The sequence below is a fragment of the Halomonas sp. LMYGS-3 genome, assembly GCF_059509875.1.
On record NZ_JCAKFQ010000014.1, the window covers coordinates 1 to 56976 of the forward strand.

Consider the following 56976-nt stretch of genomic DNA (forward strand, 5'->3'; position numbering starts at 1 on the left):
TACCCAACCCACGAATACCAGAGAGATCCACCGTCGCTGATAGCCCTTCGCTCCCTGACCCGTAGGCATTGAGGACAACCGCATGCACCAGAGACAACCGAGCCCTTGACAGGTCAATCCATACCAGGGGCATGTCCATCAGCGAGGGATGCCGTTCGGTGCTCGACATGCCCTGCACAACCCGTCGGTCCGCCCACCGGCCACGCCCGCCCCTGCGCCTGCTGGCGGCGGGGCTGGTCCTGCTGATGCTGGCCGGCTGCGCCGGCCGTGAGCTGGCCACTCGTGACACCGCCCCCGATGAGGGCCTCTCCCTCGAGCGGGCACTGATCCTCGCCTCCGCCGAGCAGGCCCTCGGCACGCCCTATCGGCCGGGCGGCAACACCCCCGAGGGCCTGGACTGCTCCGGCCTGGTCGAGCTGGTCTATCGCAGCGCCGGCCTCGCGGTGCCACGCACCGCCGACGACCAGTTCCGCCAACTGCCGGAGGTCAACCAGGCCCGCCCGGGCGACCTGCTGTTCTTCGGCGACCGCCGCAAGGCGACCCACGTGGGCATCTACCGCGGCAACGGCCAGATGATCCACGCCCCGGGGCGCGGCCGCGAGGTCGTCAGCGTGCCGCTGCATATCGCCTACTGGCAGGACCGCTTCCTCGGCGCCGCCGCGCCGGCGCCCTGAGGTCCTCCGACCCGGCGGCAACCCCGCCGACGCGGGATGCTGCGAGATGCGCCACTACTCTGCTCGGTCAGCTACAGGAGTGATTCGGGACACGACATGCGCATATTGCTGGTGGAAGACGACCCTAGCCTGGCCGCGGGCATCCGCCAGGCCCTGAAGCCGGAACACTACACCGTCGACCTGCTGGCCGACGGCCGCTCGGCCCTGACCGCCCTGAAGGGCGAAGAACCCTTCGATGCGGTGATCCTCGACCTGGGGCTGCCCGGCCTCGACGGCCTCCAGGTGCTGGAGGCTGTCCGGCGGCGCGGCAACCGTGTGCCGGTGCTGGTATTGACCGCCCGGGACGCCGTCGACGACCGCATCCGGGGGCTGGATGCCGGCGCCGACGATTACCTGGTCAAGCCCTTCGAGGTGGCCGAACTCAAGGCGCGCCTGCGCGCCCTGCTGCGCCGCAGCCAGGGGCAGACCAGCAACGTGCTGGAGGTGCACGGCATCCGGCTCGACCCCGATACCCGAAGCGTCAGCTACCACGGCGAATCGGTGCCGCTCTCGCGTCGCGAGTTCACCCTGCTCCAGGAGTTCATGGGCCACCCGGGACGGGTCTTCACTCGCGATACCCTGACCCGGCTGGTCTACGGCTGGGACGAGGAGGTCGAGAGCAATGCCATCGAGGTGCACGTCCACCACCTGCGCCGCAAGCTCTGTCCCGAGCTGATCCGCACGCTGCGCGGCATCGGCTATGTCCTCGATAGTCCTGCCCCGGGCAAGGTCCCGTGAGCTCGATCCTTCACCGCACCCTCGGGGTGGTGCTCCTGGTGTTCGGCCTGAGCGTGCTGGCGCTCGGCATCACCAGCTACCGCGATGCCGCCCATGAGGTGGAGGAGCTGTTCGACGCCAACCTGGCCCAGAACGCCCGCTTGCTGGAAGGGCTGATGCAGGCACCGCTGGCCGCCGAGGAGCTCGCTCCCCTGCTGGCCAGTCTGGACAGCGCCCTGCAGCGTGCCGAGCAGGCCGACAAGCGCATCGCCGGGCACCGCTACGAGAGCAAGATCGCCTTCCAGATCTGGCAGGACGACACCCTGCTGCTGCGCTCGGCCAGCGCCCCGGAGGCGCCGCTCACGTCGCTGGCCGAGGGCTACGAGAACACCAGCCTGGCGGGGCACGGCTGGCGGGTCTATGCCCTGAGCCATCCGGAACGGCCTCTGCGCGTGCTGGTGGGGGAGCGTGAAGACGTCCGCGGCGAACTGGTGACCCTCATCGCCCTGCGCACCCTGATGCCGGACATGCTCGGGCTGCCGATACTGGCCCTGTTGCTGTGGTGGGCCATCGGCTGGGGCCTTCGCCCCTTGTCGCGAATGGCCGAGCAGCTTCGTCGGCGCGACCCGCACAACCTGCAGCCGCTGGTGATGCGCCCCCTGCCCCGCGAGCTGGACACCATCGTCGGCGCCCTGAACCGTCTGCTGGAGCGTATCCGCGGCCTGCGGGTGCGCGAGAAGCGCTTCATCGCCGATGCTGCCCATGAACTGCGCACCCCGCTGGCCGTGCTCGACCTGCACGCCCAGAACGCCCTGTCAGCCGAGACCCCCGAGGATCGTAGCGAGGCGCTGGACAAGCTGCGCGATGGCGTCTCCCGGGTCACCCGTCTGGTCACCCAGCTGCTCACCCTGGCTCGCCTCGACCCCGAGGAGGACGCCACCGAGACCGGACGCGACGGCGACCTGCTGCAGGAGACCCGGGAGGCGTTGACCAAGCTCTCGCCGTTGGCTGCCGAGCGCGGCCTCGAGATATGCCTGGACGCCGACGAGGGCGCCGACTGGCAGCTGCGGGTCGAACCCGGTGCCATCGACACCCTGATTCAGAACCTGGTGAGCAACGCCCTGCAGCACTCCCCCGATGGCGGGACGATCCGGATCACGCTGTCGGCGGGCGATGACCGGGTCACCCTGCACGTCGACGACCAGGGGCCCGGCATCCCGGCCGAGGAGCGCCAGCGGGTGATCGAGCGTTTCCACCGGGCTGGCCCGAGCGCGGGTGCCGGCCTGGGGCTCTCCATCGTCGACCGGCTTCTGCAGCGCCACGGCGGGCGATTGGTGCTGGAAGACGCCCCCGCCCGGGGGCTGCGCGCCGTGGCCATCCTGCCGCGACGAAAAGAACGCAACTGACGCCGGATCATCATCTCTTCTTAAGTCAGCCTTAAGCTTCACCCCGGACGATGGAGCCGGTACGCGGCGCAATTCCTCTGCGCGCCGCTCTCGAATCCGACACCATAGGCATCCCCATGAAGCCGCTGCATAGACTGCTGACCACCCGCTTGATCAAGCTCGTTGCCAACCTGCTCAAGCTCGCGTGTTACGCCTTCCACTTCGTCTTCCCCGACAAGCGCTTCACCCTGCCGGCCAAGGCCGCCCCCTGGATCCGGAGCCGGCGGCCGACCGCCATTCCCCGCATCCTCTGGCAGACCAACTTCACCGACCGCGTGACCCTGCCGGTCTACCTGAACTACCTGTTCAACCGCCTCATGGCGCCCGGCTTCGAATATCGCTTCATGATCACCGAGGCCCGCGCCGACTTCATCAGGCAGCACTATTCCGAACACACCTTCAGAAACTATTCCCGGCTGCAGATCGGCGCCGCCCAGGCGGACTTCTGGCGGGTCCTGGTGCTGCAGGCCCATGGCGGCGTCTACCTGGATATCGACGCCCACCTGACGTGGCCACTCGGGCGCCTGCTCGGGCCCGATCGGTCGTCGCTGTTCATCCGCACCAAGCGCGACACCCTCAACAACTTCTTCATCGCCAGCGAACCCCACACCCCCGAGCTGGCGGCCGTGATCCGGGCGATCAACACCAATATCGAGGCGAACACGATCAGGGGTGTCTTCGACATGACCGGTCCCGGGGTGTTCAATCGGGTGCTGGACATCCACAGCCTGGACACCGTGCTCTACCGCTATGCCTGTACCCAGGGCAGTTTCACCAACGAATACTTCCAGTACCTCGACAAGCCGCAGGGCAAGTGGAACCGGGAGCAGCAGCGCGTCGCGGTCGTGAGGGAGGAGGCGGCCTGAGCCCGGGCGCTTTACAGGAGGCAGGCGGGTGTGGATAGTAGGAAGTCGACGACAGGGGCGCCACGGCGACAGAGTGCCGTGGCTGAGACGCACCCTTGGAACCTGACCCGGATAATGCCGGCGTAGGGAGTCGTGCAGCGCCTGCCTTCCGCTTGCCTGCACCTCCCGGCCGGGAGGACTGCATGCCACTCGATCTTTCGCTCTACCTGGTCACCGACCCCGACCTCTGCGCCGACCGCGGGCTGGTGGACACGGTGGTTGCCGCCGTGCGCGGCGGCGTGACGCTGGTGCAACTGCGCGACAAGCACGCCTCCGACGCCGAGCTGACCGACCAGGCACGCCGCCTCAAGGCCGCCCTGGCCGGCAGCGGCGTACCGCTGATCGTCAACGACCGCCTCGAGGTGGCCCTGGCCGCCGGGGCCGACGGCCTGCACCTGGGGCAGGATGACGGTGACGTGGCCCTCGCCCGCGCCGTCCTTGGCAAGCGGGCATTACTCGGCCTCTCGGTGCAGACCCACGAGCAACTCGCTCGCCTCGATCCTGGCCCCCTCGACTACCTCGGCCTCGGGCCGGTATTCGCCACGCCCAGCAAGCACGACCACGCCACGCCGCTGGGCGTCGACGGCCTGGCCTCGCTGGTCGCCGCGAGCCCCCTGCCCGCGGTGGCCATCGGCGGCCTCAAGGCCGAGCACGTCCCTGCGGTACTGGCGGCGGGGGCCCAGGGCCTGGCGGTGATCTCGGCGATCTGCGGCACGCCGGACCCCGAGGCCGCGGCGCGGGCCTTCTTCCCGCCGCGCTGACCGCGATCAGGAGGAGGGGCGACGCTTCAGCGTCGTGCGGCGATCGTGGTAGGCGATCGCCAGGCCGCTGCCGATGATCAGCACACTGCCGACGAAGACCCAGAGATCGGGCATCTCGCCCCAGAACCACCAGCCCAGCAGCACCGCCCAGAGCATGGCGGTATAGTCGAAGGGGGCGGCGATGGCTGCCGGTGCGAAGCGGAACGCCAGGGTGATGAAGGCGGTGGCGCCGATCCCGGCGATCCCCGAGCCGAGAAACCCCAGCCAGTGCCAGGCGTGTGGCGCCTGCCACACCCAGGGCAGCAACACCGCGGTGATCACCAGTGGCACCAGGGTCATGTAGAAGACCATGGCCCAGAGGTGTTCGCGACCACCGTAGCGCCGGGCGGTGATCATCATCAGCGCATAGAAGACCGCCGCGCCGAGCAATGCCAGCGCCCCGGGATGGAAGGCGTCACCGCCCGGGCGCACCACCACCAGCACCCCGACGAACCCCACCAGCGAGGCCGCCAGCACCGGCGGATCGATTCGCTCGCCGAGCAGTGGCACCGAGAGCAGCGTGACGAACAGCGGCGCCACGAAGGCGATGGCCGTGGCCTCGGCCAGCGGCAAGAGGGTCAGGCCGAGCACGAAGCAGACCATGGTCCCGGTGTAGATCAGCCCACGCACCAGGTGCACGCCGGGCCGGCGAGTGCGCAGCTTGCGCAGGCCGCCACCGAAATGTGCCAGCAGCGCGATCAGCGGCAGCGACACCAGGGTACGGAAGAAGATGATCTGCAGCGGCGAATGCACCTCGCCCAGCCACTTGGCGATGGCGTCGCCGAGCGCCAGACAGAAGACACCCGCGCACATGAACAGGATCCCCTTCAACGACGGCGACATGACGACCTCCCGATGACACAAAAAACCACCCCGCCGGTCCGGAGCGGGCCAGCGGGGCGTGAACATGACGACAGGCTAGGACGTTAGCAGACAAACGGCAACCGTCGGGTCGCCGATGGCAATCCCTATGACGTTTCGGCCGCTGCGGCATGCCGCCGAGCGGTTGCGCGGAGGGTCATGGCGGGATGGGGACCGCTGACCAGCGAGGCCTCCAGCCTGCCGTTGGCCACCTGGATCTGCTCGGCCGCCGGGTTGAGCCGGGCCAGCCGATGGCTCAGGCGCGAGAAGCCCTCCTCATCCACCAGGTCGGTCTTGCTGATCAGCAGGCGATCGGCCATGGCCACCTGGCGTACCGATTCACGGTGCGCCCGAAGCGTCGACAGTCCGCTGGCGGCATCCACCAGGCAGACCAGGCTATCCATGCGCACGCGGCCGACCAGCCGGGGATCGCCCGTCAGGGTCTGCAGGATCGGTGTCGGGTCGGTCAGTCCGGCGGTCTCGATGATCACTCGGGAGAAGGGCCAGCTTCCCTCCCGGCCCCCCGGCGCAATGGCCTCGCGCAGCGTATCGCCCAGATCACCGCTTCGCGTGTGACACAGACAGCCCTCGCTCGTCTTCACCACTCCCCCGATATCGGGGGACTCATCGATCACGACCAGGGCGCCTCGCATCGCGGGCTGCCGAACCAGCTGGTTCAGCAGCGTCGTCTTGCCACTGCCGGGAAAGCCGGTGATGACGGTCACGGGTATCCGTGGACGCCGTGGTGAGGATGCCATATCCATGACGCTGCCTGCGGGTATTGTCCGAGAGCACACTTGTTATGTTATATAGTAACCTTTATCTTCTGCCGAGGAGAAGCTCGCTATGGCCGCCCCGCTTCCCATGACACCGAACGATCCGCTTCCCCGACCCCCGGATTACCCGCACTGGGCCTACGGAGACGACATCGGTGTGCTGCCGCGCATCTTCGAGGAGGATATCACCCTCGCCGTCATGGAACGCACGCTGCCGAAGCCCCTGCGTGACAGCGTGGCGGCCCAGCTGACTGCCGATGCCCGGCTGGACTGGCGCTGGCGGGGGGCTCCCGGCGAGGCCATGCGAGCCGACCTGCGGCGGCACCTGCCGGCCCCCGATCAGGCCACGGCCCTGCTGGATGATATCGGCACCATCGCCAGTGCCCTGGCCTTCCTGTTCGACACCGAGACCATCGGCATCCGCCTGCGCCTCCTCGACGAGGCCATGTGCCCACGCTTCCATGTCGACAACCTGGCGGTACGCCTGGTGACCACCTACGCCGGCCCCGGCAGCGAGTGGCTGCCCGAGCACGCCGTCGATCGTGCCGGCCTGGGTGCACCCCGCGCCGACAAGCCGGAAATCGTCACCGACCCCGCCGCGATCGGGCGGCTCGGCGCAGGCGACCTGGCACTGCTCAAGGGCGACGGCTGGATCGGCAACGAGGGACGCGGCCTGGTGCATCGCAGCCCCCGGCCTGCTCTGGGCGAGAGGCGCCTGCTGCTGGCCCTGGACCCGGGATGAGTCGCTCTGGATACACAGAACGAGCCGACACCCACGACACCGCCTTCAATGACATCCCCACCAAGGAAGACTGCAAGATGCCACACCCCCGCCCCCTACTCGCCGGCCTCGCCCTGGCCTTGAGCTCCTCCGTCGCCCTGGCCGATGTCCGCAGCCTGGATATCGTCGCCCCCTGGGAGATCACCGGCGCCGACCCCTCCACCTCGGGCTATATCTACGCGCGCATGCGCGTCGCCGAGACGCTGGTCGATACCGACGCCGACGGCCAGCTCGCACCGGGGCTGGCGGCGTCCTGGCAGCCCAGTGAAGACAGCCTGACCTGGCGCTTCACCCTGCGTGATGACGTCACCTTTCACGACGGCAGCCCGCTGACAGCGGAAGCGGTGGCCACGAGCCTGCAGCACGCCCTGGCCAAGCCGGGCATGCTCGATTCGGCGCCCATCACGGCCATTGCGGCCGATGGCAACGAGGTGGTGATCCAGCTCGAGAGCCCCTTCGCGCCGCTGCCGGCCCTGCTGGCCCACTCCACCACCCTGATCCTCGCCCCGGGCGCCTTTGATGACGAGGGGCGGGTCACCCAGGCGATCGGTACCGGCCCCTATCGGGTGGAAACCGTGGCACCCCCGCAGCGGCTCGACGTGGAGCGCTTCGACGATTACTGGGGCGAGGCGCCCGCCATCGAGAGCGCCAGCTACCTGGCGGTGGGCCGCGGCGAGACCCGGGCACTGATGGCCGAGAGCGGCGACGCCGATATCGTCTTCACCCTCGACCCGGCCAGCCGCGCGCGGCTCTCCCGCCACGACCGGCTCGCGCTGCACGCCGAACCGCTGCCGCGCACCATCGTGCTCAAGGTCAACGCCGGGCACCGCTTCCTCGACGACGACCGTGCCCGCCGGGCACTGGGACTGGCCATCGATCGCCCCGGCATCGCCGCCGGCCTGCTGCGCAACCCGGAGGCCGCGGCCGCCGAGCTCTTCCCGGCAAGCCTCGGGCCCTGGCACCTGGGCCTCGAGGGCGATGCGGCTCGGGACCTCGACCAGGCTCGCGAACTGCTGGCCGAGCTGGGCTGGGAGGCGAACGGCCACGGCACCCTCGAGCGCGACGGCGAGCCGTTCCACCTCACCCTGCGCACCTTCTCCGACCGTCCGGAGCTGCCGCTGGTCGCCACCGCCCTGCAGGACCAGTGGCGCGAGCTGGGCGTGGAGCTCGAGGTGGCGGTGGGCAACGCCAGCGAGATCCCCTCGGGCCACCGCGACGGCAGCCTCGAGCTGGGCCTGATGGCCCGTAACTACGGCCTGGTGCCCGACCCGCTCGGTACCCTGCTCGACGACTTCGGCAGCGATCCGGACGCCATGGGCGGCGACTGGGGCGCCATGGGCTGGCGCGACGACGACCTGGCTGCCTGGCTCGACACCCTGCGCCACGAGGCGGATCCCGAGGCCCGCACCGAACTGGCAGGGCAGGTCGCGCGACGCCTGAACGAGACCATGCCGGTCATCCCCGTGGCCTGGTATCAGCAGACCGCCGCGGTCAACGGCGCGCTCGAGGGCTTCTCCATCGACCCGCTGGAGCGCAGCTACCGCATCGATGAGCTGAGGTGGAGCGAATGAGCCAAGCGTTGACGTCACGGATGACCCCGCGCTGGACGGCAGACCTGCGCGGCCTGCTGCTGCAGCGGCTGTTCCAGGCCGGGCTGGTGGCGTGGATGGTCGGCACCCTAACCTTCGTGCTGACCCGCACCTTGCCCGGCGACATGGCCTATCGCATCGCCGCCGGGCGTTACGGCCATGACATGGTCAACAGCGCCGCCGCCGAGGCGGTACGCGCCGAGCTGGCCCTGGACCAGCCGGCCCTGGGTGCCTACTTCGGCTGGCTATGGGACCTGGTGCAGTTCGACCTGGGCCGTTCGCTGGTCAGCGGCGCACCGGTGGTGCACGAGCTGTGGCATCAGCTCGGCCACTCCCTGGGGCTGGCGGCGTCCGCCGTCCTGCTCTCGCTGCTGCTCGGCCCGCCGCTGGGCCTGGCCGCCGGCCTCAGGCCCCGCGGCGCCCTGGACCGCGTCAGCGAAGTCGCCGCCAGCGTGCTGCGCGCCCTGCCCCCCTTCGCCGTGGGCCTGCTGCTGATCCTGCTGTTCTCGGTGACGCTGGGCTGGCTGCCCGCCGCCGGCCACGGCCGCACCGCCCACAGCGTGCTGCCGGCGCTGACCCTGGCGCTCGCCCTGGCGGCGGTCTCCAGCCGGGTGGCGCGCAACGCCATGGCCGACGTCTCCCAGTCGGCCTACTACGCCTTCTCGCGCACCAAGGGGCTGAATGAGCGGCTGAGCTTCCTGCGCCACGGCCTGCGCAACGCCGCGGTACCGGTGATCGCCTACCTCGGCGTGCAGTTCGTGTACCTGATCGAGGGCGTGGTGGTGGTCGAGACGCTGTTCGCCTGGCCCGGCATCGGCCACGCCCTGGTGCACGCCATCGTCGCCCGCGACGTGCCGATGATCCAGGGCACCGCCCTGGTCATGGGGCTGCTGTTCGTGGCGCTCAACACCCTGGTGGATATCGTCTGCCACCTGCTCGACCCCAGGAGGCGCCAGGCATGACGACCCTCGCTCTTCGCTTACGCGTCCTGCCCCTGCCGGCGCTCGGCCCCCGCCAGCGCCTGGGGGCGGCGATGCTGGCGCTGCTGCTGGCCTTCGCCTGGCTGGTGCCGTGGCTCTTCGACGCCGACCCGGCCCGCCAGCAGCTGACCCGTATCCTGCAGCTGCCGTCGCTGGCCGAACCGCTGGGTACCGACCACCTGGGCCGCAGCCTGCTGGCCCGCCTCGCCGCCGCCATCCGCCTCTCCTTCGGCATGGCGCTGCTCAGCGTGGCCACCGCCGCCGTACCCGGCGTGCTGCTCGGCGTGATCGCCGGCTGGCGCGGCGGCTGGCTGGACCGCGTGCTGGGCAGCCTGGCCGACGCCTGCCTGGCGCTGCCCGGGCTGCTGCTGGTGCTGCTGCTGGTGGCCATCGCCCCGGGCAACTTCTGGGCGCTCTATGTCGGTATCTCGCTGGTGCTGTGGATCGAGTACTTCCGCCTGGTCCGCGCCCGCACCCGGGTGCTGGTGGCCTCCCCCCAGCTCGAAGCGAGCCGCCTGCTGGGCTTCGGCCCGCTCTACCTGTTCCGCCGCCACCTGTGGCCGGAGCTCGCCCCCCAGGTGCTGACCCTGGCTGCCTTCGGCGCCGCCAGCGCGATCCTGGCCATGGCCGCGCTCGGGTTCGTCAGCGTCGGCCTGCGCCCGCCCACCGCCGAACTGGGGCTGATGATGATCGAGCTGCTGCCCTACTACCACGAGGCCCCCTGGGCCATGGCCCAGCCGATCCTGGTGCTGTTCGTGCTGGTGATGAGCCTCAACCTGCTGGCCGGGAGAGACCCCCGATGACCGCACCCCTGCTGAAGGTCGACGACCTGGCGATCCACGGCGATGGCGTGACCATCGCCCCGGTCTCGCTCAGCCTGGCCCCAGGCGAGCGCCTCACCCTGCTCGGCGAGACCGGCTCCGGCAAGAGCCTGATCGCCCAGGCGATCATGGGCACCCTGCCCCGCGGCCTCGCCGCCCGCGGCCGGCTGACGATCGACGGCGAGGCCTTCGAGGCCGCCGACGGCCCCTTGCGCCGTCCGTTGTGGGGCCGCCGCCTGGCGCTGCTGCCCCAGGAGCCCTGGCACGCCCTGGACCCGACCATGCGGGCCGTGCACCAGGTCGCCGAGAGCCATCGCCACGTGGCCGGTCGCGGCAGGCATGAAGCGCGCCGGGCGGCCCGGGCCGACCTGGCCGAGCTGGGGCTGGCGGAGGCCGGCCACAAGCTGCCCGGCGAGCTCTCCGGCGGCATGGCGCAGCGAGTGGCGTTTGCCGCCGCCAGCGCCGGCGGCGCGACCATCGTGATCGCCGACGAGCCCACCAAGGGCCTCGACGCACCGCGCCGCGACGCCGTGGTGGAACTGCTGGCGCGCACGCCGGAACGGGGCGGGGCCCTGCTGACCATCACCCACGATATCGACGTCGCCCGGCGCCTGGGCGGCGAGGTGGTGATCCTGCGCCAGGGCGAGGTGGTCGAGCGCGGCCCGGCCGCGCAGGTGCTCGGCGAGCCTCAAACGGACTATGGTCAGCGCCTGCTGGCCGCCGAACCGGCCCGCTGGCCGGCCCCGCCGCCACTCGCTTCCCGCCGCGAGGGATCCGTGGTCGCGGCCACCGGGCTGGCCAAGACGCGCGGCGGCCGCGAGCTGTTCCGCGACCTCTCGCTGTCCATCCAGCCCGGCGAGATCGTCGGCGTGGTCGGGCCTTCGGGCTGCGGCAAGAGCACCCTGGGCGATCTGCTGCTGGGCGTGGCCCACGCGGACGCCGGGGAGATACACCATGCGCCGGGCTCGCCGCTCGGCCGGCAGAAGCTCTACCAGGATCCGCCGGCGGCCTTCTCGCCGCACTGGACGCTCGGCCGGCTGCTCGACGACCTGGTGCGCCGTCATCGCCTCGATCGCCGCGCCATCCCCCCCTGGATGGCACGCCTGGGCCTCGACGAGCGACTGCTGGCGCGCCGCCCCGGCGAGATCTCCGGTGGCGAGCTGCAGCGCTTCGCCATTCTGCGGGTGCTGCTGCTCGAGCCGCGTTTCCTGTTCGCCGACGAACCCACCTCGCGGCTCGACCCCATCACCCAGCGCGAGACCCTCGCCCTGCTGGTGGAACTGGCCCGGGAGCGCCGCTGCGGCGTGATGCTGGTCAGCCACGACCCGGCGCTGGTCGAACGGCTGTGCGACCGACGGCTGTCACTCGTCAACGAGGCGGAGGAGAAGAGCCGCCGAAGGGGCGCCGCTCGTCCAGAGCCTGTTTCCTCCCCCTCATAGCCAGTCCATGGCAAGCAGTGCATACGGCGGCCATTTATTGGCCGCTTTTTTCTCGCTGGCCCCGGAAGGCCAGGCCAGATATTGCCCGCCGGGCAACTCCTTGCCTGATCCGGGCAGCTTCTTGCCTAATTCTATTTAGCTTCTCGTCGAGGAAGAACCACAACCTTTTGATAGGCAATATATTTTCCCACCTTGGCACGCCACCTGCTCTAACAGAGTGTCCATCGGACATTCTCTTACCTCGTCAAGGAGCAGACTCATGCCGACACCTTGCTATATCAGCATCGAAGGCCAGACCCAGGGCAACATCACCGCCGGGGCCTTCACCCCCGACTCCGTGGGTAACATCTACGTCGAGGGCCACGAGGACGAGATGCTGGTCCAGGAGTTCAAGCATGTCGTCACCGTGCCCACCGACCCGCAGTCCGGCCAGCCCTCCGGCCAGCGCGCCCACAAGCCGTTCGTCTTCACCGTGGCCCTGAACAAGGCCGTGCCGCTGATGTACAACGCCCTGGCTTCCGGCGAGATGCTGCCCAACGTCGAGCTGAAGTGGTACCGCACCTCCGTCGAGGGCAAGCAGGAGCACTTCTTCACCACCAAGCTGACCGACGCCACCATCGTCGACATCAACCTGCGCATGCCCCATGCCCAGGACATCACCAAGGCCGAGTTCACCCAGCTGATGGACGTCTCCCTGGCCTACCGCAAGATCGACTGGGAGCACACCGTCGCCGGCACCTCCGGCTCCGACGACTGGCGCGCCCCGATCGAGGGCTGAGGCCCGTCGTGATGCCTCGCCCGGCCAGCGCTCGCAGCCTGGCGGGGCATCCCGCGTGTCGCGACGCCTGCACTTGCTCGCCGAGTGCTGACATCGCCGCATGTCAGACATCACCGACATCCCCTGTCAGCCTTCGCCCTTGCAGGCCGCTGCCCCCTTGCCATGCCGGGGCACTCACGTAACCTGCCGGGCAATGGCGTGGCGCGCCGGCATCTTCCAGGAGGGAAGCCCAGATGGCCAACGCAACCGGACTGCAGTTCACCCTGGCCCTCGCCGGCACCGAGAACGTCGACCTGGCGGTGGTCGACTTCACGCTGACCGAAACCCTCTCGGCGCCCTTCGCGCTGGTCGTCAACCTCGCCAGCCGCGACGGCGACCTCTCGCCCGAGACCTTCCTCGACCGCGAGCTGACCCTGACGATCTGGCAGGACGGCGCGCCGTTGCGCCGCATCCACGGCGTGGCCACCGAGTTCGGCCGCGGCGACCGCGGCCACCGCCGCACCCGTTACACGCTGACCCTCCAGCCGGCGCTGTGGCGCCTCGGCCTGCGCCACAACTCGCGGATCTTCCAGAAGGTCTCGCCGCTGACCATCATCAACACCCTGTGCGAGGAGCGCGGCCTGCGTGATGTGGCCTTCGCGGTGACCCGCGAGCCCGCCGAGCGCGAGTACTGCGTGCAGTACCGCGAGACCGACCTGGCCTTCATCCAGCGCCTGGCCGCCGAGGAGGGGCTGTTCTACTTCCACGAGTTCTTCGAGAGTGGCGAGAACGAGGCCGGCGGCGTCCACCGGCTGGTGTTCGCCGACGACCCCCAGGTGCTGGCCGGCCTCGGCGAGCGCACCTACCACGGCCGCGCCGGCGGCACGCCGCCGTTGCGTCATCTGCGCAAGCTCCGCCAGGTATCGCGGGTCCGGCCCGCCTCGGCGATCCTCAAGGACACCTCCTTCAAGCAGCCCGGCTATTCACAGTTACATCAGGCCCAACGACACGAGCACGCTGCCGAGGGATTGGAGGAGCATGCGCAGAGAGACGACTACGAGCACTACGACTACCCCGGGCGCTACAAGGCCGACGCCTCCGGCGAGGCCTTCACCCGCCTGCGCCTGGAGCACCTGCGCCACGATGCGTTGACCGCCGAGGCCGAAAGCGACCTGCCCGAGCTCGCCCCCGGCACCCGCTTCACCCTCGCGGGCCACGATGCCGACAGCCTCAACCGCGACTGGCAGGTGGTCTCGGTGGTGCACCACGGCAGCCAGCCCCAGGCCCTGGAGGAGGATGGTGTCACGCAGGGGGATGCCGAAGGGATGGACATGACCAAGTACTACAACACACTGGTGCTGACCCCCGCCGATACCGCCTGGCGCCCCGCGCCCGACCCCAGGCCTCGCGTCGACGGCCCCCAGGTCGCCTTCGTGGTGGGCCCCGCGGGCGAGGAGATCCACTGCGACGAACACGGCCGGGTCAAGGTGCAGTTCCCCTGGGATCGCTATGCCGAACCCAACGAAACGGCGAGTGCCTGGCTTCGCGTCAGCCAGGGCTGGGCCGGCGGCGGCTACGGCAGCATCGCGATTCCCCGGATCGGCCACGAGGTGATCGTGTCCTTCCTCGAGGGCGACCCCGATCAGCCGCTGATCACCGGGCGCACCTACCACGCGGTGAACACGCCGCCGTATCCGCTGCCCGAGCACAAGACCCGCACGGTACTGCGCACCCAGAGCCACCAGGGCGAGGGCTTCAACGAACTGCGTTTCGAGGACCAGGCCGAGCGCGAGCAGATCTGGCTGCGCGCCCAGAAGGACCTGGAGCTGCTCACCAACCACGACCGCACCGAGGCGATCGGCCACGACAGCTTCCTCAGCGTGCACCACGACCGGATCGGCGAGATCGACAATGACGAGCACCACACGGTGCGCGGCAACCGCCATGAGCAGACCAACGGCAGCCAGCACCTGATCGTGCAGGGCAGCCTGCATGTCCAGGCCGGCCAGGCCTGGCTCAGCGAATGCGGCCGCGAGCTGCACATCAAGGCCGGCCACCAGGTGGTGCTCGAAGCCGGCAGCGAACTGACGCTGAACGCCGGCGGCAGCCTCCTCAAGCTCGACGGTAGCGGCGTGACCCTGGTCGGCCCCAGCGTGCGCATCAACGCCGGCGGCAGCCCCGGCTCGGGCTCCGGTCAGGCCGTCGAGACGCCGCTGCTGCCGGGCCGGGCGGTGCCCGAGGTACATGCGGCGATACCGCCCACCGCCCTGCCCAAGCTCGAGGATTACCGGCTCTCCGACGCGACGCTGATGCCGCTGTGCGGCAAGCTGAGCGAGACCACCTGCAGCCGGGGGGATTGCCCATGCCTGGCTGGCTGACCCGTATCGGCGAGCGCAGCCAGCGAGTCGACGCCGTGGCGGCCGGCTTCGCCGCCCAGCGCCCCGTCTATGTGGTACTCGACCAGCGCCGCGCCTCCGAGCACTGCGCCGCGCTCGTGGGCCAACCCGGCTGGCACGACTTCCTGACCCTGTTCGCCGCCACCCCCCTGGCCCCGCTCATCGAAGCGAGCCCCTGGCTGATCGAACTCACGCTCGGCAGCGAGGCCTGGCAGGCCGCCGAGGTCCTGTGCCACGAGCAGCGCCTCGGCTGGGCCTTCCAGCCGGCACAGGCTGCCCGCTTCGACGCGTTGGCCGACCACCTGCGCCGCCTGTTCGTGCTCGACGCCCCCCATGGCGGCCAGTCGCTGGTCAACCTGCAGGACCCAATCGCCTGGACGGCCCTGCTCGCCGCCAGCAGCGACACCGCCTACGCCCACTGCCTCGGGCCGCTCGGGCAGGTCGTCACGCCCACGCCCCAGCCGCACTGGCAGGCGTGGCAGCCTGCCGCCCACGACGGCGAGACCGAGGCGCCGCCACTGACCCACGAACTGGAACAGGCCCTGAAAGAGAGCCAGCGCGCCTGGTGGCTCAGCCAGGCGACCGACATACCGCTGCAGGAACTGCCGCCGGAATGGCTGGAGCGGCTGACACAGCTCGCCGAGGCCGACATCGCAGGCTGGCGGGAGAGGAAACGCCTGCTGCCGCTGGTTCGCCACGCCGATGCTGCAATGTGGCGCCACGCCCAAGCCACCCTGTTCGATACGAGCCTTACCGAAGCGCAGAAAATCAGCGAACTGGAGCGCCTTTCATGACCTCGAACACAGGGCCCGGCAGCCTGCACGCCCCGCTGTTTCTGCCCGAGTTCCAATCCCCCGCTTTCGATGGCGGCCTGGATGTTCCCACGCCGATGGCCTGCGAAGCGGCCCCCTGGGCCGACATTCTCTATCTCACCGGTACCGGCACCTTCTGGCTGCTCACCGAGGAGGTGGCCAAGGCCCTGCACGAAGCCGCCGAGGCGCTTGCCGGCTGGGTCAAAGTGGCAGACCCCATCCAGCGCCTGGAGCATCTCAATACAGACGCCAGCCTGTTGGAGTGCTTCCTGCCGGCGCGGCCGGAAAACTTCCTGGATGAGGCCGAGCGCGATCAGGCAGGCGAGAAGCTGAAGCGCCTGGGCGAACTGATGCAGGAACGCGGCGACGAGGAGACCGATCCGGCTCAGCGCGTCAGCGCCCATACCCCGCTAAACGAGAACTTCTGGTTCTGGGTCTCTCCTCTTATTGTCGGCGCTCCCCGTCTCTGGGACCGGGTATGGAATGCCGAGGAGACCCGCCTGGTGGAGGAGCTTCATGCCCTCTACCGCCGGGGCATGGAGCGCGCCAGGGAGGAAGGCTATGTGATCGATGGCAACGGTTACTACGGCCCCTGGGAAGCGGAGATCGAATCGGCGCTGGAAACCTATCGGCAGTGCCGGGCCGCCGTCATCCAGAAGAACGCCTCCGTCGACCAGCCGGGCGCCTTGCTGCCGGTGCGGGAAGCCTTGGTGGAGTACCAGGCCTTCCTCGCCGACTGCGAATCGATGTCGCCCAAGGACTCGTCGCGCTGCGCCATTATCGGTGATTTCGTTAGTCACGAAGCGGAACGGCTCGATGCCGACCTGCGAGCCTACTGCGACAGCATTCTCGCCCTCGCCACCCTGGGTGTCGCCACGCCGGAGTGGGCCCTGGCCGATGCGCCGCTGAGCGGATCCCCCGCCGGACTCGAGCCCGGTATCGAGGCCTTCGATCACTACAACCGTGTGCTGAAGCAAGCCGCAAATCTGTTCGGCGAAGTGGAAGCGAAACTCGGGGAGTGGGCCACGGCCACCGCACGCCGCTCGGCACTCCCCATTCACCTCTTTCAGGAAGAGCGCGAGGCCTTCAACCAACTGGTGGAACAGTTGGACGTCCTCTACCAACTGGCCGAAGCGCAGGTACAAGGTATGCGCCCCCAGCGGGTGTTGTTCTGGCAAGCGGACATCAGCGACCAGCGCCATGCCCTGGGCTACCATCGCCAGAATATCGACGTGCTGGCCCGCAAGGACTTCCCGCTGCGCGAATTCAGCTCGCCCCGTGCCGAGCAGGCGTTGAGCCATGTCAGTCTGCGCCACCTGCTGCGCGACGTGCGTGACGGGGAGCGCCCGGCGCTGCTGCGCGACCTGGAGCAGGATGGCGTGCTGCCCGCCACGCTCTGGGAGGCCAACGAAACCGCCCTGTCCAACTGGCTGGCACGACGCGGCTGCGAACGCATCGAGCGACGCGCCGACTGGTTCGAGGAGCGCCTGGGCTTCTTCGTGCCCGACGCTTTCTTCGACTATCTCGACGCCCAAGGGTATGAGGTGCAGTCTCTCCAGCAAGAAAGCGCCAAGAGCGCCTGGGCGGAGACATTGCAGCGCATCCTGTTCACCGGCCCCAGCCGGGAGCGCCTGCGCCTGTTCGATGCCAGCGCCCAGGCGCAGATGCTGCGTCTGGTGGGCATGCCCCATGCCTCGCTGAACGATGCGCTGGGTGTCCACCTCGACGAACCGGTGACCCTGATCGAGCGCGAGGCTTCGCTGGAGCTCTTCGAGTGGGAGAAAAAATCGAAGGCGGAAGGCTCGGCATCGGCGCAAGTGCGGCAGCGTCGCGAAGTCGCCGGCGAGCGTAACATCGGCGGCCCTCGCCACGGCCCCTGGCGTGCCAGCGAGGGCGCAAGCGGCACGCCGCGCCCCAGCGCCGGGGCCAAGTACCAGTTGGAGTTGAAAGGCACCTACAGCCTGGCGCGTGGCGAAATCAGCCTGGGCACGCTGTACCTTCCCCATGAACGCGATGCCACGCCATTCGCCGCGGTACTGACGCAACGCGAGAACGAACTGCGCGACCTTGGGTGCTACTCGCTGCAAGCCGCGGCGGTCGCCAAGGGGTTCGCCGGTGCCACCCTGGCGCTGACGGCCGAAACCGGGCTGGGCTTCGATCACAACGGCGTCAAGCTCACCGGGCTCGAGTGGGCCCAGCGCGAGGCTCAAGGGGCCACCTTCAAGGCCTTCGCCGGTGCCACGGTGGGGGTCAACACGCGCTGCAGCATGCGCTGGCAGCCGCCGGCCGACATCACCCGGCAATTGCCCCAACTGGCCGACCGCGACTGGCTGACCCTGAGCAACCAGCAGGCCGAACTCACCGCCTGGCGCACTCTCGGCCATGCCGTGCTGGGGCTGGAAGCCGCCGGAGGCATCGGCGGCGAGCTCGGCCTGCGCCTGGGCATTCACCAGGGCAAGTTCGTGGCCTACTTCAAGGGCAAGGTCGTGGCGGGCAAGGGCGTAGGCGGCCAGATCGCCATGGAGCTCGACCTGCAGCAGCTCAACTTGTGGCTGATGATGCTCAGCCAGGCGCTGCGCGACAACGACTACGCCTTCGTCGACTGGGTCGACCGCGACGCCTTCGAGGGCATGAGCCGGCTGGCTTACCTGGCCACCACCACCCTGCTCGACGTGGGCCTGCTCGCCGCCCGGGGCCTGGACGGTATCCAGCACCTCTACGACCTGATGACCCAGAGCGACCGGGCGGGGATGGTTGCTTATGCAATTGTCGATGCGGCGGGAAACCCTGAACAAGCGCCTCAGCTAGCAGCTTGGATCAGGAACCTCTATCCGGAAGCCCTAGGGCCGCTACTGAATACCCTGACGTTCCCGCCGGGCTGGCGCGGCTATACCATCGACGGCAAGCACTACGACCGCAACCAGGCCACCGACCTCCAGCAGATCGCCATTGCCAACTGCCTGGGCTGGCTGGAAGAAGGGTATATTGCCAGTGGCCATTACGACCGCGCCAAGGCCCAGCACCTGTTCGAACGCGCGGTGGCGCGGATGTCGCTGGACGGCACCTATGACGAAGCACGCGGTTGGGGGGCGGCCTACTGCCAGAACCGTTACCGGCTGGATCAGTTTATGCAGCATATACCTGGAACGATGGATCAGGATGCTCAAGAGGCACGTGATAAGTATCGTCTTATCGCTTATCGATTGGGTCTAGAGGTCGACGATTACTGTCAGCTACGTACCTCACCCAGAGGGACCTTTGTCGTCTATACCGATACGGACCGTTGATCTTATGCGCCAGACAATGAAAGCCAGTTTGCTGTTGGCGGTGTTGAGCTTACCCATCGCCGCCTGGGCCCTGGAGCCCGAGGTGCAAGCCGCCAAAGACAAGGGGATGCGGCTTTATAACATTGGCCACTCGACAGCAGCCCTTCCCTATCTGCAACAAGCCGCAGAAGCGGGGGATGTCGATGCCATGTATTACATGGGAGAGGCGGAGCGGCGACAGCATATGATGGGTCTGACCCGAGAAGCCATGGAATGGTATTTAAAAGCCGCAGCAGAAGGCGATGTTTACTCCATGCTGCGGCTGTTCCAGGGTGGTGCCTGCACCGCCGGTGATCGTTGTCCCGATGGGTATGAGGACTGGCACCATGCCGCCCTGGCCGAGGCCCAGCCCCAGGCCGAGGCCGGCGATCCCGATGCCATGCTGGCGCTGTACCACATCTACGCCCATCTCGATGCTTCTCGATTAACGGGGATTTACAACATGCTGGGCATTCCCAGCCGAGCAGGCAAATGGTTGGAGCGTGCCGCCGAAGCGGGACTCCCTGAAGCCCAAACCCTCTGGGGCCGCCAAATCATGGGGGGGCGCGGCTGGTACTGGACCAACGGTCGCCGGCTCAGCGCCGCCGCGGCATGGTTCCGCCAAGCGGCGGAGCAGGGGTATGTGCCTGCCATGGATCGATTAGCGGCAACGCTGTCCAACTTGGGACAACACCAAGAGGCATGGTCTTGGTTCGTGGCGGCATCAGAGCTAGGCCATATCAATGGGCGACGCTGGCTTGGCTCCTGTTATATGGAGCCGGAAAAGGATGCCGTCTGCCAGGTTGATAAGGATTTAGTAAAAGGCTGGGCAATTTATTACGCCATCCATGAAGAGCTAGGAAATACATCGTCTGCCAGGAGTTTGAGTTTACGTAGCCATATGCTTGATGAAAGCAAGCAACAAGAAGCTGAAGCCTTGGCAGAGCGCGAATGGATCGGCCGCGAGCCGCCGCTCTCGAACTTTCCCCCGCGCTTTGGCTACTGATCCGTCCTATGTCACTCCTGCTGACATTCGCTCTTCTGATGCTGCCGATAACGGTCTGGATGCGCACCTCACCCAGAGAGACCTTTGTCGTCTATACCGATACGGACCGTTGATCTTATGCGCAGAATAATGAAAACCAGCCTGTTGGTGGCGGTGTTGAGCTTGCCCATCGCCGCCTGGGCCCTGGAGCCCGATATTCAGGCGGCCAAAGACGAAGGCATGAGGCGTTGCAACATCGGGGATTACACTGCTGCGTTCAAGAGCCTCTCCAGAGCTGCAGTATCGCCTATGCAGTTCTGGAGGGGGCTCTTCCGTTCGCGGCAACACCTACTCGTTCTGCCTGAGTTCGCTCCGGGGATCAGGCCATGGCGCTTCCCGCCAACGGCTCCCGAGCGGCAACCTAGAGCCCGGCGTTGATCACCATGCAGTCCATGCCTTCCTGTACCAGGCTGCGGCAGGCACGGTAGGCCTGGTTCTCGTCGAGGTTGACCAGGCGCGCCCGAAAGATCTTCTGCGGCCCTGCTGTCTCGTCCACGTCGATGCGGGCCCCGGACAGCTCGCTGGTCAGGCGATCGGCGGCGCGGCTGGCCAGGCTGCGGGCGTTGCCGGCGTCGCTGAAGGCACCCACCTGGACGCCCCAGCCTCCACTCGAGCCCACCGGCTCGAGGCGATGCGTCACCCGCTCGGGAGAAGCGGCCGGCGGTTCGGAGCGTGCGATCAGGTCGCGAATCGGGTCTTCCGCAGACCCCTGCTCGGTCCCCGAGCGCACGGCGGGAGGTGCCGAGCTGGCCGTCGGGCTCGCGATCGCTGAGGTCTCGATGCTGGCCAGCAGCGTCGACAATCCATCACTCGATGCGGCGGGGGCTTCCGGTGTCGACACACTACCGCGGTTGGCGTTGGCCATGAAGTCGCCGGAGAAGTCCGACTGCGCGATCCAGTCGCCACGCCCCAGCAGCGAGGCGCGCACGAAGCCGCGGTCAAGCAGATCCGCCATATGGGCGTCCCGGGACTGGGCGGTGAACCCGCCCATCACCACCGACAGAATCCGACGCCCGTCGCGTACCGCCGAGGTGGCGACATTGAAGCCGGAGGCGCGAATGAAACCGGTCTTGAGGCCGTCGGCCCCGGCATAGTTGCGCACCAGCCGGTTGTGGCTGGTGTGGGTGGTACCGCGGTAGGTGAAGCGCTGGGTGGAGAAGTAGTGGTAGTACTGCGGGAAGTCCTGCATCAGGCGGATCGATAGCGTGGCCATGTCCCGAGCGGTGGTGGTCTGGCCGTTGTCGGGCAGCCCCGAGGCGTTGCGGAACTGGGTGACCGGCATGCCGAGTTCGCGGGCCTTGGCGGTCATCATCTGGCCGAACTGACGTTCGCTGCCCCCCAGCGCCTCGGCGACCACCACGGCCACGTCGTTGGCCGAGCGCACCACCAGGGCGAAGATGGCATCCTCCACCGAGATGCTGGAGCCGGCCTTGAGCCACAGCTTTGAGGCCGGCATGGCGGCCGCCTGAGCCGACACCGGCAGCGCCTGGTGCAGGCTCATGGAGCCGTTCTCCAGCGCCTCGAACAGCAGGTAGAGCGTCATCATCTTGGTTAGCGACGCCGGGTAGCGTGTCTCGTCGGCATTGGCCGCATGCAGCACCTCGCCGCTCTCGACGTCGACCACGATGGCCGCGTAACGCGGATTGGCCTTCGCCGGCATGGCAATGAGCATCGCCAGGCACGCCAGCAGCGCGAGTGCCGTCATGCCATGGCGCCGATTTGTGGTTATGGTTGCGGTCACCATATGCGTTCCCTCTGAGTTCCCCTGCGCGCCGTCGACGCGGCCCTTCATACTGCATTATGAACAGGATTTCCATACTGTACAGGGTGAATAACGTGGGACAAGGGCCGTATTTGTCGGCTTCATTCCACATCTCCCTCTCATTGCCAGGCCGGAAAGGGGTCCGGCAACGCTTCCCAGACCGCCTTTCCCGCCGACAGTTCCCCGTCGCTCAGCAGGCAGTCGTCGAGCGCCCGGCGGATCCGCTCCCGGTCGAGGTGCTGGCCGATGAAGACCAGCTCCTGGCGCATGTCGCCGAAGGGCTCCTGCCACTTCTCCATGATCGCGGCTCGATACTCCGGGTCGTCGGGCCAGCGCGACTCGGGCACCGCCTTCCAGAACAGGCCGGCGAAGCCGTGATGGGCGATGCCCCCGGCCTGGCTCCACTGCCCCGCATACTGCGGCCGGGTGGCCAGCCAGAAGAATCCCTTGGAGCGTAGCAGCCGACCGCCGAACCAGTCACCGTGCAGCAGCTCATGGAACTTCTGCGGATGGAAGGGGCGGCGGGCGTGATAGGCGAAGCTCGAGATGCCGTACTCCTCGGTCTCCGGCACGTGCTCGCCACGCAGCTCCTTGAGCCAGCCGGGGGCCTGCTGGGCACGCTCGAAGCTGAAGCGGCCGGTGTCGAGCACCTTGTCCAGTGCGACCCGGCCGTTGGCCATGGGGATCAGCTCGGCGTCAGGGTTGAGCGTGCGCAGCACCGCCTCGAGCTCCGCGAGCCGGGCCGCGTCGATCAGGTCGGTCTTGCTGATCAGCAGCACGTCGCAGAACTCGATCTGGTCGACCAGCAGGTCGGCGACGTTGCGCTCGTCTTCCTCGCCCAGGCTCTCCCCGGCCTCGGCCAGCGACTGGGCCTCGCGGTACTGGGCGAGGAAGTTGACGCCGTCGACCACGGTGACCAGGGTATCGAGCCGGGCCATGCTGGAGAGGCTGCGGCCGTGCTCGTCCTCGAAGGTGAAGGTCTCGGCCACCGGCAATGGCTCGGAGATGCCGGTGGACTCGATCACCAGCTGGTCGAAGCGCCCCTCCCTCGCCAGGCGGCCGACCTCGATCAGCAGGTCCTCGCGCAGGGTGCAGCAGATGCAGCCGTTGCTCATCTCGACCAGCCGCTCCTCGGCGCGATTGAGGGCGATCTCCCCGTCACCGTCGGGCGTGCCGCGCACCATGGCGGCATCGATGTTGACCTCGCTCATGTCGTTGACGATCACCGCCACGCGACGCCCCTCGCGGTTGGCAAGGATATGGTTGAGCAGGGTGGTCTTGCCGGCACCGAGAAAGCCGGACAGCACGGTGACGGGCAGGGTATCGGACACGCGGGTCATCACTGGTCTCCTCGGGATTTGCTGAAGTGGTGCTCGCGCTGCTCCTGGCGCTCCTTGGCCTCCAGGCAGAGGGTCGCGGTGGGGCGCAGCAGCAGGCGCTCCAGGCCGATGGGCAGGCCGGTCTCCTCGCAGTAGCCGTAGTCGCCGTCGTCGATCCGCCGCAGGGCCTGGGCGATCTTGTGCAGCAGCCGTGTCTCGCGGTCGGCCTGGCGCAGCAGCAGGCGCGTCTCCTCCTCGATCGCCGCGCGGTCGAACTCGTCACCTCCCTGCTGATGGGCCCCGATGGCGTCACGCACTTCCTTGAGGTGGCTCTCCACCTCGGCCTGCTCGGCCAGCAGCCGCTGGCGAAAGAACGCCAGCTGTTCGTCGTTCATGTAGTCGTCTTCCGGCATGGCCAGCAGACGCATCGCTTCCGGGCTACGCGCCATTGGTGGGTCTCCTGCGGGGGGCATCAAGATAGCAATGTTATATTATTGCATTCTTGGCGCAAGCCTCTGCTCCGACATCGCCTCATGCCGGGTCGATCATCACCGCTACCTGCCGGCCCCGCTGCGCCCGCACTCAGTCTTCCTCGATCGTCAGCAACACCTCGTAACGGTAGTCGCGCTCCAGGCAGCTGAGGGCCCAGCGGCACGCATGGGGATTGTCGACCTGCAGATACCAGGTGCCGGCCGCCAGGCGCTCCTCGATCCGGAAGTTGCTGTCGGCGCCGCTGGTCCAGTCGCGTGTCACGACCCGCCCCTCGCTGTCGAGCAGCTGTCCGGCGGGGGAAACGGTGCCCACGTCCGCGGGGTAGGTGAGGCTCTCCAGCACCACCTTGGCGGGGGCCTCCAGGGTGAAGGTGAACAAGCGCTGCCCCGCCGTCACGACCTGGTAGGGCCGGCCGGGCACCAGCTCGATGGCGCCTTCCCGAGGGTCGTGCACGCCGGCACAACCGGCCAGTGCCCCCAAGCAGACGACGCACAGGAGGAATACGCAACGACGCATGACAAGCTCCCCTTCCCGGACACACGATCTGCACTGCCGCCACCTTCCACCGGCGGAAGCACGGTACCCTTGCACCTATCTTGCTCGCAGGAAGCCATGTCGGGAACCCTCGGCAACACCCACGCCGGACGGCTCACGCTCGGCCTCATCCCGTCAACCGCTGCACCCCCAGCCAGATCAGGCGCAGGGCGAGCAGCGTCAGCACCCCCTTGAAGAGGGTATCGAAGCGGTGGTCGGAGAGCCGGCGCAACAGGTGCAGGCCGAGCCAGGTGCCGACGACGCCGGCCACCACCATGGCCAGCATCAGGCCGAGCCAGTCGCGGAACACGAAGCCGGCGACCCCGAACACGAAGGCCTTGGTGAGGTGCTGGCAGGTCATGCAGGCGGCGAAGGTGGCGACCCGTGGCAGGCGCTCGGTCAAGTGCTGCTTGACGAAGGCCGCCACCAGGGGGCCGGTGGCCCCCACCAGGCTGGAGAGGAAGGTGGTCAGGGCCCCGGCGAGCAGGGTGCCGCCCCGGCCGAGCAGGCGCTGCGGCCACCCCGGGCCCCAGCAGGAGTAGAGCACGAAGGCGGCGATGCACAGCTCCAGCACCCCGGCGGGCAGGCGCACCAGCAGCCAGGCGGCGACCAGGGCGCCCAGCACCACTCCGGGCAGGAAGGCCGCCAGCAGGCCGCGATCCAGGTGCCGCCAGGTCATCGCCGCCCGGCCACCGTTGGAGCCGAGCTGTACCATGCCATGTACCGGGATCAGGGCGGTGGCCGGCATCACCTGGGCCATCACCATGATCAGCAGGGTGCCACCGCCGATGCCGACCGCGGCGGAGAGCCCCGAGGTCAACGCCGAGAGCAGCACCAGGCCCAGATTCAGGCCCGCCGACAGCGGCGAGAGCGCCTCCAGCATCATGAATCGATCACTCGATACGCCCCTCCTCCACGGCGTGACAGGCCGCCTCGCTGCCGTCGTCGCGGGCGATCAGGGCCGGCACCTCGCGCTCGCAGCGTGCATTGGCATGGGGGCAGCGCGGGTGGAAGGCGCAACCGGTGGGCGGGTGCACCGGATTGGGCACCTCGCCCCGGATCACGCTGCGCTGCTTGCCAGCCCCCTCCAGCGACGGCACTGCCTGCAGCAGCATCTTCGAATAGGGATGGTGTGGCGTGGCGAAGAGCTGATCGGCCGGGGCGATCTCGGCGATGCGCCCCAGGTACATCACCGCGATGCGGTCGGCCATGTGCTTGACCACTGCCATGTCGTGGCTGATGAACAGGTACGTCAGGCCATACGCGTCCTGCAGGTCGCGCATCAGGTTGAGGATCTGGGCCTGCACCGAGACATCCAGCGCCGAGGTGGGCTCGTCACAGATCATGAACTCCGGCTCGTTGGCTAGCGCCCGGGCGATGGAGATGCGCTGGCGCTGGCCGCCGGAGAACTCGTGGGGATAACGGTCGGCGTCCGGGGCGGACATGCCCACCTGCTCGAGCAGCTCGCCCACCCGGCGCCGGCGATCCAGGGCGCTCATCTCGGGGCGGAAGAACCGCAGCGGCTCGCCGATGATGGTGCCCACCCGCCACAGCGGGTTGAGGCTGGCGTAGGGGTCCTGGAAGATCATCTGGAAGCGCTTGCGCAGGCTGGCCGCCTGCCGCCCGGTGCGATCGGCGAGGTCGCTGATGTCCTCGCCGTCGAAGGTGAGCGCGCCGCGGGTCAGGCCATGGAGCCCCACCACCAGGCGCGCCACCGTGGACTTGCCGCACCCGGACTCTCCCACCAGGGCCAGGGTCTCGCCGCGACGGATCGAGAAGTTCACGCCGTCCACCGCCTTGAGGGTCAGCCGCGCGCTGCGCTCCAGCACCCGGTTGAGCCAGGGTTTGGAGACATCGAAGTAACGGGCCAGGTCCCGGACCTCGAGCAGCATATCGCCGCTCGCCGCTTCCCGTCGTGGCCTGGCGATCGGCTCAGCGCACATGGGCATTCTCCTTCCGGTCGCGCCTGGGCAGCGGATTCACCGGGTCGTGCAGCCAGCAGGCCGCCTCGCCCCTGCCGGCCGGCATCAGGTCGGGGCGCTCGCGGCGGCACCGCTCGGCGGCGTGGGGGCAGCGCGGATGAAAGGCGCAGCCCGAGGGGATCGCCGCCAGCCGCGGCATGGCCCCCTCGATCTGGTAGAGCCGCCTCAGGCGCTTCTCGATGCCGGGGATCGAGGCCATCAGCCCCTCGGTGTAAGGGTGCCGGGGGTGGCGGATCACCTCGTTCACCGGGCCGATCTCGATCAGCCGCCCGGCGTACATCACCGCCACCCGGTCGGCGGTCTCGGCGATCACCCCCATGTCGTGGGTGACCAGCATCACCGCGGTGCCGTGCTCGGCACACAGTCGCTTGAGCAGCGCCAGGATCTGCGCCTGGACCGAGACATCGAGCGCCGTGGTCGGCTCGTCGGCGACGATCAGCTCCGGCTCGGCGGCCAGCGCCAGGGCGATCACCACCCGCTGGCGCATGCCGCCGGAGAACTGGTGGGGGTAGCTGTCGAGCCGAGTCTCCGGGGCGGGAATGCCCACCTCGGTGAGCAGCTCCAGCGCCCGCTCGCGGGCTCGGCGCTCGTTCATCGGCAGGTGGGCGCGGAGGGTCTCGACCAGCTGATCGCCGATCGAGAACAGCGGGTTGAGGCTGGTCAGCGGGTCCTGGAAGATCATGCCGATATGCTTGCCGCGCAGCGGGACGAAGTCGTCCTCCGCCAGGTCGTCGATACGTCGGCCGGCCAGGTGGATCTCGCCGGCGGCGATGCGGCCGGGCGGCTCGATCAACCGGATCACGGCGTTGCCGGTCATCGACTTGCCGGCACCCGACTCCCCGACCACCCCCAGCACCTCGCCGGGGGCGATATCGAAGGAGACATCGTCCAGCGCTACCAGGGTGGCATGGCGAGTGGGAAACTCCACCCGCAGATGGCGCACGCTGAGTACCGGTTCCTGACCGGGTACCGACTCGGCGGGCGCGTGATCCTGCGCCGGGGAGCCCCGAGTATTACCTGAGCTTGGGGTTGAGGACATCACGCAACCAGTCTCCCAGCAGGTTGACGGAGAGCGCCAGCATCAGCAGCGCCCCCCCGGGGAAGAGCAGGATCCACCACTCGCCCGAGAACATGTAGTCCTGGCCGACCCGGATCAGGGTCCCCAGGCTCGGCTGGGTGGGCGGCATGCCGACCCCCAGGAACGACAGCGTGGCCTCGGCGATGATCGCCAGCGCCAGACCGATGGTGCCGATCACCAGTACCGGACGCAGCACGTTGGGCAGGATGTGCTGGAACAGGATCTTGCGCGCCGGCAGGCCGATGACCCGCGCCGCCTGCACGTACTCCTTGTTCTTCTCGACCATGGTGGCGCCGCGCACCGCCCGGGCGTACTGCACCCAGTCGGAGAGCCCGATGGCCACGATCAGCACGATGATCGCCACTTCGGCGTGCAGGGAACGCGGCAGGAAGCCGCGGATCACCCCGAAGATCAGCAGCGCCATCAGGATCGACGGGAAAGTCAGCTGCACGTCGGCGATGCGCATGATCAGGGCATCGCGCCAGCCGCTGCGAAAACCCGCCAGCAGGCCCAGGCCGGTGCCCAGTACCAGCGCGAAGAGTACCGCGGCGAAGCCCACCAGCAACGAGATGCGCGAGCCGTAGAGGATCGCCGAGAAGACATCGCGACCCTGGCTGTCGCTGCCCAGCAGGTAGAAGTTGCCGGTGAAGTCCGAGGTGGTCAACGGCGGCGTGAAGGAGTCGATCAGCTCCAGCTGGCGCGGATCGAAGGGGTTCTGCGGCGCGATCCAGGGGGCGAACAGGGCGCCGGCGAACAGGGTGAGCGTCACCAGGGTGGCGAGGATCACCACCGGCTGGCACTTCCAGGAATAGACGATATCACTGTCCAGGAAGGTACGCAGTCGGCTCGGCTTCGGCGGCACCACGGGGGCGGTATCGGTGCCCCGCACCTCGCGGCTCATTTGCCACCCCCCTGCACCCGCAGGCGCGGATCGACGGCGTAGTAGAGCAGGTCCACCACCAGGTTGATGACCACGAACACCAGCCCGATCATCATCAGGTAGGCGGCCATCACCGGGATGTCGACGAAGCGCACCGCGGTGATGAACAGCGCCCCGACGCCGGGCCACTGGAACACCGTCTCGGTGATGATGGCGAAGGCGATGATGGTGCCGAGCTGCAACCCGATGATGGTGATCACCGGGATCAGGGTGTTCTTCAGTGCATGGCGCAGGTTGACCACCCGCCTGGAGAGCCCCCGGGCCCGGGCGAACTTGATGTAGTCGGTGCTGAGCACCTCGAGCATCTCGGCGCGCACCAGGCGCATGATCAGGGTCAGCTGGAAGAGCCCCAGGGTGATCGCCGGCAGGATCAGCGAACGCAGGCCGCTGGCGGTGAGCAGCCCGGTGGTCCACCAGTCACCGAGGCGCACCGTCTGGCCGCGGCCGAAGGCCGGCAGCCAGCCAAGCTCCACGGCAAACAGGTAGATCAGCAGGATGCCGATCAGGAAGGTGGGCAGCGAGACGCCGATCAGCGAGACGGTCATGATGGCGTTGGACAGCCAGCTGCCGCGCCGGATGGCGGTGTAGACCCCGAGCACGATGCCCATGATCACGGCGAAGATCGCCGAGATGATGGCGAGTTCGAGGGTCGCCGGGAGCCGCTCCAGGATCAGGTCGGTCACCGGCCGTGCCGAACGGTAGGAGATTCCGAACTCGAACTGGGCGGCATTGACGATGAAGTGCCAGAACTGCACCACCACCGGCTGGTCGAGCCCCAACTGGGTACGCAATGCGGCGCGGTCGGCCGGGGTGGCCTCCTGGCCGAGCATGTTGAGCACCGGATCGCCGACATAGTGGAACAGCGAGAAGGCGATGAGCGCGACCACCGACATGACCAACAGGGCCTGGAGGACGCGCTGGATCAAGAACGCAAGCATGGGGGCTCCACGTCAACGCCCCCGGCCGCGGGTGGCGGCCGGGGAACGACAACTGCCTCGATCAGCGATTGAAGCGCAGATACTTGAAGTGCGGGGTATTCTCACTCTGCACCTTGAAGTCGATGTCGTCGCGCATCGACCAGGTGAGCATCTGGTGGTGAATGGGGATGTAGACGATATCGTCGTGCACGATCTGCCAGGCCTCCTCGATCATGGCGTTGCGCGCCTGTTCGTCGGTCTCCTGGCCCATGCCCAGCGTGAGCTCGTCGACCCGCTCGTCGCTATAGCCGGTGAAGTTCCAGCTGCCGCGATCCCCCTCCCTGGTGTGATAGAGGTAGTTGAAGATGTACTCGGAATCCATGGTCGGCACGCCCCAACCCAGCAGGTAGAAGTCGTACTCCTCCCGGGCCAGCTCGGCGAAGTGCAGCGAGCGGGTCTGGGCCACCAGGTCCACGGTGATGCCGATGCGCGCCAGCATGCTGACCACCGCCTGGCAGATCTGCTCGTCGTTGACGTAGCGGTCGTTGGGGCACTGCAGGGTGACGCGGAAGCCGTCGCCGTAGCCGGCCTCGGCCATCAACTCGTTGGCACGGTCGAGGTCGGCAGGAATGACCTCGTCGAGCGCCTCGGAGTAGCCGTTGACGAAGGGCGGCGCGATCATCCCGGCGGGCTGGGAGTTGCCACGCATCACCGCGCGCTGGATGGTGGTCGCGTCCACGGCCAGGTTGATCGCCTCGCGCACCCGGCGGTCGGCGAAGGGGTTGTCGTCGGTATCGGCGGTACGCAGCTCGGCCGAGCCCATGTCCATGCCGAGGAAGATGGTGCGGTTCTCGGCCCCCTGCTCGTTGCGGATGCCGTCGGCTCCGGCCAGGCGCTCGATGTCCTGCACCGGAGCCTCCTGCAGCAGGTCGACCTCGCCGGAGAGCAGCGCCGCCACCCGCGTGGCCGCCGACTCGATGGGGGTATAGATCAGCTCGGAGATCTCCATCGGGTAGTGATCGATGCCCCAGTAGTCGTCGTTGCGCGTCAGCACCGTGCGCACGTCGGGCTCGCGGCTGGTGACCCGGAAGGGACCGGTGCCGTTGGCGTTGCGCACCGCGAAGGTCTCCTCGCCGGCGGCGTAGTTCTGGGGCGTCTCGACGCCGTGCGCCTCGGCCCACGCGCGGCTCATGATGAACAGATTGGTGAAGTTGTTGGGCAGCAGCGGGTTGGGGTCGTGGGTCTCCACATGCACGGTGTGGTCGTCGGCCGCGCGCACCTCGGCGATGGAGGTGAGCAGGCCGCGCATGTCGGAGTGCTCGTGGCGAGCGCGGTTGAGCGAGAAGACCACGTCGTCGGCGGTCAGTGCCTGCCCTTCGTGGAAGGTCACCCCCTCGCGGATCTCGAACACCCAGACATGCGGGTCGTTTTCATGGACGTACCAGTCGGTGGCCAGGCCCGGCTGATACTCGACGTCCATGTCCTGGTAGACCAGGGTATCGAAGATCTGGTGGTTGAGGGCATGGGTCGGCCCCTCGTTCTGGGCATGGGGGTCGAGGGTCAGGCCATCGGCGGAGCGGGTCCAGCGCAGGGTCTCGGCATTGGCGGCGGACGCCAGCATGGCGCCGGCCACGGCGCCGACCAGCAAGGATCTCTTGAGCATCTTGTTGCGTCCTCATTCAAGCGTTTGATGGGCACGCGGCCCGTGCGACCGTCTCTCCCACACCATAGACAAGAATGCCAACTCCTCCCCGTGGACAGATTCAGCGCTGTGTCGACTCCCGCTGGGCGACCATTCGGCCATCGGGGCAATCCACGACACATTCGCGGCGAACTCGACCGTCGTCGCGACGACTTCCTGGTTGCACTGTTCGACCTGGTGCCGAAATACTGGTCGGAAGCGAAAGGCCTGGAGGGGCGACTCTGATGCAGATCCTGGAGACACGGGTGGCCCCGGCGTGGGTCGACTACAACGGCCATATGAACGACGCCGAGTACGCCAGGGTCTTCTCCCTGGCGGTGGAGGCACTGATGGACCACATCGGGCTGGACACCGAGGGCCGTTCCCGCCACGGCTATACGCTCTACACCCTGGAGACCCACCTCTGCTACCGCCGCGAGGCCCATGAGGGCCAGCCGCTGCGGGTGGCCCTGACCCTGCTGGACCGCGACGCCAAGCGCCTGCATGTGTTCTTCACGCTGCACGACGGGGACGGCAACCTGCTGGCCACCAGCGAGCAGATGCTGATGGGCATGAACCAGGAGAGCGGCCGCCCCGGCGCCTTCCCGGCGCCGGTGGCCGAGGCCATCGCCGCGCTGCCGAGCACCACCCCCGATGCCTGGCCGGAACTCGCCGGGCGTACCATCGGTATCCGACGCTGAGGGGTCAACACTCCTGCCGCCCATCACCCCGATGCTCACGCTGGTCTCGACCATGCGGCATGAGATCCGCAAGGCGGCATCTACCGAGAGATCATTGCTAGCGATCGAACACGACCGTGCGCCCGGCATGCAGGAAGACGCGGCGCTCCACGTGCAGGGCCACCGCTCGGGCCAGGGTCAGGCACTCGATGTCGCGCCCCTTGGCGACGAGGTCCTCCGGGTAGTCGGCGTGACTCACCGGCTCGACGCCCTGGGTGATGATCGGCCCCTCGTCCAGGTCATCGTTGATGTAGTGGGCGGTGGCGCCGACCAGCTTCACGCCCTTGTCGTAGGCCTGGTGGTAGGGCTTGGCGCCCTTGAAGCCCGGCAGCAGGGAGTGGTGGATATTGATCGCGCGACCGCTGAGCTTCGCGCACATCTCGCTGGAGAGCACCTGCATGTAGCGGGCGAGGATCACCAGCTCGGCGCCGGTCTCCTCGACCACCGCCCACACCCGGGCCTCCTGTTCGGGCTTGGTCTCGGCCGTGATGGGGAAGTGGTGATAGGGAATCCCGTGCCACTCCGCCAGGGTCGCCAGGTCCGGGTGATTGGAGACGATGGCGCGAATGTCGATGGGCAGCTGGCCGATGCGATAGCGATAGAGCAGATCGTTGAGGCAGTGGTCCGCCCTGGAGACCAGGATCACCACCGGCATCCGCGTGCCCGGAGCGGTCAGCTCGAAGCTCATGTCGAACTCGGCGGCCCGCACGGCGAAGCCGGCCTCGAAGGCAGCGGCATCGAACCCCGCCTCCTCGGGCCGGAACTCGGTGCGGATAAAGAAGCCGCCGCTCTGCCGATCGTCGAAGGAGTGCTGCTCGGTGATGTAGCAGTGGCGCTCCTTGAGGAAGCACGTCACCACGTCCACGGTGCCGAGCCGGCTGGGGCACTGGGCCGCCAGGATCCAGCGATTGTTGTTATCTTGCATCTCGTGTTTCTCCAAAACGGGGCCGGCACCTGCCGACCCCGTGGCTGTCAGGACTCGACGCCGATGGCGTACTCCTCGCCGGCATCCAGCAGCCAGCGATAGAGGTAATCGGCAAAGCTGCGGCGCAGCACCAGCTCCCAGCGGGTCTCTGTGGGGCGGCGCAGGATCAGGTTGGCCTTGGCGAACACCGTGGTCACGCCCTTGCCCACCGGGAAGGCGTCGGGGTGCACGTCGTAGGGCGTCGACTTCATCAGCAGCTCCCGGACCTTCTCGCCCGTAAGCTCCAGCAGGGTCTGGCCGCCGCTGACGTTGACGATGGCATAGTTTTTGACAGAGGTATCGTGGGCGTCGCCCAGGGCCTCGCGCAGCTTGCCCTCCAGGGCAAACTCCTCGCCGCCGGGGACGATCAGCAGCCACTCGTCGGGCGAGAGCCACTGGATCGAGCGCTGGCCGCTCTCGTCCTGGCTGAGCGTATTGGGGCGCCCCGGCAGGCCGACGCCGAGCACCCGGCGTACCGCCTCGTCGAGCACGATGGCGCCGCCGCGCAGGATCAGGTGGCCGAGCAAGGCGCGCTCGCGCAGCACCACGCGGCTCTTCTGGCTGACGCTTGGGCGGCCGCTGTTCTGGTAAGACCAGGCCAGCGGGGACTCGGCCGGCACTTCCGTCTCGGGACGCACATCGTAGACATTGAACCGGGTTGCCGTTTGCTCAGACATGCTGGCGCTCTCCCTTGGGGTCGACAAAGATCGGGCCGACGATTTCCGCGGCGTGGGTCTTGCCGTCGGCCATGGGCAGGTAGACGGTCTCGCCCATGCGCGACTGGCCGCCCTTGACCACGGCCAGCGCAAAACCGCTCTTGAGGGTCGGGCTGTAGTAGCTGGAGGTCACGTGGCCCACCATGGGCATGGGGATGACGTGGTCCGGATCGAAGACGATCTGGGCGCCCTCCTCCAGCACTACCGACGGGTCCTTCGGCTTGAGGCCCACCAGCTGCTTGCGGTTGGTGCGCCGGGTATCGGAGCGCGACAGGGCCCGCTTGCCCACCCAGGAGTAGGGCTTGTCGTAGCCGATGGCCCACTGCATGCCGAGGTCCTCCGGGGTCACCGAGCCGTCGGTGTCCTGGCCGGCGATGATAAAGCCCTTCTCGGCGCGCAGGACATGCATCGTCTCCGTGCCGTAGGGCGTCAGGCCGTACTTCTCGCCGTGCTGGAAGAGGGTCTTCCAGACGTGCAGGGCGTAGTTGGCCTGGACGTTGATCTCGTAGGCGAGCTCGCCGGTGAAGGAGATGCGGAAGACCCGCGCCGGCACGTCCGCCACCTTGCCCTCGCGCCAGTCCATGAATTGGAACCGGTCACGGTCGAGGTCGATATCGGTGATCTCGGCGAGCAGGTGGCGCGCCTCGGGGCCGGTGATGGTCATGGTCGCCCAGTGGTCGGTCACCGAGGTGAAGGTGACATCGAGCTCGGGCCACTCGGTCTGGTGCCACAGCTCCAGCCACTCCATGACCCCGGCGGCACCGCCGGTGGTAGTGGTCATCAGGAAGTGGTTCTCGCCCAGGCAGCTGGTGGTACCGTCGTCCATCAGCATGCCGTCGTCCTTGCACATCAGCCCGTAGCGCGCCCGGCCCACCGCGAGCTTGGCCCACTTGTTGGTGTAGATACGCCCCAGGAACTCCCGGGCGTCCGGTCCCTGGATGTCGATCTTGCCGAGGGTGGAGGCATCGAGGATGCCGACCTTCTCGCGCACCGCCAGGCACTCGCGGGCCACCGCCTCCGCCATGCTCTCGCGTTCGCCGTTGATGGCGTCGGGGCGTACTTGTGGAAAGTACCAGGGGCGCTTCCACTGGCCGACGTCCTCGAACTCGGCGCCGTGTTCCACGTGCCACTGGTGCAGGGCGGTGTAGCGCTCGGGATCGAAGAGGGCGCGGCAGTGGCGCCCGGCGATGGCGCCGAAGGTGACCGGCGTGTAGTTGGGCCGGAACACCGTGGTGCCCACCTCGGGGATCGACTTGCCCAGGCAGCGGGCGGCGATGGCCATGCCGTTGATGTTGCCGAGCTTGCCCTGGTCGGTGCCGAAGCCCATGGCGGTGTAGCGCTTGACGTGTTCGATGGACTCGAAGCCCTCGCGGGTGGCGAGCTCGATGGCCGCCGCGGTGACGTCGTTCTGCAGGTCGACGAACTGCTTGGGCGCACGCAGGGTCGGCTTCTCGTGGGGCACCTGATAGAGCGCGCAGGCGGCCCCTTCGCTGATGGCATCGACCTGGGGCAGCTCGATAGTGCTGACCGTGCGGCCGAGCGCGCCCAGCGCCTTCGCCGCCGCGGCGGCGCCGTCGGCCAGCCCCTCGGCCAGGTCGTGGATGCCGCGGGCGCTGCCGGCGGCGTGCACGCCCTTCACCAGGCTGGGCACGAAACCGAGGATCTCCTCGCTCCAGGTCGGCCGCGCGCCGGTGTGGGAGGCCAGGTGGATCACCGGGCTGTAGCCGCCGGAAGTGGCGATGGTGTCGCAGGCCAGGGGCTCGGCCTGGCCGGTGACCGTGAAGGCGTGGGCATCGATGGTGGCGACGCGGGCGCCGCTCACCCGGGTGCCACCCTTGGCCTCGATCACGGCCGCGCCTGTGATGACGCGGATACCGCGGGCGCGAGCCTGCTCCACCAGCTCGCCGTCCGGGGACGGGCGCGCATCGACGATGGCGACCACCTCGCGACCGGACGCTTTTCCAAGGTCATGCCAGTCCAGGGCGGCGCGGTAGGCGTGGTCGTTGCTGGTGGAGAGCACCAGCTTGTTGCCCGGCACCACGCCGTAGCGGCGGATATAGGTGGAGACGGCGCCGGCGACCAGGTTGCCCGGCACGTCGTTGCCCGCATAGACCAGCGGCCGCTCGTGGGCGCCGGTGGCCAGCAGCACCTGGCCGGCCCGCACGCGATGCATCCGCGACCGGCTGGCACGGACGCCATCGACCAGCGGGGCGGTCTCGCCGAGGTGCTCGGTGCGCCGCTCGTGCAGGGTCACGAAGTGGTGGTCGTGGTAGCCGTTGGCGGTGGTGCGGGGCAGCAGGGTGACGTTGTCGAGCCCGGCAAGCTCCTCCAGCACCTGGGCGACCCACTGGGCGGCGGGCCGGTGGTCGAGCAGCTCACGGCTGGCGAGCAGCGAGCCGCCCATCTCCTCCTGCTCGTCGGCCAGGATCACCCGGGCGCCGCTGCGCGCCGCGGTCAGGGCCGCGGCCAGGCCGGCGGGGCCGGCGCCGATCACCAGCAGGTCGCAATGCTGGTTGAGGTGGTCGTAGCTGTCGGGGTCGCGCTCCATGGGGCTGCGGCCCAGGCCCGCGCCCTTGCGGATGAACTTCTCGTAGGTCATCCACATGGAGGCCGGGGCCATGAAGGTCTTGTAGTAGAAGCCCGGCGGCATGAAGCGCCCGCCCAGCTTGCCGACCAGGCTCATCACATCGCGCTGGACGTTGGGCCAGCCATTGGTGCTCTGTGCCGTGAGCCCGTCGAACAGCGCCTGCTGGGTGGCGCGCACGTTGGGCACCTGGGCGGCCTCGTTGCTGCCCAGTTGGACCAGCGCATTGGGCTCCTCGGCGCCGGCGGCGACGATGCCGCGGGCGCGCGAGTACTTGAAGCTGCGGTTGACGATATCCACCCCGTTGGCCAGCAATGCCGAGGCCAGGGTGTCGCCGGCATGGCCCTGGTAGCGCTTGCCGTTGAAGGTGAAGCTCAGGGTACGAGCGCGATCGATGCGCCCGCCCTCACGAAGACGATTCGGCTGTTTCAGGGACTGGCTCATGCCTTGACTCCTTCCTGACGCTCGGCCACTGCCGCCTCGGCGGCGACGTTCTCGGCGGCCACTGTCCCGGCCGGCTTGCCCTCCGGGTACTCGGCGGTGAAACGGGGCTGCTCGCCGATCCGGTAGGTCTCGAGGATCTCGTAGCTCACGGTGTTGCGGGTGATGTTGAAGAACTTGCGACAGCCGACGGCGTGCACCCACAGCTCGTGGTGGATGCCGCGGGGGTTGTCACGGAAGAAGAGGTAGTCGCCCCACTCCTTGTCGGAGCAGGTCTCCGGATCCGCGGGACGCGCGATGTGCGCCTGGCCCTTGGGATGGAACTCCTCTTCCTCGCGGTGCTCCTCGCAGTAGGGGCAGTAGATCTGGAACATGATGTCTCTCCCTTAGAGGGGGTCTTGTCCGGCATACGATGAGCTTTACCGTCGACAAGCCTGCGCGAGGGCGCTGTGAACCCGTCCATGGGCGCTACTTTTGCCATCCATGGCAAACGACCCTCGCTCCGCCTTGTCCCCGGCGCTCATCTCGACGCGTGTAGAAATGAACACTTAATGCGCAACGCCGGCCGCACCGTGCTCATCGACCAGCGCCCCGGTATGGAAACGGTCGATGGAGAACGGGACCGCGAGCGGATGGGCCTGGTTCTTGGCCAGGGTCCAGGCGAAGACGTGCCCCGAGCCCGGGGTGGCCTTGAAGCCGCCGGTGCCCCAGCCGCAGTTGAAGAAGAGCCCCTTCACCGGCGTGGCGGAGAGGATCGGGCAGGCGTCCGGACAGGTGTCGACGATGCCGCCCCACTGGCGGTTCATGCGCACCCGCGAGAAGATCGGGAACATCTCGACGATGGCCTGCAGGGTGTGCTCCACGGTGGGATAGCTGCCGCGCTGGCCGTAGCCGTTGTAGCCGTCGATCCCGGCGCCGATCACCAGGTCGCCCTTGTCGGTCTGGCTGATGTAGCCGTGCACGTGGTTGGACATCACCACGGTGTCGAGGACCGGCTTGAGCGGTTCCGAGACCAGCGCCTGCAGCGGGTGCGACTCCAGCGGCAGCCGGAAGCCGGCCATCTTCGCCAGCACCCCGGAGTTGCCGGCGGCGACGCAACCGATGGTCTTCGCCTCGATATCGCCGCGGTTGGTATGCACCCCGAAGACCCGGCCGTCGCGGATCTTGAAGCCGGTGACCTCGGTGTTCTGCAGGATATCCACGCCCAGCGCATCGGCGGCCCGGGCGAAGCCCCAGGCCACGGCATCGTGGCGCGCCACGCCGGCGCGGGGCTGCCAGGAGGCGCCGAGGATCGGGTAACGGGCGTTCCTCGAGCAGTCCATGATCGGCACGATCTCCTGGATCTGCTCAGGCGTGAGCACCACGCTGTCGATGCCGTTGAGGCGGTTGGCGTTGACCCGGCGCTGGACATCGCGCATGTCCTGCAGGGTGTGGGCCAGGTTCATCACCCCGCGCTGGGAGAACATCACGTTGTAGTTGAGGTCCTGGGAGAGCCCCTCCCATAGCTTCATGGCGTGTTCGTAGAGCGCCGCCGACTCGTCCCATAAATAGTTGGAGCGCACGATAGTCGTATTACGAGCCGTATTACCGCCGCCCAGCCAGCCCTTCTCCACCACCGCCACGTTGGTGATGCCGTGCTCCTTGGCCAGGTAGTAGGCCGTGGCCAGGCCGTGACCGCCGCCGCCGACGATGATCACGTCGTACTGCTTCTTGGGGGTGGGATTGCGCCACTGGCGCTCCCAGTTCTCATGGTGGCTCAGCGCGTGCCTGGCCAGCCCGAAGCCTGAATAGCGTTGCATGGGGAGTTCTCCTGACGGATGAATTCAGGCGAGGGACGTCTCGCTAACCGCGCCGGTGCCGACTGATGCCGTGCCATAGACCGGATGCCGCTCGCAGAGCGCGGTGACCTTCTCGCGCACCTCGGCCTCCACGGCGTCGCTGTTGCGGCGCTCGGCCAGGACATCGAGGATGTCGCAGATCCAGCCGGCCAGCGCCTCGCAGTCATCCACGCCGAAGCCACGGGTGGTCGCCGCCGGGGTGCCGATGCGCAGGCCGGAGGTGACGAAGGGGCTCTCCGGGTCGTTGGGCACGGCGTTCTTGTTGACGGTGATATGCGCACGCCCCAGCGCCGCATCGGCGTCCTTGCCGGTGACGCCCTGCTTGATCAGCGAGACCAGGAAGAGGTGGTCGTCGGTACCGCCGGAGACCACGTCATAGCCGCGCTCGAGGAACACCCCGGCCATGGCCCGGGCGTTGTCGATCACCCGCTGCTGGTACTGCACAAATTCCTGGCTCATGGCCTCCTTGAAGGCCACCGCCTTGGCGGCGATCACATGCATCAGCGGGCCGCCCTGCTGGCCGGGGAAGACCGCGCCGTTGAGCTTCTTGTACAGGTCCTGATCACCATGCGCGGAGAGTATCAGGCCACCGCGCGGGCCGCGCAGGGTCTTGTGGGTGGTGGTGGTGACTACATGGGCATGGGGCAGCGGGCTCGGGTAGTGACCGGCGGCGATGAGACCAGCCACATGCGCCATGTCCACCATCAGCCAGGCGCCGACCTTGTCGGCGATGGCGCGGAAGCGCTGCCAGTCCACTACCCGCGCATAGGCCGAGAAGCCGGCGATGATCAGCTTGGGCTTGTGGCTGCGCGCCAGGCGCTCGACCTCGGCGTAGTCGATCTCGCCGGTCTCGGGGTTCAGGCCATACTGCACGGCGTGGTAGTGCTTGCCGGAGAAGTTCGGCGCCGCCCCGTGGGTCAGGTGACCGCCATGGGCCAGGCTCATGCCCAGCACGGTGTCGCCTGGCTTGATCAGCGCCATGAAGGCTGCCGCGTTGGCCTGGGCCCCGGAGTGCGGCTGGACGTTGGCGTAGTCGGCGCCGAACAGGTCGCAGGCGCGCTCGATGGCCAGCTGCTCGACCACGTCGACGTGCTCGCAGCCGCCGTAGTAGCGCTTGCCCGGATAGCCCTCGGCGTACTTGTTGGTCAGCTGGGTGCCCTGGGCCTCCATCACGGCCCGGCTGGCGTAGTTCTCGGAAGCGATCAACTCGACGTGCGCCTCCTGGCGGGCCACCTCATCGGCGATGGCTGCGGCAATCTGGGAGTCGAAGGCGGAAAGAGTGAAATGAATCATGAAAGACTCCATTGTTGTTGGTCTCAGGAAAAACCCCTTGTCAGCAATCTATTTTCGATGGAGTCACAGGACCAATTTGAAGGACAAATGCCGCGATAAGGCGGAGATAAAGGCGGCTGCGATGCGAGACGCTACCCCATGGCCCCACCCGGTGGCCCCGTGGGATATACTCAGGGGTAGTGTTGCTGCCCACCCCGCTCACGCGTCGTCGCAGCAGCTTAGCGAAGTCAAGCATGGCGCTCATCCTGGCCGGAGCAATAACTGATGACCCGGCCCTGACGCCAATGCCCCAACCAGACATCAAAATGGCAATAAAATGACCAACATACCCACCGATCTCCTGAGAACCTTTGTCACGATAAAGGACCTGGGAGGCTTCACCAGCGCAGGCGAGCTGCTTGGCCGCTCGCAACCGGCCATCAGCCTTCAGGTGAAGAAGCTCGAGGAGATCCTCAACACCAAGATCTTCCTGAGAGGATCGAGCCTCGAACTGACCGAGGATGGGGAATATCTCTATGAGGCCGCGCGTCAGATCCTGGAGATCAACGATCAGATCATCGCCAAGGTCAGGGGCGACAATGTGTCCGGCAAGGTAAGGCTCGGCATACCCAACGACTTCGAGCTGGCTTTTCTTCCCAAGGCACTCCGCAACCTTTCGCGCGTCTACCCGAACATCATCGTGGAAGTCGACTGCGAGATCAGCAAGGTGATACTCCAGCGATACCAAAAAGGACACTACGATATCGCCTTGGCCATGGAACGCGCCAAGAAGGACGAAGACAGGGATTCACGGGATTATCGTCTGGAGGCCCTGGAGTGGGTCTACAAGGACAGCCGTCTCATCAATGGCTATGATGACCCCATTCCACTGGTCGCTTATCCACAAGGGTGTGTCTATCGCTCCATCATGGAGGAGTCCCTTCAGACGCAACAACATCCTTATCGCTTCATGTACACGAGCACCAGTCTGCTGGGTATCTTCTCGGCCGTGGAGGAAGGGCTGGGCATCACGACCATGGCGAAATCGGTCATTCCCGACAACCTCAAGCACGCCCCCAGCACCCAGAGCTTGCCGGCACTGGAGAAGGTCTGTATCGGCCTGTACTACAAGGAGCGCGAGCTCAATATCGCATCACGACACGTGCTCGACTTCCTCCGCTCGGGAATCGCCAATTTGTGAGAGGGCATTGTCACACCCGGAAGGTGACAATGCCCATTGCTCAGCCAAAGGTCCGTGAGATCTTCTCTATGCACTCATCGAGTATCCATGCCCCCTTCTCGGCCGTGGCCTTGACCGGTGACGACAGGGTCCCCGAGCTCGGTACCCAGCTGGGATCCGGTGGGAAGATGTCATAGGGCGGGAACTCTGCCGGCGGAACATCGACCGCCCTGGACATGTCTACCAGCTCGGGATGGATCTTCAGCATGATGGAAGTCTCCAGCACCCCGCCATGCTCGACGGCCCACCCCGAGAAGCCGTCGGGGAAGACTTTCTCGATCGTGGCTTCGCTGATGAAATCCCAGTAGGAGAGCAGCACCACCTTGATCTCGATGCCGGACAGCCTGGCATGCTTCACGGCTCGATCAGCCGCCTCTACCAGAAACATCGAGTTCTCGTAGTGTCCATTGAGTACGATGAACTCTCGATTTCCGTGCTCCATGAAGGCGAGGATCACGTCATAGGCATACTCCTCCAGGGAACGACCGCTGACACAGGTGGTGCCGGGGAAGAAGTTGCCACCCCCCGACTTGACCTGCGACTTGTAACCGTAGGCGATCGGCGGCGCGACCAGCATGTTGCCGCTGCGCTCGGCGACCCGACAGGCAATGTACTCGGGAATCAGCACATCGGGGTTCAGTGACATGTGCGGGCCATGCTGTTCGATGGCTCCGACCGGCAGCAGCAGCCGACAGCTGCCACCCTTGACCCTCTCTCGGTAGGAGACCCAGTCCATCTCCGCCACCTTGACGCTGTTCATCAGGCTTTCCCCTCCGATGTGGACTTAAGCGTGTGTTGCTCGCGAAAGGAGCTATCATTCTGAACGGCCCGCAGGATCGAGTAGGCCATCAGCACCATGATCACCGAGAAGGGCAGTGCCGAGAGGATGGCGGCGGTCTGCAGGGTTGACAGTGCCCAGGTGCCCCCCACCAGCAGCAGCACTGCCGCTATGGCTCCCTCCATGATGCCCCAGAAAATGCGGTGCCGGGACAATGGATGCGGATCCCCCTCGCTGAGAATGGTGGTGATGACCAGGGTTCCCGAGTCGGACGAAGTGATGAAATAGGTCGCCACCAGTACCGTGCCGAAGAAACCTGCCAGTATACCAATCACTCCCACATCCATGGCCGAGAAGGTGGCGTAGAGCGCCAGGGAGACGTCACTGGCCACCGCGTCAGCGATGCCGCCGCTACCGAACAGCTCCTCGTAGAGCGCCGTGCCGCCATAGGCCGACAGCCAGACGAAGGAGAGCAGGGACGACACGCCGACCACGCCGAAGATGAATTCACGGATGGTCCTCCCCCGGGAAACCCTGGCCACGAAGACGCCCACAAAGGGTGCCCAGGACATCCACCACCCCCAATAGAAGACGGTCCACCAACCCTGCCAGGAGTCCTGCCAGGACTCTGCCCCATTGGCAGCCGTGACGTTACTGCCAGTATAGAAGCTAAGGGGAATAACCGTTCTCAGGTAGTCACCCGTGGAATCCAGGAAGCCACCGATGATGTAGCGGGTGGGGCCGAAGATGAAGAAGAAGGCCAGCAGCAGGAACGTCAGCCACATGTTGGCCTGGGAGAGATACTTGATTCCCCGCTTCAGGCCAGTAAGCACGGAAATCAGTGCCAGGATGGTGATCACCCCGATCAACGCGACCTGTACCAGGCTGCTGACAGGCACATCCCACAGATAATTGAGACCAGAATTGATTTGCTGAACACCAAGCCCCAGAGAGGTTGCAATACCAAAGAGAGTGGCAAAGACGGCAATGATATCGATGAGATTACCAATCCACCCATTGACCTTCTCTCCCAGGATGGGATAGAGCGTGTAGCGGATGCTCAAGGGTTTTCCATAACGATAGGCCATCAAGGCCAGGCCCAGCGCCACGATACAGTAAATGGCCCAGGCGTTGAGACCCCAGTGGAAGTAGGCGAGCCGCATCGCCACATCGGCAGCCTCGCCATTGCCTGCCGCCGACGAGAAGGGTGTCCCGTGGGAGAGATGCATGATCGGCTCGGCGATGGACCAGAAGATGATTCCGATCCCCTGCCCGGCGGCATAGAGCATGGCAAACCAGGTGAAGTAGCCGAACTCCGGCTTGTCATCTTCAGTACCCAGCTTGAGTCGACCATACTTGCTGAAGGCCAAGGCCAGCAGAAAGATCAGGAAGCTAGCCGCCAGGCCGACATACCACCAGTTGAAGTAGAAAGTCACATAGGTCCTTCCCCTATCGATCAGCTCGGTGGCCGCCTGGGGAAAGAGTATGGCGAGGGAGATGAAGGCAACCATGATGACGACCGACACCATGGTGACCAGTGGATTCACCCCTCGGAAGGGGCCTGAGTGCAGGACCATAATCGGCCTCCTGTGATATTTATTCTTATACGCAACAAGGGGGCCCAATGCCCCCTCGCTATTACTTGATGATGTTGTGCTCCGGCCCGTACGGGAAGCCGGTGATATTCTCGGCTCCGTGTTCATTGATCACCAGGATATCGTGCTCGCGGTAGCCGCCGGCACCAGGGCGCCCTTCCGGCACCATGATCATGGGCTCCATGGAGACGACCATGTTGGGCTCGAGCACGGTCTCGATGTCCTCGCGAAGCTCCAGCCCAGCTTCACGGCCATAGTAGTGGCTCAGGGTACCGAAGGAGTGACCATAGCCGAAGGTACGGTACTTGAGCAGGTCATGCTTGGCGAAGATTTCGTTGAGCTCATGGGCGATGTCGCTGCAGCGTACCCCAGGCTTGATCAGCTCTTGCCCCCGTCGGTGGACCTCGCAATTGACCTCCCAGAGGCGCAGGTGCTCGTCGGAGGCGTGCTCACAGAACAGGGTGCGCTCCAGGGCGGTGTAGTAGCCGGAGATCATCGGGAAGGTGTTGAGGCTGAGGATATCGCCCGGCTGAACACGGCGGCTGGTTACCGGGTTATGGGCGCCATCGGTATTGATACCGGACTGGAACCAGACCCAGGTGTCCATCAGCTCGCTGTTGGGGTAGGTCTTGGCGATCTCACGCACCATCGCCTGCTGCCCCGCCAGCGCCACCTCGTATTCCGGCACCCCGGCCGCGATGGCATTGCGTACGGCGACCCCACCGACATCGGCGATCCGTGCACCCTGGCGAATCAGCGCGATCTCCTCGGCCGACTTGATCATGCGCATCTTCATCGTGGGGACGCCGATATCGACCAGTTCTGCTTCACCGAGGGCCGCCAGCAGCTTCTGCTGATTCTGCAGGGTCAGGTGATCGAACTCGACCCCGATGCGCTTGCGGCCCTCACACAACTGCCTCACCGCCTTGAAGAAGTTATCCTTCTGCCAGTCGGTATAGACGATATTGTCACCCAGGCGATTGCGTCGGTAAGGCTGCCCTCCATCGATGTTGGCGGTCACGGTGGTGAAGCCATCCAGGGTGACGACCAGACCATAGTCCCGTCCAAACTTGCAGTAGACGAAGTCGCTGAAATAGTTGATATTGTGGTAGGAAGTCAGCACCACGGCGTCGATGGTATTCGCCGCCATATATTCCCGAAGCCGGGCCAGGCGTCCCTGCATCTCGGCATCGGAAAATGTCGGTACTACCTTGTCGCCATTGGGAATCTCGATCAGCGATGGAAGTTGCATACTTGTAGTCTCCTTCGTCTCTTCAAGCGACACTTGTCGCGAGCTTGTAACTGCTCTTCATTGACATTTCAGGGCTGTTATCGTCCTGAAGCTCACTGAACTGCATGATTGAGAGTCGATATCGGCACTCCAATATCTTCACCAGCATCATGATGTGATTGAACTCGTGATCTTCGGCGAGAAAATCAATTCCCAGCATGCGAATACCAAGGCACTTGACCTCATAGGTCTCCCGCACTCGCATGAAGGAAACGATGTCGCGTTTCAATGCCTTGTTGTCTTGCGTCTGGCCAGAATCAGAAGCGATACGCAAGACTAGCCGCCAATGTTTCATCTCATGCTCTCCTGCTGGTATCGATGAATATGGCTAGCAGGGGTCGGCAAGACCAATGACTAGTGCAAATCAGGTCATTGGTGTCAGTAATGTCCTTGTCGCTCATCGACTTGGGCGCAGGATTCCCCCTTTCATGCCATGCCCGGGATGCTGTCGAAGGCAGCAGAGGCTGCCGCTGGCGGCAGGGGGCTGGCTGAAGCGGGACGAGGTGGACTCGTGTTACTGGAAGGTCCAGGGTCCAGGTGCCGATGGGTCATCTTCGGCTAGGCATCAGCCAGCGTCTGCCACAGGAAGATGAAGGCCAGGGCCTGCATCTGGGCGCGCTGGCGGTTGTCGGCGGCCCCCCCGTGGCCGCCCTCTAGGTTCTCGTAGTAGAGCACCGGGTGCCCCTGCTCGCTCATGCGCGCCATCATCTTGCGCGCATGGCCGGGATGGACCCGGTCGTCGCGGGTGCTGGTCATCAGCAGCAGCGGCGGATAGTCCGCCTCGGGGTCGAGGTTGTGGTAGGGCGAGACGTCGCGCAGGAAGGCGTCCCAGTCGTTGCCGTCGGGGTCGCCGTACTCGGCCATCCAGGAGGCGCCGGCGAGCAGCTCGTGGTAGCGGCGCATGTCGAGCAGCGGCACCTGGCAGACCACGGCGCCGAACAGGTGCGGATACCTCACCAGCATGTTGCCGACCAGCAGGCCGCCGTTGGAACCGCCCTGGATACCCAGCCGCCGCGGCGAGGTGATCCCGCGGGCGATCAGGTCCTCGGCCACCGCGGCGAAGTCCTCGAAGGCCTTGTGGCGCTTCTCCCGCAGGGCGGCCTGATGCCAGCGCGGGCCGTACTCGCCGCCGCCGCGGATGTTGGCGACCGCGTAGACGCCGCCCCGGGAGAGCCAGCCGCGCCCCACCCCGGGGCTGTAGGACGGCAGCAGCGGGATCTCGAAGCCGCCATAGCCGTAGAGCAGGGTCGGGTGGCGGCCGTCGCGCTCGCTGTCGCGGCCGGCCACCAGGAAGTAGGGCACCGGGGTGCCGTCGCGGCTGGTGGCGAAATGCTGGCTGACCTCGAGCCCCCCGGCGTCGAACCGCGCCGGCGCCCGCTTGAGCGGCCGGGGCAGCTCGCCGATGCGACCGTGATGGAGCGTGGTCGGCGTGAGGTAGTCGCTGGCCACCAGGAACAGCTCGTCGGACTCCTCGTCGTCCACCGCGCTCAGGCTCACGCTGCCGCGCTCGGGTGCGCCGGCCAGGGGCTCGCACGCCCACGCCTCCCCGTCTCCGCCGGGCGTGAGCACGTAGAAGCGATGCTTGACGTCGTCGAGGACATTGAGGACCAGGTGATGGCGGGTCCAGGTGGCATCCGCCAGGGAGGTACGCTCGGTGGGGGTGAACAGCACCCGCAGCTCCCGTGACCCGGCCATGAAGGCATCGAAATCGGCGGCCAGCAGCGACCCGGCGGGATGGGTCTCGTCGCCGACGGTCCAGGGGTCGCGCAGCTCCAGGGTCAGCCAGCGCCGATGCACCTGCTTGCGCGCCGAGTTCGGCACCTCGACCCGGCGCAGGGTGCCGTCGGCCTCGCGCAGGTAGAGCTCGTTGTCGTAGAAGGCCCGCGCGCGGCTGACGAAGTCACGCTCGTAGCCCCGGGCCTGATCGCGCGTGGCGGCAACGCTCATGTCGCCCGGCTCGCCCTCGAAGACCGTCACCGCCTCGCTCATCGGGGTGCCGCGCCGCCATGCCTTGACGAGGCGCGGATAGCCGGAACTGGTCAGCGAACCCGCGCCGAAGTCGGTGTAGACGTAGACGCTGTCGCGATCGATCCAGCTCAGGGCGCCCTTGGCCTCATCGCGCCGGAAGCCCTCGTCGACCCAGCACCGCTCGACGAGATCGAACTCGCGGGTCACGTCGGCGTCGGCACCCCCTCGTGACAGCGAGATGAGGCAGTGACGCCAGGGCTCGCTGGGGTCCCGCGGCCTGAGGCAGTGGGCACCGTGCCACACCCAGTTCTCGCCCTCGACGGCGTTGAGGGCATCGAGGTCGATCAGCACGTCCCAGGCCGGCCGCTCCTGGCGGTACTCCTCCGGCGTGGTGCGCCGCCACACCCCCCGGGGGTGATCCTCGTCCTGCCAGAAGTTGTAGTAGTGCTCGCCGCGCCGGGTCACGAAGGGAATGCGGTCGTCGGCATCGAGGATCGCCAGCAGGTCATCGCGCAGGGCCTCGAAGTCGGGATCGGCCTCCAGGCGGGCCTGGGCCACCGCATTGTGTGCCTGCACCCAGGCCAGTGCCCGGTTGCCTTCGACTTCCTCGAGCCAGCGATGGGGGTCGGCCGGTGCGCCGTCGGGGGTCTTGGGGGGGTGGCTGGGCATGACGACTCTCCTGCACGGGATGCTCGCCTCACCCTAGCAGAGCCGACTCTTCCTAGCCGCCCGTCATGTTCATGAAGCGCACCACCTGGACGTCGCCGTCGGTGGTGAAGTGATGCCGCTCGGGCTTGCTGGCCATGGCGGCGACGATGGTGGCCTTGAGCCGCTCGAGGTCACCGGGGTGGCGGCGCATCACCGCGCGCAGGTCCAGCGAATGCTCGTTGCCGAGACACAGCAGCAGGCGCCCCTCGGCGGTGACGCGCACGCGGTTGCAGGCGTCGCAGAAGTTGTGGCTGTGGGGCGAGATAAAGCCGACGCGGATGTCGGAATCCCCCATCCGATAATACCGGGAAGGTCCCAGGGTGCTCTCGGTGGTGGGCAGCAGCGTGTGGCGCGATTCGATGGCCGCGCGCACCTCGTCGCTTCCGCAGAAGGTGGTGGCGCGGTCGTGGCCGATCGCCTGGCCCAGCGGCATCTCCTCGATAAAGCTGATGTCCACCTTCTCCTGCCTGGCGAACTCGACCAGGTCAAGGATCTCATCGTCGTTGCGCCCCTTGAGGATCACGGCGTTGAGCTTGATGCGCGCAAAGCCGGCCTCCCGGGCGGCGCGGATGCCGTCGATCACCTTGACCAGGTCACCGGTGCGGGTCAGGGCGCGGAAGCGCGTCGGTTCCAGGGTGTCGAGGCTGACGTTGAGGCGCGTCAGTCCCCCGTCGCGCAGCGCGCGGGCATGCCGGACCAGGCCGGCACCGTTGGTGGTCATGGCGAAGTCGGCAAGCCCCGGCAGCGCCCCGACCTCACGTACCAGCTCGCCGATGCCCCGCCGCACCAGCGGCTCGCCGCCGGTGAGGCGGATCTTCTCCACCCCGAGCTCGACGAAGGCCCGGCTCAGGGTGGCCATCTCCTCCAGAGTGAGCACCCGGGCGCGGGGCAGGAAGGTCATCTGCTCGGCCATGCAATAGACGCAGCGGAAGTCGCAGCGATCGGTGACCGAGAGGCGCAGGTAGCGGATGGCACGGCCGAAGCCGTCGACCAGCGTGCTCATACCCGTCTCTCCCCGGACGCGGGGCGAGCCTCGGCCGGCTCTTCGTCATCTTCATGAACGGGCAGCCGGGCGATCAACTCGCCCACGTCCTCGGTGACCTCGGCGATGGTCGTTTCGTCGTAGAGCCGGCCCTTGCGCTTGCGCAGGCCCCGCTCGTAGAGCTTCACGTGCTCGGTGGGCGTGACGCCGGCCTGGGCCAGGCAGTGGCTGGCGCAGTGCAGCCGGCAGCCGTCGATGGCCACGATCGGACGGCCGGACCGGGCGGTGCGCACCAGGGCCGGTACACCGCCGCCCACGCCGGCGATACAGGACATCTCCGCCACGCCGGTATGGTCCAATCGCAGGGCCGCGTCATTGGCCAGCTGGGCCACGTCGGAGCAGCCCGAGCAGGCGTAGACCAGGGGGTGTGGCTTGCTCGCCTTGCGGGACATCTCGCCTCCTCGTGCGGATTCAGTCGTCCGCCATCAGGGTGTCGCGCAGCGTCTGCTCGTCGCGCACCACCAGCCGCTGGCGGTCGATGTTGATGGCGCCGCTGTCGCGTAGCTTGCCCAGCAGCCGCGACAGGGTCTCCGGCGTCATCGCCAACTGGGCGGCCAGCCAGCGCTTGGGGATGGTCAGGCGTACCACCCGCGGCCCCTTGGCCCGGCTGCCGGGCAGCTGGCGCAGGATATAGCTGACCAGCCGCGCCATGGCATCGGCCTGGGTCAGCAGGGCCATGTCCTCCAGGCGCTCGGTGAGCTCCAGCGCCAGGCGACTCATGAACTCCGCCCGGCAGGCCGGGTGGTTGTCCACGATCTCGCGACAGCGAGGCGCGGGAATCGCCAGCACGTGGGTGCGGCGCAGCGCCTCGGCGGAATAGAGATAGACCCCCTCGCGGGAGACCATGCTCAGCTGGCCCAGGGGTCCGCCGCGCTCCACGCAGCGGATGGTCGCCTGGCGGCCGTCGATGGTGTTGCGCACCAGCCTGACCACCCCGTTGATGACGATGTAGAGCCAGTGGGCCGGGGCGTCCTGGCGGAACAGCCATTCGCGGCTCTTCAGGTGGCGGACATCGGAGGCCTCCAGCAGGGTGTCGATCTCGTCATCGTCGAGCGCGGAGAGCCAGGGAACCCCGCGCACCAGGTCGCGCAGCTGGCGGGGTCGGAACAGCAGTTCAGTCGAGGAACTGGGCAACGGGACAGAATTCATGAGCACTCCCTTCCTCCACGTGGCTATCGGCGTCGATCATCAGGTAACCATGGGCCTGGCTGGCGGCCCCGAGCATATGCGACCCCTGACCGCCGGCCAGCCGGGCCACCGGCTCGCCGGACGCCCAGTCCAGCACCACCCGCAGCAGTTCGCGGCGCCCGCGCGCGCCGCGCCGCGAGAAGCCGACGGTGACCGGAAAGCGTTGCAGCGGCGCCGGTGAGCGACCCTGGCGGCCGTGTACGAAGGGCAGCGCCAGCCACTGCCAGCCGACCAGCGAGGCCACCGGATTGCCGGGCAGGCCGATCAGCGGCGTGCCGGCGTCGCCGGACGCCCCCAGCCAGCCGAAGGCGACGGGCTTGCCGGGTTTCATGGCCACGCCGTGGAAGGCCAGCCCGCCGAGGCGCTCGAGCACGGGACGCACATGATCCTCCTCGCCCACCGAGACGCCGCCGGTGCAGATCACCAGGTCGGCACTGTCGCGCGCGACGACGAACGCCTCGTGCAGGGCCGGGGCCGTATCGTCGACGATCCCCAGGTCGAGCACCGCGCACTGCTGCTGGGCCAGCAGGGCGTGCAGCATGGCGGCGTTGCTGTTGTAGACTTGGCCGGGCGCCCGGGGCGTGCCCGGTTCGATCAGCTCGTCGCCGGTGGAGATCAGTGCCACCGTCAGGCGCGGCCTGACCGCGACCTCGGCGATACCGTGGCTCGCCAGCAGGGCGATGGCCGCCGGGGTCAGGCGCACGCCGGCGGGCAGCACCCGCGTGCCGGCACGCGCCTCCTCGCCGCGGCGGCGGATATTGGCGCCCGGCGCCACCGCCCCCTCGACATGCAGGAGTCCCGCTGCGTCGAGGCGGGTGCGTTCCTGGGGGACCACGGCGTCGGCGCCCTGCGGCACGGGGGCACCGGTGAAGATGCGGGCGCAGCCACCCGACGGCAGCCGCAGCGCCCCGGCGCCCGCGGGCACGCGCAGCGCCACCGGCAGCCCCTCGCCGGCACTCTCGGCAGGCGCGAGATCGGCCAGGCGCAGGGCGTAGCCGTCCATGGCGCTGTTGTCGACCCCGGGCAGGTCCAGCGCCGCCACGACGTCCTCGGCGAGCACGCGGCCGGCGGCCCCGGCCAGCGCCAGGCGCTCGCGGCCCGCGACCGGCACCGCGGCGGCGATCAGCCGCGCCCGGGCATCGAACAGATCGAGCAGGCCGGGGGTGACGACCTCCGCACAGCCGCACTTCATGTCACGGCTCCTGCCTTGCCGACGGCCTGGCGAGAGCCGCAGCGGCCGGCCTCGGGCAGTACCATGGCGACGAAGTTGCACGGCCGAGTACGCGCATCGAGCTGGGCCTCGATGATGCCGTCCCAGGCCGTGGCGCAGGCCTTGGGCGAGCCCGGCATGGCGAAGATCAGGGTCCGGTTGGCCACCCCGGCCACGGCGCGGGACTGGACGGTCGAGCTGCCGATGCTCTCGAAGGAGAGCTGGCGGAACAGCTCGCCGTAGCCGTCGATGGCCTTGTCGAACAGCGGGGCCAGGGCCTCGGGGGTGGTGTCCCGAGGGGTAAAACCGGTGCCGCCGTTGACCAGGATCGCCTGGATGTCGTCGCGCACCACCCACTCGGAGACCACCGCGCGAATGCGGTAGACGTCGTCGGGGACGATGCGCCGTTCCACCAGGCCGTGGCCGACCTCGGCGAGGCGCGCGCTGAGCAGGTCGCCGCTGCCGTCCTCGTCGAAACCGCGGGTATCCGAGACGGTCAGCACCGCCATGCCAAGCGGCACGAAAAGGGCATCGGCATGAACATGGGCCATGAAGACCTCCTATTGCATCAGCGCATTGGCGCTGTCGTCGTCCAGCTCGATCCCCTCGACGCCGATCTCGGCCTCGAGTGCCAGCAGGTAGTGGCGCAGGGCGCGACGGGTGGCCTGTTCGCGCAGGGTATGGCGCACGCGGTCGGCGACCTGCTCATAGGGCAGCCGGCGCCCCTCGTGGCGCTCGTCGATGACGACCAGGTGCCAGCCGAAGCGCGAGGCCAGCGGCCGGTCGTGCAGCCCCTGCGGCAGGTGCTGCAGGGCGCGATCGAGTTCGGCGACGGTCTGGCCCGGGGCCAGCCAGCCCAACTCGCCGCCCTGCTCCTTCGAGGGGCAGGCGGAGTGGCGCATGGCGAATTCGGTGAAGCGTTCGGGAATCGCCGAGAGCTCCTCGAGCAGCGTCTCGCCCAGGCGGTACTGAGCGTCGCGGGCCTCGGCATCGTCGGGTGCGGCGGCCAGCAGGATATGGCGCACGGCGAGCCGCGTCGGGTCGCTGAAGCGCTCCGCATGGGTCTCGAAGAAGCGCCGGCAGTCCGCCTCGCTGGGCTCGGGCACCTCGAGCTCCCGCTCCAGCAGGCTTGCGATGGCCGCGTCGGCATCCCTCACCGCCTCCCCGGCCGCATCGCCGAGCCCCAGGGCCTCGGCGCGCTGGCGCAGCAACTCGCGCACCACCAGGGCGCGGGCCGCCTTCAGCTGGGCGGTACCGGCGCTGTCCGCCGGGTGATGCTGCATCTCCTGGGCGATGACGGCCTCTTCGATGGTGGCGTCGCCGACCCGGATGGGAGGGGGGCTCGCGCCCCCCGGCAGCTGTTCGATCTCGATCATCTGCATGATGCTAATCCTCAAAACTCGTTGTACCGCCGACAGGAGGTTGGGGCTGTTCCGGCGGCTAGGCCTGCGAGGAGGCGCTGTGAACCCTTCCCTGGGCGCTACATTTGCCATCCCTGGCAAATGACCTCCTCTTCGCCCTGCCCCCGGCGCCCCTCGCCGAGCGCAGCCAGCTTGTACTATCTCAAATACTCTCTCAGGCCCGGCGGCGCACCAGCTGATAGCGCCGCGTGACATAGCCGAAGGGCACGCTCCAGACGTGAACCAGGCGGGTGAAGGGGAAGACCAGGATGATGGTCAGGCCCACCAGGATGTGCAGCTTGTAGATCCAGCTGACGCCCTCGAGGTAGGCGGCGGCGCCACCCTGGAAGAAGACGATGGACTGCGCCCAGCCGGAGAACTGCAGCATCTTGCTGCCGTCCAGGTGACCCAGGGTGGGCAGGATGGTGAGCAGGCCCAGTGCCACCTGCACCACCAGCAGGCCGATGATCACGGTGTCCATGGGGCCGGAGGAGGCGCGCACCCGTGGGTTGGTCAGGCGGCGGTAGAACAGCATGGCGCCGCCCACCAGGCACATCACGCCGGCGATGCCGCCGACCACCACCGCCAGCACCTGCTTGGTGCCGGCGCTGATGAAGGGGCCGTAGAGCCAGTGCGGCGTCAGTAGGCCGACCAGATGACCGAAGAAGATCACGATGATGCCGATATGGAACAGGTTGCTGGCCAGGCGCATGTGCTTCGACGACAGCATCTGGCTCGAGCCGGTCTTCCAGGTGTACTGGCCGTGGTCGAAGCGCAGCAGGCTGCCGATCAGGAAGACGCTGCCGGCCAGGTAGGGATAGAGCCCGAACAGCAAGGTGTTGAGATAGTTCATGACAGGTCTCCGTTAGTGGTTCCGGGCGACATCAACGGCTCGAGGATGCGAATCGCCTCGCCCTGGGTCAGCCGCTTGCGCTCGGCCAGGCGCCGCCCCTCGGCGGACTGCAGGGCGCAGTCCTCGTCCGATGTGGCGGAGAAGCGCACCGCTTCCTCCTCCCACACCGCGTCCAGCGCCTCCGGGGTGTCGTCGCGGGTCTCGCTCGACACCGCCTCGCGGCTTGCCTCGACGTCGCCTTCGGCGCCGATCAGCGCCAGCAGCGCACGGGGCACCAGGGCCTGGTCGGCGCCGCGCTCCTCGAGGCGCGCGGTGAGCAGCGCCAGGATGTGGCGGATCTCGCCCAGCCAGCGGCCGATCTCGGCCTCAGAGCGGGTGGAGAGGTACTCCAGGAACAGCGGCAGGTAGTCGGGCAGTTCCCGGGCGTCGAGCGCGAAGCCGGCCGCCTGGTACTCGTTGATCAGGTCGACCATGGCCTGGCCGCGGTCGCGGGACTCGCCGTGGACATGCTCGAACAGCAGCAGCGAGTGAGCGCGCCCCTTGTCGAACAGCGCCACGTACTCGGACTGCAGCTCGAGCAGGTCGGCCTCACTGAGGCGCTGACACCAGCTCATCAGGTCGCCCTTGAGTGCCGCCGGCAGGCGACGCTCGGCATCGAGCGCCTCGATCAGCTCGCCCGCGGCGCCCTGCAGCGCCTCGGTGGGGTAGTCGAGCAGCCGGGCCAGCACGCGCAGGCTGCGCATGCCGAACTCGGACTGGACTGCTGCGTCGTCAGTCATTTTCAGCGCGGCATCAGCCATGGTGGACCTCCTCGGCGCCCGCCTTCGGATCGAACACGGTGGCCGGCTTGACCAGTGCACTGGTCTGCTTGCGGCCGTTGAACAGGCTCGGCTTGCTCTCGCCGTGGCAACCGTCGCCGAAGCTGAAGCCGCAGCCGCCGCGCTCGGGGAAGGCCTCGGTGGCCATCTCGCGGTGGCTGGTGGGGATCACGAAGCGATCCTCGTAGTTGGCGATGGCGAGATAACGGTACATCTCCTCCACCTGGGCCTCGCTGAGGTCGACGGCATCGAGCACGGCGGTGTCGACCTTGCCCTCGACGTGCTTGTTGCGCATGTAGACGCGCATCGCCATCAGCCGCTTGAGCGCCAGCACCACGGGTGCCTCCTCACCGGCGGTGAGCATGTTGGCGAGGTACTGCACCGGGATGCGCAGCGACTCGATCCTGGGCAGCACGCCGTCGTACTCGACCTTACCCGCCTCGGCGGCCGACTGGATCGGCGAGAGCGGCGGCACGTACCAGACCATCGGCAGGGTGCGATACTCGGGGTGCAGCGGCAGCGCCAGCCCCCAGTCCATGGCCATCTTGTAGACCGGACTCTCCTGGGCGGCCTTGATCACGTTGTCGGCGATGCCGTCACGCTTGGCCTGGGCGATCACCTCGGGGTCGTTGGGGTCGAGGAAGATCTCGCACTGGCGGTGGTAGAGGTCTCGCACGTCGGGCGAGCTCGCCACTTCCTCGATGCGATCGGCGTCGTAGAGCAGCACGCCGAGGTAGCGGATGCGGCCCACGCAGGTCTCGGAGCACACCGTCGGCATGCCCGCCTCGATGCGCGGGTAGCAGAAGATGCACTTCTCGGACTTGCCAGTCTTCCAGTTGTAGTAGATCTTCTTGTACGGGCAGCCGGAGATGCACATCCGCCAGCCGCGACACTTGTCCTGGTCGATCAGGACGATGCCGTCCTCCTCGCGCTTGTAGATCGCGCCGGACGGGCACGAGGCCACGCAGGTGGGGTTCAAGCAGTGCTCGCACAGGCGCGGCAGGTACATCATGAAGGTGTTCTCGAACTGGCCGTAGATATCGGCCTGCACCTTCTCGAAGTTGGCGTCGCGGCGGCGCTTGGCGAACTCGGTGCCGAGGATCTCCTCCCAGTTCGGGCCCCACTCGATCTTCTTCATGCGCTCGCCGGAGATCAGCGAGCGCGGGCGCGCCACCGGCTGGTGGTCGGCCTGCTTGGCCGTGTGCAGGTGCTCGTAGTCGAAATCGAACGGCTCGTAGTAGTCGTCGATCTCGGGCAGGTCGGGGTTGGCGAAGATGTTCGCCAGCACCCGCCACTTGCCGCCGATGCGCGGCTCGATCTTGCCGTCCTGGCGGCGCAGCCAGCCGCCCTTCCATTTCTTCTGGTTCTCCCACTCCTTGGGGTAGCCGATACCGGGCTTGGTCTCGACGTTGTTGAACCAGGCGTACTCCATGCCTTCGCGGCTGGTCCAGACGTTCTTGCAGGTGACCGAACAGGTGTGGCACCCGATGCACTTGTCGAGGTTGAGGACCATGCCTACCTGGGAACGGATCTTCATTTCACGGTCTCCTGAACGCTGTCGTTGCCTTCGCCGTCCAGCCAGTCGATTCTCTTCATCTTGCGGATCAGGACGAATTCATCGCGGTTGGAGCCAACGGTGCCGTAGTAGTTGAAGCTGTAAGAGAGTTGCGCGTAGCCGCCGATCATGTGGGTCGGCTTGGGGCACACCCGGGTCACGGAGTTGTGCATGCCGCCGCGGGTCTTGGTGATCTCGGAGCCCGGCACGTTCACGTTGCGCTCCTGGGCGTGGTACATCATCACCATGCCGGCCTTGACCCGCTGGCTGACGATGGCCCGCGCGGTGATCGCGCCGTTGGCGTTGAACAGCTCGATCCAGTCGTTGTCCTCGATGCCGATCTCCTGGGCGTCGGTCTCCGACATCCACACCACCGGGCCGCCGCGGTTCAGCGTCAGCATCAGCAGGTTGTCGCTGTAGGTGGAGTGGATGCCCCACTTCTGGTGCGGGGTGATCCAGTTCAGCGCCTTGGTCGGGTTGCCGTTGTCCTCGGGCATCGCGAAGCCGGTCACCGTCTTGGTGTTGATCGGCGGACGGTAGACCAGCAGGCTCTCGCCGAAGGCGCGCATCCAGGGGTGATCCTGGTAGAACTGCTGGCGGCCGCTCACGGTGCGCCACGGGATCAGCTCGTGGACGTTGGTGTAGCCGGCGTTGTAGGAGACGTGCTCGTCCTCCAGGCCGGACCAGGTCGGGCTCGAGATGATCTTGCGCGGCTGGGCGACGATGTCGCGGAAGCGGATCTTCTCCTCCTCCTTGTTGACGGCCAGGTGGGTGTGGTCGCGCCCGGTGATCTTCGACAGCGCGCCCCACGCCTTGACCGCCACCTGGCCGTTGGTCTCCGGGGCCAGGGTCAGGATCATCTCGGCGGCGTCGATGGCGGACTCGATCTGCGGGCGCCCCTTGTGCGGGCCGTCCAGCTTGCGATGGTTGAGCTTGCCGAGCAGCTCGACCTCGGACTCGGTGTTCCAGGCGATGCCCTTGCCGCCGTTGCCGATGGTCTCGAGCAGCGGGCCCACGGAGGTGAAGCGCTCATAGGTCTCGGGGTAGTTGCGCTTGACCTCGATCAGCGCCGGCATGGTCTTGCCCGGGATCGGCTCGCACTCGCCCTTCTTCCAGTCCTTCACTTCCGGCTGGGCCAGCTCCGCCGGGGAGTCGTGCTGGTGCGGCAGGGTGACCAGGTCGGTCTCCTCGCCCAGGTGACCCACGCAGGCCTTCGAGAACGCCTTGGCGATGCCCTTGTAGATGTCCCAGTCGCTGCGCGACTCCCACGCCGGGTCGGTGGCCGCGGTCAGCGGGTGGATGAAGGGGTGCATGTCCGAGGTGTTGAGGTCGTTCTTCTCGTACCAGGTCGCCGTCGGCAGCACGATGTCCGAGTAGAGGCAGGTGGAGGACATGCGGAAGTCCAGCGTGACCACCAGGTCGAGCTTGCCTTCCGGCGCCTCGTCGTGCCACTTCACTTCCTGCGGCTTCTGGCCGCCGAATTCGCCCAGGTCCTTGCCCTGGATGCCGTGACGGGTGCCCAGCAGGTACTTGAGCATGTACTCGTGGCCCTTGCCCGAGCTGCCGAGCAGGTTGGAGCGCCACACGAAGAGGTTGCGCGGGAAATTCTGCTCGTTGTCCGGGTCCTCGGCGGCGAAGGCCAGGTCGCCGCTCTTGAGCTGCTGGACGGCGTAGTCGGCGGTGGAGAGGCCGGCGGCCTTGGCCTTCGCGGCCAGGCGAAGCGGGTTGGTGTTTAGCTGCGGCGCGGAGGGCAGCCAGCCCATGCGCTCGGAGCGCACGTTGAAGTCGATCAGGCTGCCGCTGTAGTCGGCCGGGTTGGCCAGCGGCGAGAGGATCTCCTTGATCTCGAGCTTCTCGTAGCGCCACTGCGAAGAGTGGTTGTAGAAGAACGAGGTGGAGTTCATGTGGCGCGGCGGACGCTGCCAGTC

50 protein-coding genes and 1 riboswitch (1 of these 51 only partly in view) are annotated in these 56976 nt (G+C 67.3%); of the genes, 17 read left to right on the forward strand and 33 right to left on the reverse strand.

The window, feature by feature from the left end:
• The first annotated feature begins 167 nt into the window (after positions 1–167).
• From AC5W54_RS13755 to thiE, 5 genes are all read left to right on the forward strand, one after another.
• A complete protein-coding gene (locus AC5W54_RS13755) occupies positions 168–674 on the forward strand; it encodes a C40 family peptidase (RefSeq protein WP_495962649.1) in 507 nt (168 codons plus the stop codon).
• Between the two features lie 96 nt (positions 675–770).
• On the forward strand, positions 771–1451 hold the full coding sequence (locus tag AC5W54_RS13760; protein WP_495962650.1) for a response regulator transcription factor: 681 nt from the start codon (positions 771–773) through the stop codon (positions 1449–1451).
• On the forward strand, positions 1448–2836 hold the full coding sequence (locus tag AC5W54_RS13765) for an ATP-binding protein (protein ID WP_495962651.1): 1389 nt from the start codon (positions 1448–1450) through the stop codon (positions 2834–2836). The genes AC5W54_RS13760 and AC5W54_RS13765 overlap by 4 nt, the downstream gene beginning before the upstream one ends.
• A 116-nt stretch (positions 2837–2952) precedes the next feature.
• Positions 2953–3741 (forward strand): glycosyltransferase family 32 protein, encoded by a 789-nt coding sequence (locus tag AC5W54_RS13770; RefSeq protein ID WP_495962652.1) that lies wholly within the window; start codon positions 2953–2955, stop codon positions 3739–3741.
• Positions 3742–3784: 43 nt separating this feature from the next.
• A riboswitch (TPP riboswitch) is annotated at positions 3785–3887 on the forward strand.
• 36 nt (positions 3888–3923) lie between these two features.
• The gene (gene thiE / locus AC5W54_RS13775) at positions 3924–4541 is read left to right on the forward strand and encodes a thiamine phosphate synthase (protein WP_495962653.1); all 618 of its coding nucleotides are present in this window, start codon (positions 3924–3926) and stop codon (positions 4539–4541) included.
• Positions 4542–4547: 6 nt separating this feature from the next.
• On the opposite strand, the gene AC5W54_RS13780 is transcribed toward thiE, so the two are convergent.
• Together AC5W54_RS13780 and AC5W54_RS13785 are read right to left on the reverse strand one after the other, a co-directional pair.
• The gene (locus AC5W54_RS13780) at positions 4548–5423 is read right to left on the reverse strand and encodes a DMT family transporter (RefSeq protein ID WP_495962654.1); all 876 of its coding nucleotides are present in this window, start codon (positions 5421–5423) and stop codon (positions 4548–4550) included.
• A 125-nt stretch (positions 5424–5548) separates the two neighbouring features.
• Entirely contained in the window at positions 5549–6166 is a 618-nt protein-coding gene (locus AC5W54_RS13785; RefSeq protein WP_495962655.1) for a CobW family GTP-binding protein, read from the reverse strand.
• Positions 6167–6287: 121 nt separating this feature from the next.
• On the opposite strand from AC5W54_RS13785, the gene AC5W54_RS13790 reads away from it, so the two are divergent.
• The 10 genes from AC5W54_RS13790 to AC5W54_RS13835 all read left to right on the forward strand — a co-directional run bounded on the left by AC5W54_RS13790 (position 6288) and on the right by AC5W54_RS13835 (position 20103).
• A complete protein-coding gene (locus AC5W54_RS13790) occupies positions 6288–6959 on the forward strand; it encodes a DUF1826 domain-containing protein (protein ID WP_495962656.1) in 672 nt (223 codons plus the stop codon).
• Positions 6956–8569: an ABC transporter substrate-binding protein gene (locus tag AC5W54_RS13795; RefSeq protein ID WP_495962657.1), complete on the forward strand. Its 1614-nt coding sequence runs from the start codon at positions 6956–6958 to the stop codon at positions 8567–8569. The genes AC5W54_RS13790 and AC5W54_RS13795 overlap by 4 nt, the downstream gene beginning before the upstream one ends.
• A complete protein-coding gene (locus AC5W54_RS13800; RefSeq protein WP_495962658.1) occupies positions 8566–9549 on the forward strand; it encodes an ABC transporter permease in 984 nt (327 codons plus the stop codon). Before AC5W54_RS13795 ends, AC5W54_RS13800 begins: the two co-directional genes overlap by 4 nt.
• Positions 9546–10370, forward strand: coding sequence for an ABC transporter permease (locus AC5W54_RS13805; RefSeq protein ID WP_495962659.1), 825 nt, complete (start codon positions 9546–9548; stop codon positions 10368–10370). The genes AC5W54_RS13800 and AC5W54_RS13805 overlap by 4 nt, the downstream gene beginning before the upstream one ends.
• Entirely contained in the window at positions 10367–11827 is a 1461-nt protein-coding gene (locus AC5W54_RS13810; protein WP_495962660.1) for an ABC transporter ATP-binding protein, read from the forward strand. Before AC5W54_RS13805 ends, AC5W54_RS13810 begins: the two co-directional genes overlap by 4 nt.
• Positions 11828–12086: 259 nt before the next feature.
• Positions 12087–12605 carry an Hcp family type VI secretion system effector gene (locus tag AC5W54_RS13815; RefSeq protein WP_421415056.1) on the forward strand — a complete coding sequence of 173 codons (519 nt, stop codon included), beginning with the start codon at positions 12087–12089 and terminating at the stop codon, positions 12603–12605.
• A 233-nt stretch (positions 12606–12838) separates the two neighbouring features.
• The gene (locus AC5W54_RS13820) at positions 12839–14962 is read left to right on the forward strand and encodes a type VI secretion system Vgr family protein (protein ID WP_495962661.1); all 2124 of its coding nucleotides are present in this window, start codon (positions 12839–12841) and stop codon (positions 14960–14962) included.
• The gene (locus tag AC5W54_RS13825) at positions 14947–15774 is read left to right on the forward strand and encodes a DUF4123 domain-containing protein (RefSeq protein WP_495962662.1); all 828 of its coding nucleotides are present in this window, start codon (positions 14947–14949) and stop codon (positions 15772–15774) included. The genes AC5W54_RS13820 and AC5W54_RS13825 overlap by 16 nt, the downstream gene beginning before the upstream one ends.
• Positions 15771–19079, forward strand: coding sequence for a hypothetical protein (locus tag AC5W54_RS13830; RefSeq protein ID WP_495962663.1), 3309 nt, complete (start codon positions 15771–15773; stop codon positions 19077–19079). Before AC5W54_RS13825 ends, AC5W54_RS13830 begins: the two co-directional genes overlap by 4 nt.
• A 4-nt stretch (positions 19080–19083) precedes the next feature.
• A complete protein-coding gene (locus AC5W54_RS13835) occupies positions 19084–20103 on the forward strand; it encodes a tetratricopeptide repeat protein (RefSeq protein WP_495962664.1) in 1020 nt (339 codons plus the stop codon).
• 400 nt (positions 20104–20503) lie between these two features.
• On the opposite strand, the gene AC5W54_RS13840 is transcribed toward AC5W54_RS13835, so the two are convergent.
• From AC5W54_RS13840 to AC5W54_RS13885, 10 genes are all read right to left on the reverse strand, one after another.
• Positions 20504–21847 carry a serine hydrolase gene (locus AC5W54_RS13840; RefSeq protein ID WP_495962665.1) on the reverse strand — a complete coding sequence of 448 codons (1344 nt, stop codon included), beginning with the start codon at positions 21845–21847 and terminating at the stop codon, positions 20504–20506.
• Between the two features lie 176 nt (positions 21848–22023).
• Positions 22024–23244 (reverse strand): zinc metallochaperone GTPase ZigA, encoded by a 1221-nt coding sequence (gene zigA, locus AC5W54_RS13845; RefSeq protein WP_495962666.1) that lies wholly within the window; start codon positions 23242–23244, stop codon positions 22024–22026.
• A complete protein-coding gene (gene dksA, locus AC5W54_RS13850; protein WP_495962667.1) occupies positions 23244–23672 on the reverse strand; it encodes an RNA polymerase-binding protein DksA in 429 nt (142 codons plus the stop codon). Before dksA ends, zigA begins: the two co-directional genes overlap by 1 nt.
• A 133-nt stretch (positions 23673–23805) precedes the next feature.
• A complete protein-coding gene (locus tag AC5W54_RS13855; RefSeq protein WP_495962668.1) occupies positions 23806–24231 on the reverse strand; it encodes a PPC domain-containing protein in 426 nt (141 codons plus the stop codon).
• Positions 24232–24376: 145 nt separating this feature from the next.
• A complete protein-coding gene (locus AC5W54_RS13860) occupies positions 24377–25135 on the reverse strand; it encodes a sulfite exporter TauE/SafE family protein (protein WP_495962669.1) in 759 nt (252 codons plus the stop codon).
• Positions 25136–25142: 7 nt separating this feature from the next.
• Entirely contained in the window at positions 25143–26192 is a 1050-nt protein-coding gene (locus AC5W54_RS13865; RefSeq protein WP_495962670.1) for an ABC transporter ATP-binding protein, read from the reverse strand.
• Positions 26182–27270: an ABC transporter ATP-binding protein gene (locus AC5W54_RS13870; RefSeq protein ID WP_495962671.1), complete on the reverse strand. Its 1089-nt coding sequence runs from the start codon at positions 27268–27270 to the stop codon at positions 26182–26184. The genes AC5W54_RS13865 and AC5W54_RS13870 overlap by 11 nt, the downstream gene beginning before the upstream one ends.
• On the reverse strand, positions 27245–28210 hold the full coding sequence (locus AC5W54_RS13875; protein WP_495962672.1) for an ABC transporter permease: 966 nt from the start codon (positions 28208–28210) through the stop codon (positions 27245–27247). The genes AC5W54_RS13870 and AC5W54_RS13875 overlap by 26 nt, the downstream gene beginning before the upstream one ends.
• On the reverse strand, positions 28207–29187 hold the full coding sequence (locus tag AC5W54_RS13880; protein WP_495962673.1) for an ABC transporter permease: 981 nt from the start codon (positions 29185–29187) through the stop codon (positions 28207–28209). The genes AC5W54_RS13875 and AC5W54_RS13880 overlap by 4 nt, the downstream gene beginning before the upstream one ends.
• A gap of 61 nt (positions 29188–29248) precedes the next feature.
• Positions 29249–30829, reverse strand: a complete 1581-nt coding sequence (locus AC5W54_RS13885; RefSeq protein WP_495962674.1) for an ABC transporter substrate-binding protein — start codon at positions 30827–30829, stop codon at positions 29249–29251.
• Between the two features lie 263 nt (positions 30830–31092).
• Here AC5W54_RS13885 and AC5W54_RS13890 point away from each other — a divergent pair, with 263 nt between their 5' ends.
• Positions 31093–31548 (forward strand): thioesterase family protein, encoded by a 456-nt coding sequence (locus tag AC5W54_RS13890; RefSeq protein ID WP_495962675.1) that lies wholly within the window; start codon positions 31093–31095, stop codon positions 31546–31548.
• Between the two features lie 97 nt (positions 31549–31645).
• On the opposite strand, the gene purU is transcribed toward AC5W54_RS13890, so the two are convergent.
• From purU to glyA, 6 genes are all read right to left on the reverse strand, one after another.
• Positions 31646–32512: a formyltetrahydrofolate deformylase gene (gene purU, locus AC5W54_RS13895; RefSeq protein ID WP_495962676.1), complete on the reverse strand. Its 867-nt coding sequence runs from the start codon at positions 32510–32512 to the stop codon at positions 31646–31648.
• A 47-nt stretch (positions 32513–32559) separates the two neighbouring features.
• Positions 32560–33228 (reverse strand): sarcosine oxidase subunit gamma, encoded by a 669-nt coding sequence (locus AC5W54_RS13900; protein ID WP_495962677.1) that lies wholly within the window; start codon positions 33226–33228, stop codon positions 32560–32562.
• Entirely contained in the window at positions 33221–36295 is a 3075-nt protein-coding gene (locus tag AC5W54_RS13905) for a sarcosine oxidase subunit alpha family protein (RefSeq protein ID WP_495962678.1), read from the reverse strand. Before AC5W54_RS13905 ends, AC5W54_RS13900 begins: the two co-directional genes overlap by 8 nt.
• Positions 36292–36666, reverse strand: a complete 375-nt coding sequence (locus tag AC5W54_RS13910; RefSeq protein WP_495962679.1) for a sarcosine oxidase subunit delta — start codon at positions 36664–36666, stop codon at positions 36292–36294. Before AC5W54_RS13910 ends, AC5W54_RS13905 begins: the two co-directional genes overlap by 4 nt.
• A gap of 174 nt (positions 36667–36840) precedes the next feature.
• The gene (locus tag AC5W54_RS13915; protein ID WP_495962680.1) at positions 36841–38091 is read right to left on the reverse strand and encodes a sarcosine oxidase subunit beta family protein; all 1251 of its coding nucleotides are present in this window, start codon (positions 38089–38091) and stop codon (positions 36841–36843) included.
• A gap of 24 nt (positions 38092–38115) precedes the next feature.
• Positions 38116–39423 carry a serine hydroxymethyltransferase gene (glyA, locus tag AC5W54_RS13920; protein ID WP_495962681.1) on the reverse strand — a complete coding sequence of 436 codons (1308 nt, stop codon included), beginning with the start codon at positions 39421–39423 and terminating at the stop codon, positions 38116–38118.
• Positions 39424–39739: 316 nt separating this feature from the next.
• On the opposite strand from glyA, the gene AC5W54_RS13925 reads away from it, so the two are divergent.
• A complete protein-coding gene (locus AC5W54_RS13925) occupies positions 39740–40603 on the forward strand; it encodes a LysR family transcriptional regulator (protein WP_495962682.1) in 864 nt (287 codons plus the stop codon).
• A 40-nt stretch (positions 40604–40643) separates the two neighbouring features.
• On the opposite strand, the gene AC5W54_RS13930 is transcribed toward AC5W54_RS13925, so the two are convergent.
• From AC5W54_RS13930 to AC5W54_RS14000, 15 genes are all read right to left on the reverse strand, one after another.
• A complete protein-coding gene (locus AC5W54_RS13930) occupies positions 40644–41402 on the reverse strand; it encodes a creatininase (RefSeq protein WP_495962683.1) in 759 nt (252 codons plus the stop codon).
• Positions 41402–42997: a BCCT family transporter gene (locus AC5W54_RS13935; protein ID WP_495962684.1), complete on the reverse strand. Its 1596-nt coding sequence runs from the start codon at positions 42995–42997 to the stop codon at positions 41402–41404. Before AC5W54_RS13935 ends, AC5W54_RS13930 begins: the two co-directional genes overlap by 1 nt.
• A 61-nt stretch (positions 42998–43058) precedes the next feature.
• The gene (locus tag AC5W54_RS13940; protein ID WP_495962685.1) at positions 43059–44267 is read right to left on the reverse strand and encodes a M24 family metallopeptidase; all 1209 of its coding nucleotides are present in this window, start codon (positions 44265–44267) and stop codon (positions 43059–43061) included.
• A gap of 22 nt (positions 44268–44289) precedes the next feature.
• Complete coding sequence (locus AC5W54_RS13945; protein ID WP_495962686.1) at positions 44290–44601, reverse strand: hypothetical protein; 312 nt, start codon at positions 44599–44601, stop codon at positions 44290–44292.
• Between the two features lie 263 nt (positions 44602–44864).
• Positions 44865–46943, reverse strand: a complete 2079-nt coding sequence (locus AC5W54_RS13950; RefSeq protein WP_495962687.1) for a prolyl oligopeptidase family serine peptidase — start codon at positions 46941–46943, stop codon at positions 44865–44867.
• A 52-nt stretch (positions 46944–46995) separates the two neighbouring features.
• Positions 46996–47985 carry a GTP 3',8-cyclase MoaA gene (gene moaA / locus AC5W54_RS13955; RefSeq protein WP_495962688.1) on the reverse strand — a complete coding sequence of 330 codons (990 nt, stop codon included), beginning with the start codon at positions 47983–47985 and terminating at the stop codon, positions 46996–46998.
• Entirely contained in the window at positions 47982–48416 is a 435-nt protein-coding gene (locus tag AC5W54_RS13960; RefSeq protein ID WP_495962689.1) for a putative zinc-binding protein, read from the reverse strand. Before AC5W54_RS13960 ends, moaA begins: the two co-directional genes overlap by 4 nt.
• A gap of 19 nt (positions 48417–48435) precedes the next feature.
• Positions 48436–49173, reverse strand: a complete 738-nt coding sequence (locus AC5W54_RS13965) for a Crp/Fnr family transcriptional regulator (protein ID WP_495962690.1) — start codon at positions 49171–49173, stop codon at positions 48436–48438.
• Complete coding sequence (locus AC5W54_RS13970) at positions 49139–50404, reverse strand: molybdopterin molybdotransferase MoeA (protein ID WP_495962691.1); 1266 nt, start codon at positions 50402–50404, stop codon at positions 49139–49141. The genes AC5W54_RS13965 and AC5W54_RS13970 overlap by 35 nt, the downstream gene beginning before the upstream one ends.
• The gene (moaB, locus tag AC5W54_RS13975; RefSeq protein WP_495962692.1) at positions 50401–50973 is read right to left on the reverse strand and encodes a molybdenum cofactor biosynthesis protein B; all 573 of its coding nucleotides are present in this window, start codon (positions 50971–50973) and stop codon (positions 50401–50403) included. Before moaB ends, AC5W54_RS13970 begins: the two co-directional genes overlap by 4 nt.
• Positions 50974–50982: 9 nt before the next feature.
• Positions 50983–51804 carry a peptidylprolyl isomerase gene (locus tag AC5W54_RS13980; protein ID WP_495962693.1) on the reverse strand — a complete coding sequence of 274 codons (822 nt, stop codon included), beginning with the start codon at positions 51802–51804 and terminating at the stop codon, positions 50983–50985.
• Positions 51805–51997: 193 nt separating this feature from the next.
• On the reverse strand, positions 51998–52675 hold the full coding sequence (narI, locus tag AC5W54_RS13985) for a respiratory nitrate reductase subunit gamma (protein WP_495962694.1): 678 nt from the start codon (positions 52673–52675) through the stop codon (positions 51998–52000).
• Positions 52672–53475, reverse strand: a complete 804-nt coding sequence (narJ, locus tag AC5W54_RS13990) for a nitrate reductase molybdenum cofactor assembly chaperone (RefSeq protein ID WP_495962695.1) — start codon at positions 53473–53475, stop codon at positions 52672–52674. Before narJ ends, narI begins: the two co-directional genes overlap by 4 nt.
• Entirely contained in the window at positions 53468–55030 is a 1563-nt protein-coding gene (gene narH / locus AC5W54_RS13995) for a nitrate reductase subunit beta (RefSeq protein ID WP_495962696.1), read from the reverse strand. The genes narJ and narH overlap by 8 nt, the downstream gene beginning before the upstream one ends.
• On the reverse strand, positions 55027–56976 hold the 3' portion of the coding sequence (locus tag AC5W54_RS14000; RefSeq protein ID WP_495962697.1) for a nitrate reductase subunit alpha. It continues 1839 nt past the right edge of the window; the window shows 1950 of its 3789 coding nt (coding positions 1840–3789); the start codon falls outside the window, past its right edge; its stop codon occupies positions 55027–55029. The genes narH and AC5W54_RS14000 overlap by 4 nt, the downstream gene beginning before the upstream one ends.

Excerpts from the sequence above, each read along its gene's own strand:
- AC5W54_RS13820 (WP_495962661.1), top strand. The coding sequence starts at position 12,839 with ATGGCCAACGCAACCGGACTGCAGTTCACCCTGGCCCTCGCCGGCACC.
- narJ (WP_495962695.1), bottom strand. The coding sequence starts at position 53,475 with ATGGCTGATGCCGCGCTGAAAATGACTGACGACGCAGCAGTCCAGTCC.
- narH (WP_495962696.1), bottom strand. The coding sequence starts at position 55,030 with ATGAAGATCCGTTCCCAGGTAGGCATGGTCCTCAACCTCGACAAGTGC.
- AC5W54_RS13905 (WP_495962678.1), bottom strand. The coding sequence starts at position 36,295 with ATGAGCCAGTCCCTGAAACAGCCGAATCGTCTTCGTGAGGGCGGGCGC.
- AC5W54_RS13815 (WP_421415056.1), top strand. The coding sequence starts at position 12,087 with ATGCCGACACCTTGCTATATCAGCATCGAAGGCCAGACCCAGGGCAAC.
- AC5W54_RS13855 (WP_495962668.1), bottom strand. The coding sequence starts at position 24,231 with ATGCGTCGTTGCGTATTCCTCCTGTGCGTCGTCTGCTTGGGGGCACTG.
- AC5W54_RS13840 (WP_495962665.1), bottom strand. The coding sequence starts at position 21,847 with ATGACGGCACTCGCGCTGCTGGCGTGCCTGGCGATGCTCATTGCCATG.
- AC5W54_RS13910 (WP_495962679.1), bottom strand. The coding sequence starts at position 36,666 with ATGTTCCAGATCTACTGCCCCTACTGCGAGGAGCACCGCGAGGAAGAG.
- AC5W54_RS13835 (WP_495962664.1), top strand. The coding sequence starts at position 19,084 with ATGCGCCAGACAATGAAAGCCAGTTTGCTGTTGGCGGTGTTGAGCTTA.
- AC5W54_RS13795 (WP_495962657.1), top strand. The coding sequence starts at position 6,956 with ATGAGTCGCTCTGGATACACAGAACGAGCCGACACCCACGACACCGCC.
- purU (WP_495962676.1), bottom strand. The coding sequence starts at position 32,512 with ATGCAAGATAACAACAATCGCTGGATCCTGGCGGCCCAGTGCCCCAGC.
- AC5W54_RS13790 (WP_495962656.1), top strand. The coding sequence starts at position 6,288 with ATGGCCGCCCCGCTTCCCATGACACCGAACGATCCGCTTCCCCGACCC.
- AC5W54_RS13900 (WP_495962677.1), bottom strand. The coding sequence starts at position 33,228 with ATGTCTGAGCAAACGGCAACCCGGTTCAATGTCTACGATGTGCGTCCC.
- zigA (WP_495962666.1), bottom strand. The coding sequence starts at position 23,244 with ATGACCCGCGTGTCCGATACCCTGCCCGTCACCGTGCTGTCCGGCTTT.
- AC5W54_RS13945 (WP_495962686.1), bottom strand. The coding sequence starts at position 44,601 with ATGAAACATTGGCGGCTAGTCTTGCGTATCGCTTCTGATTCTGGCCAG.
- AC5W54_RS13885 (WP_495962674.1), bottom strand. The coding sequence starts at position 30,829 with ATGCTCAAGAGATCCTTGCTGGTCGGCGCCGTGGCCGGCGCCATGCTG.
- AC5W54_RS13830 (WP_495962663.1), top strand. The coding sequence starts at position 15,771 with ATGACCTCGAACACAGGGCCCGGCAGCCTGCACGCCCCGCTGTTTCTG.
- AC5W54_RS13915 (WP_495962680.1), bottom strand. The coding sequence starts at position 38,091 with ATGCAACGCTATTCAGGCTTCGGGCTGGCCAGGCACGCGCTGAGCCAC.
- AC5W54_RS13865 (WP_495962670.1), bottom strand. The coding sequence starts at position 26,192 with ATGTGCGCTGAGCCGATCGCCAGGCCACGACGGGAAGCGGCGAGCGGC.
- AC5W54_RS13875 (WP_495962672.1), bottom strand. The coding sequence starts at position 28,210 with ATGAGCCGCGAGGTGCGGGGCACCGATACCGCCCCCGTGGTGCCGCCG.
- AC5W54_RS13860 (WP_495962669.1), bottom strand. The coding sequence starts at position 25,135 with ATGATGCTGGAGGCGCTCTCGCCGCTGTCGGCGGGCCTGAATCTGGGC.
- moaA (WP_495962688.1), bottom strand. The coding sequence starts at position 47,985 with ATGAGCACGCTGGTCGACGGCTTCGGCCGTGCCATCCGCTACCTGCGC.
- AC5W54_RS13825 (WP_495962662.1), top strand. The coding sequence starts at position 14,947 with ATGCCTGGCTGGCTGACCCGTATCGGCGAGCGCAGCCAGCGAGTCGAC.
- AC5W54_RS13935 (WP_495962684.1), bottom strand. The coding sequence starts at position 42,997 with ATGGTCCTGCACTCAGGCCCCTTCCGAGGGGTGAATCCACTGGTCACC.
- AC5W54_RS13760 (WP_495962650.1), top strand. The coding sequence starts at position 771 with ATGCGCATATTGCTGGTGGAAGACGACCCTAGCCTGGCCGCGGGCATC.
- AC5W54_RS13800 (WP_495962658.1), top strand. The coding sequence starts at position 8,566 with ATGAGCCAAGCGTTGACGTCACGGATGACCCCGCGCTGGACGGCAGAC.
- AC5W54_RS13805 (WP_495962659.1), top strand. The coding sequence starts at position 9,546 with ATGACGACCCTCGCTCTTCGCTTACGCGTCCTGCCCCTGCCGGCGCTC.
- AC5W54_RS13810 (WP_495962660.1), top strand. The coding sequence starts at position 10,367 with ATGACCGCACCCCTGCTGAAGGTCGACGACCTGGCGATCCACGGCGAT.
- dksA (WP_495962667.1), bottom strand. The coding sequence starts at position 23,672 with ATGGCGCGTAGCCCGGAAGCGATGCGTCTGCTGGCCATGCCGGAAGAC.
- moaB (WP_495962692.1), bottom strand. The coding sequence starts at position 50,973 with ATGGCCCATGTTCATGCCGATGCCCTTTTCGTGCCGCTTGGCATGGCG.
- AC5W54_RS13950 (WP_495962687.1), bottom strand. The coding sequence starts at position 46,943 with ATGCCCAGCCACCCCCCCAAGACCCCCGACGGCGCACCGGCCGACCCC.
- AC5W54_RS13870 (WP_495962671.1), bottom strand. The coding sequence starts at position 27,270 with ATGTCCTCAACCCCAAGCTCAGGTAATACTCGGGGCTCCCCGGCGCAG.
- AC5W54_RS13965 (WP_495962690.1), bottom strand. The coding sequence starts at position 49,173 with ATGAATTCTGTCCCGTTGCCCAGTTCCTCGACTGAACTGCTGTTCCGA.
- AC5W54_RS13930 (WP_495962683.1), bottom strand. The coding sequence starts at position 41,402 with ATGAACAGCGTCAAGGTGGCGGAGATGGACTGGGTCTCCTACCGAGAG.
- AC5W54_RS13940 (WP_495962685.1), bottom strand. The coding sequence starts at position 44,267 with ATGCAACTTCCATCGCTGATCGAGATTCCCAATGGCGACAAGGTAGTA.
- glyA (WP_495962681.1), bottom strand. The coding sequence starts at position 39,423 with ATGATTCATTTCACTCTTTCCGCCTTCGACTCCCAGATTGCCGCAGCC.
- AC5W54_RS13960 (WP_495962689.1), bottom strand. The coding sequence starts at position 48,416 with ATGTCCCGCAAGGCGAGCAAGCCACACCCCCTGGTCTACGCCTGCTCG.
- AC5W54_RS13880 (WP_495962673.1), bottom strand. The coding sequence starts at position 29,187 with ATGCTTGCGTTCTTGATCCAGCGCGTCCTCCAGGCCCTGTTGGTCATG.
- AC5W54_RS13970 (WP_495962691.1), bottom strand. The coding sequence starts at position 50,404 with ATGAAGTGCGGCTGTGCGGAGGTCGTCACCCCCGGCCTGCTCGATCTG.
- AC5W54_RS13980 (WP_495962693.1), bottom strand. The coding sequence starts at position 51,804 with ATGCAGATGATCGAGATCGAACAGCTGCCGGGGGGCGCGAGCCCCCCT.
- AC5W54_RS13890 (WP_495962675.1), top strand. The coding sequence starts at position 31,093 with ATGCAGATCCTGGAGACACGGGTGGCCCCGGCGTGGGTCGACTACAAC.
- narI (WP_495962694.1), bottom strand. The coding sequence starts at position 52,675 with ATGAACTATCTCAACACCTTGCTGTTCGGGCTCTATCCCTACCTGGCC.
- AC5W54_RS13780 (WP_495962654.1), bottom strand. The coding sequence starts at position 5,423 with ATGTCGCCGTCGTTGAAGGGGATCCTGTTCATGTGCGCGGGTGTCTTC.
- AC5W54_RS13770 (WP_495962652.1), top strand. The coding sequence starts at position 2,953 with ATGAAGCCGCTGCATAGACTGCTGACCACCCGCTTGATCAAGCTCGTT.
- AC5W54_RS13755 (WP_495962649.1), top strand. The coding sequence starts at position 168 with ATGCCCTGCACAACCCGTCGGTCCGCCCACCGGCCACGCCCGCCCCTG.
- thiE (WP_495962653.1), top strand. The coding sequence starts at position 3,924 with ATGCCACTCGATCTTTCGCTCTACCTGGTCACCGACCCCGACCTCTGC.
- AC5W54_RS13925 (WP_495962682.1), top strand. The coding sequence starts at position 39,740 with ATGACCAACATACCCACCGATCTCCTGAGAACCTTTGTCACGATAAAG.